The 57671-nt window shown below is 41.7% G+C and carries 43 protein-coding genes and 3 pseudogenes (1 of these 46 running past the window's edge); 40 read left to right on the top strand and 6 right to left on the bottom strand.

The window, feature by feature from the left end; genetic code table 11:
* From ACFORE_RS02705 to rpsR, 17 genes and pseudogenes are all read left to right on the top strand, one after another.
* On the top strand, nucleotides 1-160 hold the final stretch of the coding sequence (locus ACFORE_RS02705; RefSeq protein ID WP_154454953.1) for an alpha/beta fold hydrolase. It extends 1784 nt beyond the left edge of the window; only the last 160 of its 1944 coding nucleotides appear in the window; the start codon falls outside the window, past its left edge; the stop codon is at nucleotides 158-160.
* Nucleotides 157-2673 carry a bifunctional lysylphosphatidylglycerol flippase/synthetase MprF gene (gene mprF, locus ACFORE_RS02700; protein ID WP_380434958.1) on the top strand — a complete coding sequence of 839 codons (2517 nt, stop codon included), beginning with the start codon at nucleotides 157-159 and terminating at the stop codon, nucleotides 2671-2673. Before ACFORE_RS02705 ends, mprF begins: the two co-directional genes overlap by 4 nt.
* Nucleotides 2674-2836: 163 nt before the next feature.
* Nucleotides 2837-4455 (top strand): annotated as a pseudogene (locus tag ACFORE_RS02695) (malolactic enzyme).
* Between the two features lie 18 nt (nucleotides 4456-4473).
* A complete protein-coding gene (locus tag ACFORE_RS02690; protein ID WP_380434957.1) occupies nucleotides 4474-5412 on the top strand; it encodes an AEC family transporter in 939 nt (312 codons plus the stop codon).
* An 84-nt stretch (nucleotides 5413-5496) separates the two neighbouring features.
* Nucleotides 5497-6201, top strand: coding sequence for a YoaK family protein (locus ACFORE_RS02685; RefSeq protein ID WP_380434956.1), 705 nt, complete (start codon nucleotides 5497-5499; stop codon nucleotides 6199-6201).
* Between the two features lie 101 nt (nucleotides 6202-6302).
* Nucleotides 6303-6587, top strand: a complete 285-nt coding sequence (locus ACFORE_RS02680) for a DNA repair protein (protein WP_380434955.1) — start codon at nucleotides 6303-6305, stop codon at nucleotides 6585-6587.
* A pseudogene (lepB, locus tag ACFORE_RS02675) lies at nucleotides 6568-7160 on the top strand (signal peptidase I). The gene ACFORE_RS02680 and the pseudogene lepB (ACFORE_RS02675) overlap by 20 nt, the downstream one beginning before the upstream one ends.
* A gap of 21 nt (nucleotides 7161-7181) precedes the next feature.
* Nucleotides 7182-12245, top strand: a complete 5064-nt coding sequence (locus ACFORE_RS02670) for an InlB B-repeat-containing protein (protein ID WP_380434954.1) — start codon at nucleotides 7182-7184, stop codon at nucleotides 12243-12245.
* 54 nt (nucleotides 12246-12299) lie between these two features.
* On the top strand, nucleotides 12300-13718 hold the full coding sequence (locus ACFORE_RS02665) for a SpaH/EbpB family LPXTG-anchored major pilin (RefSeq protein ID WP_380434953.1): 1419 nt from the start codon (nucleotides 12300-12302) through the stop codon (nucleotides 13716-13718).
* Nucleotides 13719-14018: 300 nt separating this feature from the next.
* Nucleotides 14019-14285, top strand: a complete 267-nt coding sequence (locus tag ACFORE_RS02660) for a DNA repair protein (RefSeq protein ID WP_269725587.1) — start codon at nucleotides 14019-14021, stop codon at nucleotides 14283-14285.
* A complete protein-coding gene (gene lepB / locus ACFORE_RS02655; RefSeq protein ID WP_380434952.1) occupies nucleotides 14266-14859 on the top strand; it encodes a signal peptidase I in 594 nt (197 codons plus the stop codon). The genes ACFORE_RS02660 and lepB (ACFORE_RS02655) overlap by 20 nt, the downstream gene beginning before the upstream one ends.
* Before the next feature lie 21 nt (nucleotides 14860-14880).
* Entirely contained in the window at nucleotides 14881-20034 is a 5154-nt protein-coding gene (locus tag ACFORE_RS02650) for an InlB B-repeat-containing protein (protein ID WP_380434951.1), read from the top strand.
* 35 nt (nucleotides 20035-20069) lie between these two features.
* Nucleotides 20070-21488: a SpaH/EbpB family LPXTG-anchored major pilin gene (locus ACFORE_RS02645; protein ID WP_380434950.1), complete on the top strand. Its 1419-nt coding sequence runs from the start codon at nucleotides 20070-20072 to the stop codon at nucleotides 21486-21488.
* Between the two features lie 163 nt (nucleotides 21489-21651).
* Entirely contained in the window at nucleotides 21652-22602 is a 951-nt protein-coding gene (locus ACFORE_RS02640; protein ID WP_154454942.1) for a class C sortase, read from the top strand.
* Nucleotides 22603-23036: 434 nt separating this feature from the next.
* Nucleotides 23037-23327 carry a 30S ribosomal protein S6 gene (rpsF, locus tag ACFORE_RS02635; protein WP_154454941.1) on the top strand — a complete coding sequence of 97 codons (291 nt, stop codon included), beginning with the start codon at nucleotides 23037-23039 and terminating at the stop codon, nucleotides 23325-23327.
* Between the two features lie 11 nt (nucleotides 23328-23338).
* A complete protein-coding gene (locus ACFORE_RS02630) occupies nucleotides 23339-23848 on the top strand; it encodes a single-stranded DNA-binding protein (RefSeq protein ID WP_154454940.1) in 510 nt (169 codons plus the stop codon).
* 58 nt (nucleotides 23849-23906) lie between these two features.
* A complete protein-coding gene (gene rpsR / locus ACFORE_RS02625) occupies nucleotides 23907-24146 on the top strand; it encodes a 30S ribosomal protein S18 (protein WP_000068664.1) in 240 nt (79 codons plus the stop codon).
* 104 nt (nucleotides 24147-24250) lie between these two features.
* Here the strand turns inward: rpsR and ACFORE_RS02620 are convergent, their stop codons facing one another.
* Nucleotides 24251-24907: a DUF1129 domain-containing protein gene (locus ACFORE_RS02620; protein WP_154454939.1), complete on the bottom strand. Its 657-nt coding sequence runs from the start codon at nucleotides 24905-24907 to the stop codon at nucleotides 24251-24253.
* A gap of 173 nt (nucleotides 24908-25080) precedes the next feature.
* Nucleotides 25081-26025 carry a magnesium transporter CorA family protein gene (locus ACFORE_RS02615; RefSeq protein ID WP_235280565.1) on the bottom strand — a complete coding sequence of 315 codons (945 nt, stop codon included), beginning with the start codon at nucleotides 26023-26025 and terminating at the stop codon, nucleotides 25081-25083.
* A gap of 302 nt (nucleotides 26026-26327) precedes the next feature.
* Here ACFORE_RS02615 and uvrA point away from each other — a divergent pair, with 302 nt between their 5' ends.
* From uvrA to nusB, 6 genes are all read left to right on the top strand, one after another.
* The gene (gene uvrA / locus ACFORE_RS02610; protein ID WP_154454937.1) at nucleotides 26328-29153 is read left to right on the top strand and encodes an excinuclease ABC subunit UvrA; all 2826 of its coding nucleotides are present in this window, start codon (nucleotides 26328-26330) and stop codon (nucleotides 29151-29153) included.
* A 125-nt stretch (nucleotides 29154-29278) separates the two neighbouring features.
* Nucleotides 29279-30343, top strand: coding sequence for a M24 family metallopeptidase (locus tag ACFORE_RS02605; RefSeq protein WP_154454936.1), 1065 nt, complete (start codon nucleotides 29279-29281; stop codon nucleotides 30341-30343).
* Nucleotides 30344-30386: 43 nt separating this feature from the next.
* Nucleotides 30387-30842 carry a deoxycytidylate deaminase gene (locus ACFORE_RS02600; protein ID WP_154454935.1) on the top strand — a complete coding sequence of 152 codons (456 nt, stop codon included), beginning with the start codon at nucleotides 30387-30389 and terminating at the stop codon, nucleotides 30840-30842.
* Nucleotides 30843-30938: 96 nt separating this feature from the next.
* Nucleotides 30939-31499: an elongation factor P gene (efp, locus tag ACFORE_RS02595; protein WP_154454934.1), complete on the top strand. Its 561-nt coding sequence runs from the start codon at nucleotides 30939-30941 to the stop codon at nucleotides 31497-31499.
* 75 nt (nucleotides 31500-31574) lie between these two features.
* Nucleotides 31575-31964 (top strand): Asp23/Gls24 family envelope stress response protein, encoded by a 390-nt coding sequence (locus tag ACFORE_RS02590; RefSeq protein WP_154454933.1) that lies wholly within the window; start codon nucleotides 31575-31577, stop codon nucleotides 31962-31964.
* On the top strand, nucleotides 31957-32391 hold the full coding sequence (gene nusB / locus ACFORE_RS02585) for a transcription antitermination factor NusB (RefSeq protein WP_154454932.1): 435 nt from the start codon (nucleotides 31957-31959) through the stop codon (nucleotides 32389-32391). The genes ACFORE_RS02590 and nusB overlap by 8 nt, the downstream gene beginning before the upstream one ends.
* A gap of 37 nt (nucleotides 32392-32428) precedes the next feature.
* Here the strand turns inward: nusB and ACFORE_RS02580 are convergent, their stop codons facing one another.
* Nucleotides 32429-33391, bottom strand: coding sequence for a LacI family DNA-binding transcriptional regulator (locus ACFORE_RS02580; RefSeq protein WP_264879559.1), 963 nt, complete (start codon nucleotides 33389-33391; stop codon nucleotides 32429-32431).
* A gap of 1 nt (nucleotide 33392) precedes the next feature.
* Nucleotides 33393-34832: a sucrose-6-phosphate hydrolase gene (locus ACFORE_RS02575; RefSeq protein WP_154455185.1), complete on the bottom strand. Its 1440-nt coding sequence runs from the start codon at nucleotides 34830-34832 to the stop codon at nucleotides 33393-33395.
* Nucleotides 34833-35028: 196 nt separating this feature from the next.
* Here ACFORE_RS02575 and ACFORE_RS02570 point away from each other — a divergent pair, with 196 nt between their 5' ends.
* From ACFORE_RS02570 to recG, 8 genes are all read left to right on the top strand, one after another.
* Entirely contained in the window at nucleotides 35029-36972 is a 1944-nt protein-coding gene (locus ACFORE_RS02570; RefSeq protein ID WP_154455184.1) for a sucrose-specific PTS transporter subunit IIBC, read from the top strand.
* A 79-nt stretch (nucleotides 36973-37051) separates the two neighbouring features.
* Nucleotides 37052-37933, top strand: coding sequence for a fructokinase ScrK (gene scrK / locus ACFORE_RS02565; protein WP_264879560.1), 882 nt, complete (start codon nucleotides 37052-37054; stop codon nucleotides 37931-37933).
* A gap of 165 nt (nucleotides 37934-38098) precedes the next feature.
* Nucleotides 38099-40624, top strand: coding sequence for a preprotein translocase subunit SecA (gene secA / locus ACFORE_RS02560; RefSeq protein WP_154455182.1), 2526 nt, complete (start codon nucleotides 38099-38101; stop codon nucleotides 40622-40624).
* Nucleotides 40625-40721: 97 nt separating this feature from the next.
* Nucleotides 40722-41753: a 3-deoxy-7-phosphoheptulonate synthase gene (locus ACFORE_RS02555; RefSeq protein ID WP_154455181.1), complete on the top strand. Its 1032-nt coding sequence runs from the start codon at nucleotides 40722-40724 to the stop codon at nucleotides 41751-41753.
* A 2-nt stretch (nucleotides 41754-41755) separates the two neighbouring features.
* On the top strand, nucleotides 41756-42811 hold the full coding sequence (locus ACFORE_RS02550; protein WP_308526000.1) for a 3-deoxy-7-phosphoheptulonate synthase: 1056 nt from the start codon (nucleotides 41756-41758) through the stop codon (nucleotides 42809-42811).
* A gap of 92 nt (nucleotides 42812-42903) precedes the next feature.
* Complete coding sequence (gene acpS, locus ACFORE_RS02545; protein WP_235280574.1) at nucleotides 42904-43266, top strand: holo-ACP synthase; 363 nt, start codon at nucleotides 42904-42906, stop codon at nucleotides 43264-43266.
* Nucleotides 43267-43326: 60 nt separating this feature from the next.
* Complete coding sequence (gene alr, locus ACFORE_RS02540) at nucleotides 43327-44433, top strand: alanine racemase (RefSeq protein WP_154455178.1); 1107 nt, start codon at nucleotides 43327-43329, stop codon at nucleotides 44431-44433.
* A gap of 78 nt (nucleotides 44434-44511) precedes the next feature.
* A complete protein-coding gene (recG, locus tag ACFORE_RS02535) occupies nucleotides 44512-46527 on the top strand; it encodes an ATP-dependent DNA helicase RecG (RefSeq protein WP_154455177.1) in 2016 nt (671 codons plus the stop codon).
* Between the two features lie 297 nt (nucleotides 46528-46824).
* Here recG and ACFORE_RS02530 read toward each other — a convergent pair whose 3' ends face one another.
* The gene (locus tag ACFORE_RS02530; RefSeq protein ID WP_154455176.1) at nucleotides 46825-47787 is read right to left on the bottom strand and encodes an asparaginase; all 963 of its coding nucleotides are present in this window, start codon (nucleotides 47785-47787) and stop codon (nucleotides 46825-46827) included.
* A gap of 70 nt (nucleotides 47788-47857) precedes the next feature.
* Between ACFORE_RS02530 and ACFORE_RS02525 the strand changes: the two genes are divergently transcribed.
* Nucleotides 47858-49264, top strand: a complete 1407-nt coding sequence (locus ACFORE_RS02525; RefSeq protein ID WP_154455175.1) for a Cof-type HAD-IIB family hydrolase — start codon at nucleotides 47858-47860, stop codon at nucleotides 49262-49264.
* 63 nt (nucleotides 49265-49327) lie between these two features.
* On the opposite strand, the gene ACFORE_RS02520 is transcribed toward ACFORE_RS02525, so the two are convergent.
* Nucleotides 49328-49780 (bottom strand): universal stress protein, encoded by a 453-nt coding sequence (locus ACFORE_RS02520; RefSeq protein ID WP_154455174.1) that lies wholly within the window; start codon nucleotides 49778-49780, stop codon nucleotides 49328-49330.
* 321 nt (nucleotides 49781-50101) lie between these two features.
* Between ACFORE_RS02520 and ACFORE_RS02515 the strand changes: the two genes are divergently transcribed.
* The 8 genes and pseudogenes from ACFORE_RS02515 to ACFORE_RS02480 all read left to right on the top strand — a co-directional run.
* Nucleotides 50102-51316, top strand: coding sequence for a pyridoxal phosphate-dependent aminotransferase (locus tag ACFORE_RS02515; protein ID WP_154455172.1), 1215 nt, complete (start codon nucleotides 50102-50104; stop codon nucleotides 51314-51316).
* Between the two features lie 170 nt (nucleotides 51317-51486).
* Nucleotides 51487-52275 (top strand): GTP-sensing pleiotropic transcriptional regulator CodY, encoded by a 789-nt coding sequence (gene codY / locus ACFORE_RS02510; protein ID WP_269725580.1) that lies wholly within the window; start codon nucleotides 51487-51489, stop codon nucleotides 52273-52275.
* A complete protein-coding gene (locus tag ACFORE_RS02505; protein ID WP_154455170.1) occupies nucleotides 52275-52823 on the top strand; it encodes a cysteine hydrolase family protein in 549 nt (182 codons plus the stop codon). The genes codY and ACFORE_RS02505 overlap by 1 nt, the downstream gene beginning before the upstream one ends.
* 121 nt (nucleotides 52824-52944) lie before the next feature.
* Complete coding sequence (gene gatC / locus ACFORE_RS02500; RefSeq protein ID WP_154455169.1) at nucleotides 52945-53247, top strand: Asp-tRNA(Asn)/Glu-tRNA(Gln) amidotransferase subunit GatC; 303 nt, start codon at nucleotides 52945-52947, stop codon at nucleotides 53245-53247.
* Entirely contained in the window at nucleotides 53247-54713 is a 1467-nt protein-coding gene (gatA, locus tag ACFORE_RS02495; protein ID WP_168260383.1) for an Asp-tRNA(Asn)/Glu-tRNA(Gln) amidotransferase subunit GatA, read from the top strand. The genes gatC and gatA overlap by 1 nt, the downstream gene beginning before the upstream one ends.
* Nucleotides 54713-56155, top strand: a complete 1443-nt coding sequence (gene gatB / locus ACFORE_RS02490) for an Asp-tRNA(Asn)/Glu-tRNA(Gln) amidotransferase subunit GatB (protein WP_264879806.1) — start codon at nucleotides 54713-54715, stop codon at nucleotides 56153-56155. Before gatA ends, gatB begins: the two co-directional genes overlap by 1 nt.
* A 133-nt stretch (nucleotides 56156-56288) precedes the next feature.
* The gene (locus ACFORE_RS02485; RefSeq protein ID WP_294607424.1) at nucleotides 56289-57212 is read left to right on the top strand and encodes a DMT family transporter; all 924 of its coding nucleotides are present in this window, start codon (nucleotides 56289-56291) and stop codon (nucleotides 57210-57212) included.
* Nucleotides 57213-57330: 118 nt separating this feature from the next.
* Nucleotides 57331-57552, top strand: a pseudogene (locus ACFORE_RS02480) (MarR family transcriptional regulator); the annotation flags it as partial.
* Between the last annotated feature and the right edge of the window lie 119 nt (nucleotides 57553-57671).

The raw sequence follows: 57671 nt of genomic DNA, 5'->3' as shown, positions 1-57671 counted from the left end.
TTCTTATGAGCATTCGCTTGAAATTGCTAATCATCTTGGTAATGGTCATTTGGTTTCAGTGCCATTTCGTCTGCACAATATGGCTTACCTCAGTCCCAAACGTTTTAATAAGGAAGTGAATCACTTTTTGACGCAACTAGAGGAGAATAAGAACGCATGAAGAAAGTCATCAATTTTTTCAAAACCAATGAATCCAAGATCAAAATAGGATTTAGTTTATCGATTTTCATCTTGGTTTTAGTCGAATTTTTCCGATTGTCTAAAACCATTTCGTGGCCGACCTTACAGTCAGCCTTTGCTAGCATTCCCCCTTTCAATATCGTTCTAATGATTTTGATTGGCTTAGTGGCCGTTATGCCGATGATTGGTTATGACGTTATTTTCAACCGTTTGCTTGGGACGTCGCACTCTAAAAAGTACATTATTGAAAATAGTTGGAGTATCAACACCATAAATAATATGATTGGTTTTGGTGGAATTGTAGATGTTGGTTTGCGTCTAGCCTTGTACAGTGACGGCATTGACAACGGGAAAAGCATCAAGGTCTTGTCCCGTCTGCTCCCTTATTTTAGCTCTGGTTTGTCTGTCTTATCCACAGTGATTTTGCTGTTTGCAGGGTTGTTCACAGAAGGCTCCTATCTACACCGTTTTTTGATTATTTTTGTGGTAGCAGCCTTTTATTTCCCAGTTGTCTTGTGGATATCATCAAGGGAAAACCTCACCTTTTTTGGTAATGTTGAGCGAAAGGTGCGTTTGGAATTAACTTTGATTTCTGTTTTGGAATGGTCAGGTTGTGTTGGGTCATTCCTTGCAGTTGGGTATTTGATGGGCTTCCATTTTTCAATTGTCCAAGTTGCTGGAGCTTACATCTTAGCCATTTTGTTTGGGATGATTTCTTTCATTCCTGGTGGAATCGGAAGTTTTGATTTGACTATGATGACAGCTTTGACCATGATGGGATTTGCCAGCACTGACGTAATTTTGTGGACCTTGCTTTACCGTATGGTTTACGATATTTTGCCATTTGCCCTTGGGGTGGTGCTATTTGTTAAAAATCTTGGTAAAACCATCAACGACCACTACAAAGGCATTCCAAAAGAATTAACCGTTACTTTGCTAAGACGTTTGATTTATGGTTTGGTGGTTTTGTTTGGGATTTTCCTCGTGTTATCAGCTACCATTCCAGAGAAGGTCAATCAAATTCACTGGTTGAAACAGATGAATCCTATTCATGCCAACCTCATTTGGCAATTTCCAAGTATCTTAATCGGAAGTCTTTACATTCTTTTAGGGCGTTCTTTGTTAGAGCGCGTGCGTCAAGCACTGCCTTTTGGCATTGGGCTCATTTTCGTGTCGCTTATTTGGATAAATGCCAAATCCTTTAGCAATTTCACGTCGCTTTATTTGATTATCTTGTTACTGTTATTGGTTTTCTTCAAAAATAACCTGACTGTTGACCGTTTGATTTATTCTTGGGAATCCTTGCTGAAAGATAGCGTGATTTTTCTAGGCTTAATCATTAGCTACCTTTTCCTAGGCATGCCGCATTATTTGATTCATCACAAAGAAATTTTACAGCTTAATAAATTTGCCATTTCTTTCCTTGGAACGATTATTGTCGTGGGTATTTGCTACACGATTATCGTGCACCTTTTGCGAAAGAGCTCTAAGAAACTAGGCGAGTCTTTCGATGCGGAAGCCTATCGTCAGTTTTTGGACACACAAGGCAACACCTCTGATAGATTTTTACCATTCTTGGGGGACAAGCAGCTGTTTTGGTACCCTAATAAACCAGAAGCAAGTGTTGTGCTTCAATTTTCACTGGATAATAACAAATCCGTGGTGATGGGCGAGCCGATTGGCGATAAGGACAACTTCCAGCCTGCTATCAACGCCTTTATCCGAGCAGCTAGGGACCTCAATTATTCGCCAGTCTTTTATGAAATCGGTCAAGAATTGACCCTCTACCTGCATGAATGTGGGTTTGAATTCATGAAATTTGGGGAGTCTGCTTTGGTTCATCTGCAAGATTTCACTTTGACGGGTAAAAGCAGCAAGAGCTTCCGCCGTGCCCTTAACTTTGTGGAAAAAGAAGGCTTCACATTTGATATTATCCAACCGCCTTATGCGCCTGAGCTAATCACACAGCTTCGCAGCATTTCAGATTCGTGGCTGGATGGCCGTCAGGAAAAAGGCTTCTCACTAGGTTTTTTCAAGGAAGATTACTTGCAAATGACGCCGATGGCTTTGGTACGTAATGACAAAGGAAAAATCGTGGCTTTTGCCAACATTATCCTAGCTGAAGAAGAATCTGTTGTTACCGTTGATTTAATGCGTTATGACAAGGAAGAAAGCCCATCTGGCGTTATGGATTACCTCTTTATTTCTCTCTTCTTGCACTACAAGGAAGAAGGCTACCGCTACTTTGATTTGGGCATGGCGCCGCTATCAAATGTGGGAATCAATAAAGACAGTTTTATCCAAGAACGCATTGGTTTCCTTGTTTATTCCTTCACGTCACGTTTTTACTCGTTTGAAGGATTGCGTAAATACAAGCAAAAATTTGCACCAGAATGGCAACCACGCTACATTAGTTACATGAAATCATCATGGTTAGCCTGTGATTTATTAGCGATTTACCGTATTGACAATCGCACACTAGACCAAGATTAACGTATCCAACCTCTTGCTCTTATGCCTGTTGGGCAGAGTTTAGAGGTGGGTACGTTTTTTTAAAAATATCAGAACCTATGTCTTTACTTTTTATGTGAAAAGTTGTACTATGCCTATGTAATTTTGTTTGCTAATTTATTTATTAAAAGAGAGGATATTTATTATGTTAGGACATGACATTTTGAATGATCCTTTTTTGAATAAGGGAACTGCTTTTACTTTGGAAGAACGTAAAGAACTTGGTTTAGTTGGTTTACTTCCTCCAAAAGTTCAAACCATTGAAGAACAAGCAGAACAAGCGTATGCTCACTATCAACGTAAATCATCGATTTGGAAAAACGCCATTTCTTGATGGAAATTTTCAACACAAACAGAACCTTGTTCTACTATTTGTTTAACGAACACGTTGTTGAATTTAACCCAATTGTTTACGATCCAGTTATTGCAGAATCTATCGAACAATACAGTGATTTGTTTGTTGATCCGCAATATGCGGCTTTCCTTTCTGTTGAACACCCTGAAGACATTCTTGATACCCTTAAAAATGCAGCAGGCGATCGTAATATCCGCCTTATCGTTGTAACCGATGCAGAAGGTATTTTAGGTATTGGTGACTGGGGTACACAAGGTGTGGATATTTCAGTCGGAAAATTGATGATTTACACAGCAGCAGCAGGTATTGACCCTAAAACGGTTTTACCAGTTGTCATTGACGCTGGTACAGACCGCGAAGAATTATTAAACAACCCATTTTATCTAGGAAATCGCCACAAACGTATCCGTGGTGAAGCTTACTACGACTTTATCGACCAATTTGTTAAAGAAGCTGAAGATTTGTTCCCTGATTTGTACTTGCACTGGGAAGATTTCGGACGTAGCAATGCGGCTGTTATCCTTAACAAATACAAAGATAAAATCCCAACATTCAACGACGATATCCAAGGAACTGGTATCATTACTCTAGCAGGTATCTATGGTGCGCTTGATATCACTGGTGAAAAATTAACAGACCAACGTTACCTTTGCTTCGGTGGAGGAACAGCGGGTGCAGGTATTGCCCACCGCGTTCTTTTGGAAATGATGGAACAAGGCCTTACAGAAGAAGAAGCTTACAGTCGTTTCTACATGGTAGATAAACAAGGTTTGCTCTTTGATGACATGGATGATTTTACACCAGAACAAAAACCATTTGCGCGTAAACGTTCAGAATTTGAAAACAGCGAAGAATTAACCGAACTTTCAAAAGTGGTCAAAGCGGTCAAACCAACTATTCTTGTCGGTACGTCAACACAACCTGGTACCTTTACACAAGAAATCGTTGAAGATATGTGCAGCTCTACAGAACGCCCAATCATCTTCCCATTGAGTAACCCAACTAAATTGGCTGAAGCAACTGCTGAGGATTTGATTCGTTGGTCAGATGGTAAAGCCTTCGTTGCGACTGGTATTCCAGCAGCAGATGTAGAATACAAAGGTGTTTGTTACCAAATCGGTCAAGCTAACAATGCCTTGATTTACCCAGGTCTTGGTCTAGGGGTTATGGCTTCTAAAGCAAAATTATTGACTGATAAAATGATTGGTGCAGCAGCTCACTCACTTAGTGGTTTGGTTGACTCAGGTAAACCAGGAGCACCTGTCTTGCCACCAGTTTCTCGCTTGATAGAGTTCTCTATCTAAGTTGCCAATGCCGTAGCCAAAACAGCACAAGAAGAAGGTTTGGCACAAGTTGACGGTGATATGGAAAAAGCCGTTCAAGACATTAAATGGTATCCTAACTACTAATTTAGGGGGTATCAGGAGATGAGTATTTTAACATCAATTGAAAATATTTTACCCATTATCTTTATCATTGCCCTAGGTTTTTACCTCAATGAAAAAGGGTGGTTTGGACCAGACTTTGGTGGGAATGTTTCTAAACTTGTGATGAACATTGCTTTACCTGCCTCAATCTTTGTATCGGTTTTGAAATACTTGACCTTAGATAAATTGATTGCTGTGGCACCAGGTCTTGTCTATACTTTTGGTTCTGTTATTCTTGCCTATATTGCCGCCTTTATAGTGGTTAAACTTTTTAAGGTACGTCCAGGAAGACGAGGCACAATGATTAATATGTTTGCTAATACTATTTTCATTGGGCTTCCCCTTAATATCGCTCTTTTTGGAGATGCCTCAATCTCTTATTTCTTGGTTTATTACATTACCAATACGGTGTCAACTTGGGCCTTTGGAGCACTTCTCATCGCTCAAGACTCAAAAGATACGACACGAAAATCATCAACAGGCTTTAATTGGCGAAAACTATTGCCAGCGCCTTTGGTTGGCTTCCTTATTTCATTGGTTTTCTTGCTCTTAAACATTCCTGTGCCAGCCTTTGCAACCAACACCTTGACTTATGTTGGTAATATCGTGACACCGATGTCTTTGATTTATATCGGTATTGTCCTTTCAAAAGCTGGTTTGAGCAGTATCAATTTTGATAGAGATACCATTTTGGCACTCTTGGGACGCTATATCTTGTCACCAGTAGTTATGTTTCTTCTCTTGACCTTGTGGGGAAGTCATCTTCTAGCTATTGAGTATAAGACCTTTATGGTGCAAGCAGCGGTTCCAGGCTTGGCCGTTTTACCAATATTGGCTAATGAGGGTAATGGTGATGTGGAATATGCAACAAATGTTGTCACAACGTCAACCTTATTGTTTGTCATTGTGATTCCAATTTTGGTAACTTTGCTTGGCTAGTCTAAAAAGTATGATTAGTGCAAACTCTAAAAGTTAAGATCCGTTGACTTTTAGAGTTTTTTTGTAGAATTGGGAGTATATGCTGTGGATAATCAAGAAAAGAGAAATATTTTACCACAAGACCTTAGGCGAGTGGCTTTATTGCTGGGTTTTTCTGGTGGTGTGGTAGATGTATATAGCCATTTGCGTTTTCATACCTTGGTAGCGACACAGACAGGGAACATCGTTTTGATGGTAGCACAGATTGCGGAAAAGCAAGATAATTTTTTACCGAGATTAACGTCTATTATTGTTTTTAGTATTGGTTTTGTTCTAGGAATTGCTTACAAACAACGGACACAAACACCTTATTGGCGGATTTTTGCCATGATGCTCATGTTAATTGCCTGCTTGGTGTTGCCTTTTTTGCCGTCTGACCAACTTTTGTTCAAAATCATTGCTTTGTCTTTTGGGATGGGTTTATTAATGCTGACCTTTACAGGTAGTAAAATCGAAACCGTACCTTATACCATTATGATGACTTCGGGGAATTACCGCAGGATGTTAATGAGTTGGTATCATTATGCAACCAGTGCTGCCAAAAATCCTCAGGATAAGCGTGACGTGGTGAATTATACTATTATTGTATTGAGTTTTATGCTTGGCGCTCTGACAGCTGCAGTGGCCTACATTTGGCTAAAAGATCTAACGATTTGGTTGGTAGCTCTTGCTTTGGTCTTGGTTATGATTTTTTATGCTATTGAAATTGCACGCGCGGATCATTACGTCAAAGAGATAAAAGGTAGATGATTAAAGTTTCTGAAAAAATACCGTATGGTGAGGATTTATTAAATTTTTTCAGAAAAATCCCTTGACATGAGAAGATTTTTAGTGTACTCTGCTAAACGAGAGTGAGGTCAATCCTGGACTTAGGAAAGTTAAAACGAATCAAACGAGTCGAATTATATGAAATTATTTTAGCTCAAGACGAAGAAATCAAGCGCTTACGCCAAGAAACAGCAGATTTATCTGTCAAATTGGCGAAACGCGACATAAATATACAAAAAGCGGGGACTCTAGCAGAGGCCGCTTTTAGCTTGACAAATATCTTTGAAGAGGCACAAAAGGTAGCAGATATTTACTTGGAAAATGTAAAAATGCAAACGAGTAACGGAGATGAAGGAAAAAAAGACTAGTCAAGAAGACTACCATTCAGAAATCACAGAGATTGAAGATTTATATCAAAAAGCTACTTACCGCCGCCGTTTGTGGAAAAGTATCGGTAGCACGTCTTCTATCTTGGTCGTGGTGGCTGCCTTTGCTATTTTGATGTCTATTCTGTTTTTCCCTATTTTGCGTATCTACGGCAAATCCATGTCAGGAACCTTGGATAGAGGGGATTTGATTGTGGCATTTAAAACCAATAGCTTTGACACAGGAGACATTGTGGCTTTTTATTACAATAACAATGTCTTGGTTAAGCGCGTGATTGCCGAAGAAGGCGACTGGGTTGATATGGATAGTAAAGGAAATGTTTATGTCAATCAGAAAAAACTCAAAGAACCGTATTTGAAAAAAAGGCTTATGGTGAAACTAACATAACCTTTCCTTACCAAGTTCCAGAAGGGCAGTTATTTGTTATGGGGGACAACCGAAAGGTGTCTATCGACTCAAGAAACACGTCTATCGGAACCGTATCAAATGAGCAAATCGTCGGGAAATTATTGGTTAGGATTTGGCCATTGCCAAAATTCAGATTGTTGACCTAACAAAGACTAGGAGAAGAAATCATGAGAAAAGTTTTACGGCATTATTGGCAAAAGTTGAAACACCTTCGGCGAAAGCAAGCTATTCTGGTGATAGGAACGTTTGTATTTGTGATGACTTCCTATGCCTTGATTTTGCGGGCAGTCACTCTTGACAATGACACTGCGAGCTCAGAGCCAGGAATCAGTCTTGCCAGTAGTTCTTCTAGCGATGAAAATGTGTCGCAAGTGGCGTCCGAGCCAGCGACTTCTTCTACACTAGCAAGTTCGTCAGCCATTAGTTCTCTACCAAGCACACAGATTGAGGCGCAAGAACAATCCAGCGCACCAGCAACGATTCAAGAAGCGACAACCTTGACGGCTGATGGCGATGGCTACACTGTATCAGCGGTGTTTGATGCCAGCAGTCGATTGCCAGTCGGTGTCGAACTAAAGGTTAAACAAGTAACAAGTGATAGCCAAGATTACCAAAATGCTTTGGCAAAAGCTCAGGCAGCTCTTGATGGCAAATCTTTAGCCTTTGCGACTTTCTTTGATATCAGCTTTACCTACCAAGGCAAGGAAGTACAACCCCAAGCACCAGTGAAGGTAACCCTTCAAACCAAGGACAACCTCGCTGGTCAAGAGCAAGCCTTGAAAGTGGTACATATCACATCAGCAGGTAAAACAGAGCTTATCAATCCTGAAAGCGTGAGTTTGACAGAATCACAGACTAAGGTGACTTATACAGTATCTTCTTTCTCTGTGCAAGGTTTAGTGCTTGAAAAAACAGAGCAATCATCTGAAGCAACCACTTCGGACACAGAAAGCAGCAGCTCAGAAACGAGTCCATCAAGCCAAGGCCAAGGGACTTCAACTTCTGCCACAACAACAGAAGCAGCAGAAAATAGAACCCTTACCTTTGTCTACGAAAATGCAGAAGGTCAGGAAGAAACCATCACAACAGTTACGAAAAAAGATGGGGAAACCTTGGAAAATCTGCCAGCTACACCATTCAAAACAGGCTACCATTTTGACCATTGGCAAAATAAGGCAACAGGTGAAACGGTGACGGCTGACACGGTAGTCAATGGTGATATGACCATTGAGGCTGTTTACACGGAAATCAAGATTTACACGGTAACCGTTCATTATTATTATCACAACACCAGCAAGGGTGATGATGTTACCTTTGACACTGAGATTTACCAATTAGAAGCTAACGAAACCTCTTATCGCATCAATCCACCAGCTTCAACCAAGGTCAGCAAAAATGATGATAGCAGCTTGCCACAAGATGCGACCTATTATCCTGAAACAGCACTTATCGAGTTGACCAAAGAGGAATTACTTGAAAAGAGTGATGCTGATGGGAAAATGGAGTTGAGCATACAGTACGTTCCAGCATCATCTGAATACAACATTCATTATATGTTGAAAGACTTTGATGACAAGGGCTATAGTGAGATTGAAAAGGTAACTGCGCACGGGGTTATCGGCTCTATCGTTAGTCCAAAAGTTCTAGATTATCCTTATGCGACCTTTGAAAAAACAGATCCTGAGGAATTGACTAAAGAAAAAGGACAAGATTTGTACGTTTACTACACACGAAATCATTACACCTTGAACTACGAGTCTAATGGTGGCACTTATGTGGACTACCAAACAGGACTTTACAACCAGTCAGTTTCTGTTACAAGCGCTACCCCAACGCGTGTAGGTTACACCTTTGCAGGTTGGTATAAGGACCCTGATTTCAAACAAAAGGCTGGTACAAGTGTTACCCTTGATAAAGATGTGACCTTGTATGCTAAGTGGGAGCCTAAAAACGTCCACTACACCGTTGTTTACTTAAAAGAAAAGTATGACAATGCTACTGGAAAAACCAGCTTTGAGTACGATTCATCCCTATCACAAACGGGTAAGACAGGTGCAACGGTATCAGCGAGCAATGCTCCAAATATCACGACCAGCACGACAGGTTACGAACGTGACACCGCCCAAAACGCCACATCAGAAACCACCATTGCGGCAGACGGAAGTTCTATTTTGAAAGTGTATTACAAATTGATTCGCTACACTTTCGTCTTTAATGCCAACGGACCTGTTTATGATAGAGTATACTATTACGAGTATATGAATAATGGTAAGATTACTATCAATGGTTATGAATATGTGAATAAGACTTACACCATTGATAATGTAGTCTTGGGACAAGATATTTCGACGACTTGGCCATCAGGAACGCAAGTTTCTAGTTACGATATGTGGGCAAGTAGGTACTCTTTCTATGGTTGGCTACCGATTAAAAACAACGTCACCGTCGGCAATGCTTTCTATGTCACCAAGCAATTTGAGGTGACGGCTGATTTGGTGAAGGCAGCTGATAGCCAACACAAAGTGACTTATCAATCTTACTGGTTGCGACACGGTTATTCTTACACGGTCAACTATTACCTCCAAGATGAAAATGGGAACTACCAGCTTTCTGATAAATATAGTCAGACCTTCTATTCACTTCAAAATACCTACTTGAATCCTAAGGAAATCGATGGTTTTGACTATTCTCATGGTAATGCGGGAGAAAATAATGTCCGAGTTTATAATTTCTACTACAACCGCAAGCAGTATCAAATAGATTACTATAATAAAGACCAAGAACTAACGTCGAAAAAGAATATCTTATTTGGTGCTAACATCAATAATGACACGTACAACTGGACGCCTGAGCGACCAGGTGATGTCGATAGCGACTATACTTGGAAAGGCTGGTATATGGATGCAGACTTGACCATGCCTTACCAATTTAACGTGATGCCATCATCACACCTTGTACTTTATGCCAATTGGGAAGCACCGCATTATACCGTAAGCTTTGATGTCAATGGCGGTGACAGTAAGGCCCCAGAGAGCCAAAGCATCGAAAAGTACAAGTCCGCTCAAATACCGTCTAAAGTACCAACAAAAGCTCACTATACTTTTGCGGGTTGGTACACGAGCGACGGCAAACTTTATGATTGGTCTAAGCCTGTAAGGTCTGATGTGACTTTATATGCACACTGGAAAGCAGATGGTTTGACTTATACCGTGAAATATGTGGATGCTGATGACAATGATAATCTTCTAGCACCAACTAAAATAGTCAGCAGCCCTGACCTCAAAGCAGGTCAGACGGTCACTGAGAAGGCACTCGGTATTAAGGGTTACTTTCCTGAAGAGCGGGAACAATTGCTCATGCTCAACTACGACCAAGATAATGAAATCGTCTTTAAATATTTTAAAAAGACAGACACGATTACTTACACCGTGAAGTACGTCTTGTATGACCATCCAGATATTGCCGTAGCTGCACCTCAGACCAAGACAGTCAGCGGTAGTCAAATTGATTCTAAAGAAAAAGCGGCAGCCGTTGATAAGGCTTATATGAAAAAACAAGCTGGCGTGACGGATGACATGCTCAAGGACAATTATTACACAACTGAGGATGTGCAAAAGCTTATCTTGACGTCGAAAACAGAAAACAATATCATTACCTTCTATTATATACCTTATGATAAGGCGACTATCACAGTTAATTACCTAGACATGGATGGCAATCCAATTGTAGGTCAAGACCCTGATACGGTAATCAAAAATGTGGTGCCAACATCTTACAAGGGTGAGCACAAGAAGATTACAGGTTATAGCTTTGATAGAGCAGAAGATGGTAACGGTAAAGCCATCACCAACCTTGATGGCTACTATGTCGGTAAGGGTGGTAATTACACCATCAACCTCTATTACAAGAAAAACATTACTCTTGTCGCTAAACCAAAAGAAAAAATTTATGACGGTACTGCCCTAGAAAGCAGCAAACCAACAGATTTGGTTGACAACTACGAGGAATTCCTAGAAGAAGGTAATAGCATCCAATCGGTATCCTTTAAGGGTAGCCAGACATCTGCAGGTGTTAGTGATGTTACACCACGTGATGCCAAGATTGTGGATCAAGCTGGCGAAGACAACACCGACTACTACAAAATCACTTATATGCCATCAACCTTGACCGTGAACCAGCGTCCAGTCGTGGTGAATATCAAAGGGCAAAGTAAGGAAAACTATTATGATGGTACGGTGCAAAGCATCACCTATGATACCCCTGATATCAGTGATAACATGTACACCACAGATGACTTCAAGTTCTTAGGTGAGGATTCAGAAAAAACAGTTGCCGAAACGAATGCAGGTCATTATGACCTTGCCTTAGAAGATAAATTTGTCAATACCAATCCAAACTTCAAGGTAACTTTCCATGTGACAGACGGTAGCTTGGATATCAAACGCCGTCGCATTCTGTTGAAATCAGATTCTGCGCAAAAAGGCTTTGATGGTACGGCTTTGACAGCTCATAAAGTTACAGAAACCTTGTCTGATACCAGCAAAGGAGAAGGTTTTGCTCTTGGTGAAGGATTAGAATATGAATTCACAGGTTCTCAAACTAAGGTTGGAGCATCTGGAAACTTCTTTACCTTCAAACCAATAACTGACAAAACCAACCCAGCCAACTATTACGTCATGGTGAAATATGGCAAACTTAGTGTCTTGCCGACGGTCAATATCCAAAAAACGGATGCTAACTGGAAACCATTGTCAGGTGGTCAATTCACCATTGACCGCTGGAATGATACTGACAAGGCTTGGGAAGCTATTGACGGAGTATCAAAACTTACTATCACATCAAGTAATGGGGTGACCATTCCGACAGGTTTGACAGACGGACGCTACCGCATTACTGAAACGGCGGCACCAGACGGTTACATTGTCTTGGATGATGCCATTTATTTCAAAGTGGAACAAGCAATTGCAGAAGGTACAGATGAACAAGGTGCCCGTCAAGTTAGTTACAGTATTGTCCTTTCAGACAAAGACGGCAATGTTATTAGCACAGACAAAGTCAAGTTATCTACAAGTGATTCAGACTTTAGCTATCGTTTGCAAATTGCCAACCAAGCTGGTACGGCGCTACCAAGCACAGGTGGTTCAGGTACCTTATGGTACATCGTGATAGGGTCACTCTTGATGACTTTGTCATTTGCTTACTTTATGTTTAAAAAATGTAGAAATGGCTAGTTTCTACAGAAAAAGGCGTCATGTCTTATACCTATATTTTTTAAGGAGGAAAGAATGAAAAACGTTAAGTTTATTGTACGCGCGCTTATCGTGTTTGTATCGTTTCTTATAAGCGGACAAGCCGTCAGTGCCCAAGAGGTGGCTACCTCAGGAGGAGGCAATGCAACCATTACGATTGAAAATGCTGCACAAAGCCAAACTTATACCCTTTACAAATTGTTTGATGCCAAGGTTGGCAGTAAGGGAGCGATTGCTTATACTGTGCCTTCAGGTAAAACCTTATCAAGCAATGATTACTTTACCGTAGATAGCAAAGGTAATGTTACTGCTAAAGCCGATATCGATGTGTCAACAGACGCTTTCAAAACATGGGCAAAAAGCTTTGGGACACAAGTGGCAACAACAACAGCCGCAGACAACACCCTTACATTTACTGGACTTAGTTACGGTTATTACTACGTACAGTCTTCACTTGGTACAACAATCACAGTGGACAGCACAAATCCGAATGCTACTTTAAAAGATAAAAACGAAACAGGTCCAAAAATCCTAGATAGCAACGCTGGCGGTGGTAAAAAAATTTTGGTGAACGGTCAACCAGCTTCAGAATCAACAGCTAAAGTTGGTGATACTGTTAACTACCAAATTAAATTTGAAGCGACTAACCACATTACAACAGCAGGTGGTGCAAGCTCACAACTCATCACAAAATACACTATTGTCGATACCCCAACAAACCTTACTCTTGATGATACCAGCGTGGCAGTAACTGTTGGTGGTAAAACAATCACAAACTTTACTAAAGCAATCTCAGACACAGGTGCTATGACCTTAGAATTACCATGGGTAAACAACGGTCAAAGTATCTATGACTCACCATCTGAAGTGGTGATTACCTACACTGCAAAAGTAACCAAAGAAGCACATGACGCCCAAGCTCAAAACAAGGCAACAATCAGCTACTCAACAACTGAAACAGATACGCCTACACCAGTTGATCCAAAAACACCTGAGTACATCACTGTTGTCACAACACACCAATTCACTCTTAACAAAACAGATGAAAATGGAAAAGCTTTGACAGGTGCGACATTTAGACTTTATGATGCCCAAACAGGTGGTAATGAAATCAAAGTCGTGAAAGTATCAGACGGTGTTTACCGTGTTGCTGAAGACGGCGAAGCTGGTGTTGATATCGAAGCAGGTACAGCTGTTGTGAAAGGCCTTAAAGCTGATACTACTTACTACCTCGAAGAAACAAAAGCTCCAAACGGATACAACATCTTGACAGAACGCAAAGCAGTGACGGTGACAAAAGATGACGCTGCTAAAGTAACCGTAGAAAACCATTCAGGTGCTGAATTGCCATCAACTGGTTCATACGGAACAACAATCTTCTACGTTGTTGGTAGTGTCCTTATCCTAGGTGTCTTGATTTACGTGATTGCTAGCCGTCGTGTGAAAAAAGACTAATATAAATAGGAAGAAAAGTCTCATTTATTAAAATATCAAAAGAGAAAGAATGAAAGTGTTCTTTCTCTTTTTTGACGAGAAAAACAAAGGCTTTTATTTTACTTAAATTTTGACTAATCTTTACACAATCATGAAATTACATGCAAAAACAGGCGTTTTCTTGTTAAAAAATGTATAAAAGGTAAAAACAACGTAAGAAGTATAGAAAAATTTTTAAAAAATTACACAAATATAGCTTTTCTTTATTTACATGAAAGCGCTTTTTTGATATAATGTAGACATGAAGGAGCTATTGATGAGATGAATATTAGGAGATTTAAACACCTCAAGCGAACAGATCTTTATGAGATCATATTAGCACAAAATGACGAAATCAATCGTCTGAGAGAAACATTAAACGATCTCGAAAGCCAATTAACCAAAAAGGAGATTTCGATAAAAGAATCTGGGACTTTGGCAGAGGCGGCTTTGCGTTTAACCAATATCTTTGAAGAAGCCCAAAAGGCAGCTGACTTGTATTTAGAGAATATTAAACAAGGTGTAAGTGATGACGATGAAAAAGAATGATGAAATCCTTTCAAGTGCCAATATAGCAAACATCGAAAACTTGTATCGAACCTCCAAATACCGAAGAGATTTGCGGAAAAATATTGTTAACACGGTCTTTATGCTCATGGTTATCGCAGCTTTTGCTATTTTGACCTCTGTTCTATTTTTTCCTATTTTACGTATCTATGGCAAATCCATGTCAGGAACCTTAGATGCGGGTGACCTTATTGTTTCTTTTCGGACAAGTCATTTTGATACAGGTGACATCGTAGCTTTTTATTACAATAATAATGTTTTAGTCAAACGTGTGATTGCAGAAGAAGGTGATTGGGTAGATATGGATAGTAAGGGAAATGTTTACGTTAATCAGAAAAAACTCAGTGAACCTTATCTGAAATCAAAAGATTATGGTGAAACCAATATCACCTTTCCTTACCAAGTTCCAGAAGGGCAGCTCTTTGTGATGGGAGATAACCGAAAAGTCTCCATCGACTCGCGAAACACTTCCATCGGAACGGTATCAAATGAACAAGTTGTTGGGAAATTGTTGTTTAGGATTTGGCCATTATCAAAATTCAGATTGTTGACCTAACAAAGACTAGGAGATGCGATTATGGTAGAAGTTTTAAGGAAAATTTGGCGGAGGCTAAGGCAGCTTTCAGCTAAAAAGTTTTGGAGTGTGGTAGGTATCAGCGTTTTCATATTGACAGCCTACACTTTAATCTTAACCGCGATCACATTGGATGGTGAAACGGCGAGTTCAGAGGCTGGGCTTGATGTCTCCAGTTCGGTACCAGCCGCCATCACCAATGCAGAACCCGCAGCGATTGAGCAAGCACCTGATTTAACAGCACAGTCAACGGCACCGTCAGTTGCGACGGAAACAACGTCTGCACCAGCAGCTGAGCAAGCATCGGATCAGCCACCCGCGAGTTCGGCAGCGGTTGAACAACCTCGGCAAACAGACACACAGCCAGACACATCAAATGAAGAACCAAAACAAGAATTGATTCAAAGTGCGACGATTCTAACAGCAAATGGCGACGGCTACACAGTATCAGCAGTCGTTGATGGTAGCAGCCAATTACCAGTGGGAGTGGAATTAAAAGTCCGCAAGCTTGATTCAAGTGGACAAGAATTTCAAGAATCTTCTGATAAGTCAAAAGCGGTTCTTGGCACTAACCTTTTAGATTTTGCGACTTTCTTTGATGTGAGCTTTATCCACAATGGTCAAGAAGTGCAACCAAGTGCTCCTGTTCAAGTAACTCTTCAAACTGAGGATAACTTAGCAGGTAAGGAACAAGACTTCAAAGTGGTTCACTTTAAATCAAACGGTGAAAAAGAAGTTATCAATCCTGAGTCAGTGAATTTGAGCACGTCACAAACCAAAGTGACTTACAAAGTCTCTTCTTTCTCAGTGCAAGGTTTCGTGGTTCTCGGAAAAGAAGAACCAGTCCAAGCTACTGAAAATACAGAAAACAGTCAAGAAGAAACGCAAGAAGAAGTTGCTGAGGAAAACACAAATGAGGAAAATACCAATACAGAAGCGTCATCTGACCAAGGCACTACAGAAGCAGCTGACACAGCTGACAAGCGTGTGATTACCTTTGTGTTCCAAAATAATAACAACGAGGAAGAAAATGTCACAACGCTCCACAAAAAAGACGGAGATAAGTTAGCAACTCTTCCTGCTGCCCCATTTAAACCAGGTTACATTTTCGACCACTGGCAAAACAAAGTCACAGGTGAAACCGTAACAGCTGATACGGTAGTCAATGGTGACATGACTGTCGAAGCGGTATTCAATGAAATCAAAATCTACACCGTAACCATTGAATACTACTACCATAATTCAAGTAGTGACTCAGACGTCGTCTTCGATAAGGAAATTCACCAAATAGAAATCAGTGATACGCCTTACCATATCATTCCACCGACTTCAACTAATGTCAGCAAAGATGATGACACAAATTTGGAACAAGATGCGATTTACTATCCTGAAAAGGCAGTCGTTGAAATTACAGCAGACCAACTGGAAAATAGCATTGATGGTAAAATAGACATCAAGGTTAAATACGTTCCCGCATCATCTAAGTACACGGTTCGTTACATGTTGAAAGACCTTGATGGCAAAAATTACACTGAAATTAAATCGGTCACAGCTTACGGTGCTCTGGGCTCGACTGTTAATGCTGAAGTCTTGTCATTTGATTATGCGACCTTTGAAAAGACAGAACCACTTGAGTTGACTCAAGAGGAAGGTCAAGAAGTGAACGTTTACTACACACGTAATAGCTATAACTTGACTTATGAGCCAAATGGCGGTAGCTACGTGGACTACCAAACTGGTCTTTACGGTGAAACCATCGACGTGACCAAGACAGAACCAACTCGTGTGGGTTATGACTTTAAGGGTTGGTACACCGATGAAGCTTTGACAAAAACGGCTGGTGATACCGTCACCCTCAAAGACAATACGACCCTTTATGCTAAGTGGGAGCCTAAAAACGTCCACTACACCGTTGTTTACTTAAAAGAAAAGTATGACAATGCTACTGGAAAAACCAGCTTTGAGTACGATTCATCCCTATCACAAACGGGTAAGACAGGTGCAACGGTATCAGCGAGCAATGCTCCAAATATCACGACCAGCACGACAGGTTACGAACGTGACACCGCCCAAAACGCCACATCAGAAACCACCATTGCGGCAGACGGAAGTTCTATTTTGAAAGTGTATTACAAATTGATTCGCTACACTTTCGTCTTTGATGCCAACGGACCTGTTTATAATAGTAATAGGATCAATGTCAATGGTAAGATTACTATCAATGGTTATGAATATGAGAATAAGACTTACACCATTGATAATGTAGTCTTGGGACAAGATATTTCGACGACTTGGCCATCAGGAACGCAAGTTTCTCAAGTTTCTAGTAACGCTTGGTGGGGTAGTCACTCTTTCTATGGTTGGCGACCGATTAAAGACAACCGTCCCGTCGGCAATGATTACTATGTCACCAAGCGATTTGAGGTGACGGCTGATTTGGTGAAGGCAGCTGATAGCCAACACAAAGTGACTTATCGATCTTACTGGTTGCGAGACGGTCATTCTTACACGGTCAACTATTACCTCCAAGATGAAAATGGGAAGTACCAGCTTTCTGATAAATATAGTCAGACCTTCTATTCACCAAATGCCGACTTGAATCCTAAGGAAATCGATGGTTTTTACTATGATCATGATCGTAATGTGGTAGAAAATAATGTCCCAGTTTATAATTTCTACTACAACCGCAAGCAGTATCAAATAGATTACTATAATAAAGACCAAGAACTAACGTCGAAAAAGAATATCTTATTTGGTGCTAACATCAATAATGACACGTACAACTGGACGCCTGAGCGACCAGGTGATGTCGATAGCGACTATACTTGGAAAGGCTGGTATATGGATGCAGACTTGACCACGCCTTACCAATTTAACGTGATGCCATCATCACACCTTGTACTTTATGCCAATTGGGAAGCACCGCATTATACCGTAAGCTTTGATGTCAATGGCGGTGACAGTAAGGCCCCAGAGAGCCAAAGCATCGAAAAGTACAAGGTAGCGACCGTACCAGATACCCCAACGAAAGAGCACCATATCTTTGCTGGCTGGTACACTGCTGACGGCAAACGTTACGACTGGTCTAAGCCTGTCACTGAGGATATCACTTTGACGGCCCACTGGGTACCAGAAGTCCTCAGTTACACAATAAAATACCTCGATGCGGATAATCAAGACAAAGAATTAGCTCCAAGCAAGACTGTCGAAAGTCCATCTCTAGTAGAAGGGCAAGAATTGACAGTATCAGCCCTTGCAATCACTGGTTACCGCCCAGATGAACACCACAAGACCATTACCCTCGATTATGACAATAACGAGATTATCTTCTACTATACTGCAAAAGCAGCAACCGTTGACTACACCGTTAAGTATCTTCTTGCAGATAACCAAAACATTGAAGTAGCACCATCTGAGACAAAAACCGTTGAAGGTAGCCAAATTAACGCCAAAGAATTGGCCGTCGAAGTCGATAAAGACCATATGAAGACGCAAGATGGTGTGACAGATGATATGTTGGCTCAGAAGTATTACCCAGAAGAAGTGGTACAGACCCTTGTTCTGACTTCTAAAGCTGAAAACAACGTTATCACCTTCCTCTACCACTCCTATGACAGTGCAACACTCACGGTGAATTACTTAGATATGGATGGTAATCCAATCCCAGGTAAAGACGCTGAAGTGATAACTCATACGGTTCCATTCTCATATGCTGTTGATGAAACAGAGATTTCAGGTTACACCTTCCATAATGCTAACGATGTAGACGGTAACGATGTTGATGGTAGTTACTTCATCAAAGATGGTGGTAGTCACGTGCTAAACCTCTACTACCAAAAAGATCTCATTCTTACAGCCAAATCAAAAGAAAAAACCTATGACGGTGAGGCTTTGACATCTGATGGTGTAGATGACTTGGTTTCAGATTATGCAGTTTACCTAGCTGAAGGTGATACGATTACTTCTGTGACTTATGACGGTAGTCAGACAGAAGCTGGTACAAGTAACAGCTTACCAAGTGACGTCACGATTGTCGATAAGAACGGAAAAGACCATACGGATTATTACCATATCTCTTATGCATCAGGTACATTGACGGTTAATCAGGCCAAAGTTGAGGTTTATATTGATGGTGACCAAAAAGAAAAATTCTATGACGGTGTCGCAGAAACTATTACTTACACGGTCAAGATCAATGACCCAAGTGGTAAATACCAAGAAAGTGACCTTGCCTTTACGGGTGAAGCAAAAGAAATCACCCAAAAAGACGCTGGACATTATGACCTGATCCTAAAAGATAGGTTTGTCAATAATAATAAGAACTTCGATGTTCAAATGGAGGTGAGCAACGGAAGCTTAGAAATCAAGAAACGTCGCGTTGTCTTGACATCAGATTCGGCTCAAAAAGGATTTGATGGCACTGCCCTAACAGCTGAAACAGTGACGGCGACTGAGTTCAATAAGGACACAGGTGAAGGTTTTGTCCCACTTGATGACCTCATCCTCATCTATGATTTCACGGGCAGCCAAACAGCTGTCGGAGCTTCAGAAAACACATTTACGTACAAAGTTGATAATGCGCTTAACGATACGAAACTTTCTAACTATGACGTGCAAACGGAATATGGCTTATTACAAGTTCTTCCAACGCTAAATATTCAAAAAACGACTTCACAGTGGGAACCTTTATCTGGCGGTCAATTTACCATCAGCCGTTGGAATGAGGGCGGCCAAAACTGGGAAGCCCTTGAAGGAGTAGGCGAATTAACGATTACTTCAAGCGACGGTGTCACGATACCAATAGGCTTAACAGAAGGTCAATACCGTATCCAAGAGACAGCAGCACCAGATGGCTATGTTGTCTTAGAAGAAGCGATTTACTTCAATATTGCCAAAGAAACCACTAGCGATGATGAGGATAATCCTGTGGCTGAAAGCTACACGGTAACCTTGACGGACGCTGACGGTAGAGCGCAATTAGAAGAAAGTACAACAACTTATAGCCATCGCATCAAAATTGCTAACCAAGCGGGTACGGCTTTACCAAACACTGGTGGCCCTGGTACTTATTGGTATGTGCTAGTAGGTTTACTATTGATGGGATTCTCATTCATTTGGTTTATATTAAAAAATATAAATAGTAATGATGTTTTGTAATCATTGATTCTGTTTATTAGGTAAAGGAGAATATTATGAAAGCGAAAAGTATTTTTGTTAAAATTATTTCATTACTCACAGTAATTTTCGTTACAGGGACGGTTGTGAGTGCTCAAAATGTGGATACGTCAGGTGGTGGTAGCGCAACGATTACAATTGAAAACGCATCACAAGGTAAAGATTACACCCTTTATAAATTGTTTGATGCAACAGTTGGTGCAAACGGTGAAGTTGCCTACACTGTCCCTAGCGGCAAGACATTAGGAGAAAACGATTATTTCAGTGTTAATAGTCAAGGAAATGTCAGTGCTAAAGAAAACATTGACGTATCAAGTGAAGCCTTCAAGACTTGGGCTGCAAGCTTTGGTTCACAAGTAGCAACTGCAACTGCTGAAAATAACAAAATTGTATTCACTGGTTTGACTTATGGTTACTACTATGTTCAATCTTCACTTGGCGGAACAATCACAGTAGATAGTACTACCCCTAACGCTACATTGAAAGATAAAAATGAAACAAAACCTATCATTCCAGATGACATGGATGGCGGTGGTAAAACCATCATCGTAAATGGTCAAACCGTAACAGAATCATCAGTTAAAATCGGTGAAACAGTTACTTACCAAATCAAATTTGAAGCAACTAACCACGTAACAGAAGGTACTGGTGATAACGTTACCTCAAAACTTATCACTCAATACACAGTCGTCGATACACCAACAAACGTTGCAATCGATGAAGATTCTGTAGCTGTAACTGTTGCTGGTACTACTATCGACAACTGCACTAAATCATTTGATGCAGATGGCGTGATGACATTGACATTACCTTGGGCTGACAATGATACAAGCATCTACGCTTCTCCATCTGAAGTTGTTATCACTTATAACGCTACTGTTACAAAAGATGCTCAAGATGGGAAAGCAAATAACAAAGCGAGTATCAAGTACACAACAGAAGATGGTGAAAACCCAATCGATCCAGACGAACCAGAATACCCAACGCTTATTACGACTCACTCATTCACACTTACTAAAATGGACGGTAGTGATAACCAATTGACTGGTGCAACTTTCAAACTTTACGATGCTGAAACAGGTGGCAACGAAATCAAAGTCGTGAAAGTTGGAGACGGTGTTTACCGTGTCGCTGAAGACGGTGAGGATGGTGTTGAAATCGAAGCTGGTTCAGTAACTGTCAAAGGTCTTGCTGCTGACGCAACTTACTACCTTGAAGAAACAAAAGCGCCAGAAGGATACAATATCTTGACAGAACGTCAAGCTGTTACAATCAAAGCTGATGACAGCGCCGAAGCTAAAGTTGTTAACAACGCTGGTACTGAGTTACCTTCAACAGGTTCTTACGGAACAACAATCTTCTACGTTCTTGGAACTGTCTTAGTTGCTGGTGTCCTTATCTACGTGGTGGCTAGCCGTCGCGTGAAAAAAGGCTAAAGCTTGACTGAAAAAAATAAGAAAATCATCTTCGGAAAGTCCATCTAGGCTCCTTTCCGGAGATATTTCTTTCTAAACAGGCGTATTTTGAAATATCTGGTTGAGAAGTCTTGGAAATGTGTTATGATAGATGACATTAGTCAAGAATATTGAGGAGAAGAACATGAAAGAGTGGGTTAAAAAACATAAAATCTCACTAATATTAGCTAGTATCTTTTTATTGGGATTTGGTCTGTTAGCCTATCCTTCTGTCAGTGATTATTGGAATTCTTTCCACCAATCAGAAGCCATCATGAAGTACTCAGACAGTGTTTCCAAGATGTCAGATGATGAGTACGAGGACATTTTAAAGAGTGCAAAAGAGTATAACCAATCATTGGCCAGTATGAATTGGCATATGTCAGATGAAGATGACGCCAAGTATAATGCCGAATTAAACTTTAACCATGATGGCTCAATGGGGTATATCGACATTCCCAAAATCGATGTCAAATTAACCATCTACCATGGCACAGACGAGTCTGTTTTGCAAAAGTCTATCGGGCATTTGGCGGGGACGTCTTTGCCTGTTGGTGGTGTTGGGTCCCATAGTGTCTTGTCAGGGCACCGTGGCTTGCCTTCGGCTAAGTTGTTTTCAGACTTAGACAAACTCCATGTTGGCGATACCTTTACTGTCCATATTTTGAATGAAACCTTGACCTACGAGGTGGACCAAATTCGTGTGGTGGATCCAACGGATTTGAGTGATTTGACGATTGATCCCAATCAAGATTACATGACCTTGGTGACATGTACACCTTATGGGGTCAATACCCATCGTTTGCTGGTCAGAGGGCATCGTATTGCCAATGCGGATGGTTCAGCCAGCACAGTTTCAGATGCACTACAGCTAGATCCAATCTACATTGCGCCGTTTATTGGTGTTCCAATTTGTGTGGTGCTGGTGATTTACTTTTTTGTAGTGACAAGTAAGGCTTACCGTCGCCGTGATCATCGCATCTCTGATTACCTTAACAGCGTGGGCATTCAAACGAAAAAACAAAAACAAAGCCCATACCAAGCTATGCGCAACCGATTCAAAGAATTGTTCGATGATGACGACAAAACCAAATAAAAAATGTAACCATCATCATATTGTTCGCCTTTTTTCTTACAAATCGGCAACAAGCATGACGATTTGATTAAAAACAAAAAACAAAGCTAAATAGCCTATCTCTATATGCCATAATGAACCTTATGTTTAGCAAAAAAGCGAGGTAGCGCTATGTGGGTTGTTCAGAAATTGTATTGGCGGAGCGGTCAATAATATGTCCAAACACAACGGATTTTTACTAGCCGTGACGAAGCGGTGCAATTACGCAAAAGCCTTGATTGTGCCACAGAGTTGTATGAAAGCAACCGTTCCATCTATGATGAGGGAGATTTCAGAACTTCTAGATAAATCTCTTGCACATTCTAGGATAATATAGTATAATTATTTATTGTGAGTATGCCTCACTTACTCGTGTCCAAGGATGCGAGTCATTAGACCAAAAGGAGGAAATATCAATGGCTAAATACGAAATTCTTTATATTATTCGTCCAAACATTGAAGAAGAAGCTAAAAATGCTTTGGTAGCACGTTTTGACTCTATCTTGACTGACAACGGTGCGACTGTTGTAGAATCAAAAGACTGGGAAAAACGTCGTCTTGCATACGAAATCAAAGATTTCCGTGAAGGACTTTACCACATTGTCAACGTTGAAGCTGAAAACGCTGAAGCTCTTAACGAGTTTGACCGTCTTTCAAAAATCAACGGCGACATTCTTCGTCACATGATTGTTAAACTTGACGCGTAAGAAGGTGTGTTATGATAAATAATGTAGTACTTGTTGGTCGTATGACCCGCGATGCAGAACTTCGTTACACCCCATCAAATCAAGCTGTTGCGACTTTTACCCTAGCGGTAAACCGCAACTTTAAAAACCAAAATGGTGAACGCGAAGCTGACTTTATCAACTGTGTGATTTGGCGTCAGCAAGCAGAAAACCTGTCTAACTGGGCTAAAAAAGGCACATTGGTTGGTATCACAGGACGTATTCAAACCCGTCACTATGAAAACCAACAAGGTCAACGCGTTTACGTAACAGAAGTAATTGCAGATAATTTCCAAATCTTGGAAAGTCGTGCTACACGTGAAGGCCAATCAGGTGGTTCTTACAATTCTGGTTACAATAACCAACCATCATTTGGGGATAATTCACATGATAGTGGTTTTTCATCACAACCTTCACAACAAACACCAAATTTTGGTCGCGACGAAAGCCCATTTGGCAATTCAAACCCAATGGACATTTCAGACGACGACCTTCCATTCTAAAGTATGGAATGACCAAGTTTATCGGACTTGAAACACTATAATATAAAGGAGAATACACATGGCTCAACAACGTCGTGGCGGATTCAAACGCCGTAAAAAAGTTGATTACATCGCAGCTAACAAAATTGAATATGTTGATTACAAAGATACTGAGCTTCTTAGCCGTTTCGTATCAGAACGTGGTAAAATTCTTCCACGTCGTGTTACTGGAACATCAGCTAAAAACCAACGTAAAGTAACAACAGCTATCAAACGCGCTCGCGTTATGGCTCTTATGCCATTCGTAAACGAAGACTAATTCGTTGCGATGACGCTAAAAACGACTTCCTTGTGAAGTCGTTTTTTGTATGATCAAAAGCATCAAAAAAACCTCTCACTTTTTAAAAGTGAGGGGTTTGACTGTTAAGCTTGTGGCGTCATAGCGCTAAGGATGTTGTAGCGTTTTTGAAGATAATGACGTCCAAGTAGAGCAGCAGCTCCGATGATAAGCATGACAACTGCTGGCAATTGTGGGTTGAGGGCAAGTGGTAAGAAGGCTGTTGCCGTGTAAACCAATACCCAAGCCATCATTGAAAGTCCGATAACAAGGATGGTTTTACCAAAGCCAGGACGCTCGCTTTTTGGTTTGCCAGCGTGGCGGTAAATAAAGTAGTAAGTGACATACATAGCAGCCCCACCACCAAAACCAAGGGCGATAAGTGAGAGCAAACCAAAGCTTGTTGCTGACGTGCTAAAGAAAGCCATAACAGCATTTAAAAGGGCTACGACGCCGATGAATAATAGTGATGTATCCAACCACATCAACCAAGGGTTATCGTTTTTCTTTTTGTTAGCGTCTTGGGTTTCTGATTCTTGTGTTGTGAAAGAAGCAGCCCAAGTTGTTGGTGCGCCAAGAAGTGAACGGGCGGTAATCCCTTTTTTCTGATTTTCAACGATGGTTGGTAAAACATCTGCTAAAATAGCTTTGATTTCCTCGTCTGATTTGCCATCACGAATCAACTGATTGGTAGCAATGTGAATGAATTCTTGATTCTTTTTAGTAAGCTGATTGAGATCCATTAGGTCTATTCTCCTGTTTTTTGAAATAACAAATGATTAAGTGTATCCAGTAATGTCTTTACATCAAGAGAAATTACTAGTGAGAGAAAACAAATGATTTACTTTCTCTAACTAGTAAACACCCTGCGTCAAATGATTAGGATTTAACAAGAGGGTGTGGAGCAATTCATTCATTAGAACCACTTCTTTCTAAAGAAGTAAATCACGACAGCGGCACTCATAGAAGCGGCGATAAAGACGATGTACCAAAAGGCATGAGGTAAACCGTTTAGCGGTAGCCAGTCGTTTTGGAAGTTCATACCATAAGCTGAGAAGATTACGGTTGGAATATCCAAAATCATGGTCATGAGGGCGAGTGTCTTCATGATGGTGTTCTGGTTGTTGTTGATGATAGAGGCTGTTGTTTCGGTCATGGCATTCAAGACATTTTCGTAAATGCCAGCCATTTCGATGGCCTGTTGCGTTTCAATCAAGGTGTCTTCCAGCAAATCTTCGTCTTCAATGTACTTTTTCAAAGAACTGTTGCTGCTTGAGAGTTTCTTGACAATACGCTCGTTGAATTTTAGAGACGCTTTCAAGTACACGATAGATTTTTCCAACTCCATCATGTCGATGAGTTGCTCATTGCGTGTGGCATTTTCCAGTTCGGCTTCGATACGGTCGCTTTGGCGGTCGATAGAACGAAGAGCAGTTAGGAAAAGCTCAGCATTGCGATAAAGCAATTGGAAAACAAAGCGTGTTTTCATGAAAGTGTAGAAATTTTTCACACGGCGATTGAAAAAGTTGTCAAAAAGGGTCAACTCTTGCAGACAAGTCGTAATAACGGCATTTTCTGTCACGATAATTCCCAAAGGAATGGTGACGTAGTAACTTTTGTTGTTCCTCTCTTCATAGGTCGGTACGTCAACGATGATGAGAGTGTAGTTGTCCTCAACGGCAATACGTGAGGTTTCTTCGAGGTCAAGTGGTGCACGTAGGTCAGTGATATCAATGTTGAACTGTTCAGACAGCCTCACTGATTCTTCCTGGGAGGGGTTAACCAAGTTAATCCAAGCGCCTGGCTCGAATGTATTGATTTCTTTAAATTCTAACGCTGTTGATAGAAACATTTGTTCCATAAAAACAACCCCTCCTTTTTACCTGAGATACAGGATTTGACATTTCTTTCACTATCAGCCAAATCGTGTTCTAAATTTTTAGCCTGTAAAAAGACACTGTTTTTCATAACGAAAAAAGGAAAATTTACATACTCTCCTATTATACTACAATTCGGAGTTTTTTGGGAAAGTAAGTCACAGAAAATTTGTTATAATGAAGGTGGAACATGTGGAAATGCCTAATTAGAAAGGATTATCAGTTCTTATTAGAGGTGCGCTACTATTGAGATATGGCGGCGGACTGGAACTGCTGGTTGAGAAATATGCAAGAAAAACTAACGATTCGTGGGGCGCGTGCCCACAATTTGAAAAATGTTAATGTGGATATTCCTAGGGATAAGCTGGTTGTGGTGACAGGCTTGTCTGGATCGGGAAAGTCGAGTTTGGCATTTGATACGATTTACGCAGAAGGGCAACGCCGCTATGTGGAAAGCTTGTCAGCTTATGCCCGTATGTTTCTTGGTAACATGGAAAAACCAGATGTGGATTCGATTGAGGGGCTTAGCCCTGCCATTTCCATTGACCAAAAAACTACCAGTAAAAACCCTCGTTCAACGGTGGGAACGACAACGGAAATCAATGATTATTTGCGTTTGTTGTACGCGCGTGTAGGGACGCCTTATTGTATCAATGGGCATGGACCGATTAAGGCTTCGTCTGTTGAGCAAATCGTGGATCAAGTCCTAGCCTTGCCTGAGCGGACACGGATGCAGATTTTGGCACCTATTGTTCGTCGTAAAAAAGGGCAACACAAGACCATTTTTAGTCGCATTCAAAAGGATGGTTATGTGCGTGCTAGAGTCGATGGAGATGTTTACGAGGTCTCAGAAGTCCCTGAGTTGTCTAAGAACAAGCAACATAATATCGAAATCATTGTGGATCGCTTGATTAACAAAGAAGGCATTCGGTCGCGTTTGTTTGATTCGGTCGAATCAGCCCTTCGTTTGGCTGATGGTTATGTCATCATTGACACCATGGATGGCAATGAATTGCTCTTTTCAGAACATTATTCCTGCCCTGTTTGTGGGTTTACCGTTCCAGAATTGGAACCTCGCCTCTTTTCATTTAATGCGCCTTTTGGGTCATGTCCGACCTGTGATGGCTTAGGAATTAAATTAGAAGTGGATGTGGATTTGGTGGTTCCTGACCGTCACAAGACGCTGCGTGAAGGGGCACTCGCTCCGTGGAATCCCATTTCGTCACAATATTACCCAACCATGTTGGAGCAGGCTATGGAAGCCTTTGGCGTGGATATGGATACGCCTTTTGAGGATTTGAGCGAGGACGACCAGAACCTTGTCTTATATGGTTCAGGTGAGCGTGAATTTCATTTTCACTATGTCAATGATTTTGGTGGCGAACGCAACATTGATATTCCTTTTGAAGGGGTTGTCAACAATGTTAACCGCCGTTACCATGAAACCAATAGTGACTTCACCCGCAAGGTCATGAAAGAATACATGAACGAATTGACCTGTGCAGCTTGTCATGGTTACCGTTTGAACCCGCAAGCCCTCAGTGTACGCGTGGGTGGTGAAGATGGCTTGAACATTGGGCAAGTGTCTGATTTGTCTGTGTCTGACCATTTGGAACACTTGAAACACTTGGAACTTTCTGAAAATGAAAGTGTCATTGCCAAACCTATCTTAAAAGAAATCAAAGACCGTTTGACTTTCTTAAACAATGTTGGTTTGAATTATTTGACCTTGTCACGTTCGGCAGGGACTTTGTCTGGTGGGGAAAGCCAACGCATTCGCCTAGCAACGCAAATTGGTTCCAACCTTTCTGGTGTTCTTTACGTTCTTGACGAGCCTTCAATTGGCTTGCACCAAAGGGACAATGACCGCTTGATTTCTAGTTTGAAGAAAATGCGTGATTTGGGCAATACCTTGATTGTTGTGGAACACGATGAGGACACCATGCGTCAGGCGGATTGGTTGATTGATGTGGGGCCAGGAGCAGGAGCCTTTGGCGGTGAAATCGTTGCTTCAGGTACCCCAGAAGAAGTGGCCAAGGACCCCAATTCCATCACGGGCTTGTATTTGTCAGGGAAAAAAGCTATTCCTGTGCCGACAGAACGCCGTCAAGGCAATGGGCGTTTCTTGTCTATCAAGGGAGCTAGTGAAAATAACCTGAAAAACATTGACGTTGATTTTCCTTTGGGAACCTTTATTGCCGTGACAGGTGTGTCAGGTTCTGGAAAATCGACCTTGGTAAATGGCATTTTGAAAAAAGCTGTCGCCCAAAAATTAAATCGTAATGCTGCCAAACCTGGCAAACACCGTGCCCTAGAAGGTGTGGAATACGTTGACCGCTTGATTGACATTGACCAAAGCCCTATCGGAAGAACACCGCGGTCAAACCCAGCTACTTATACAGGTGTATTTGATGATATTCGCGATTTATTTGCCCAAACCAACGAAGCCAAAATTCGTGGTTACAAAAAAGGACGGTTCTCATTTAATATCAAGGGTGGACGTTGTGAAGCCTGCTCGGGTGATGGGATTATCAAGATTGAAATGCACTTCTTGCCTGATGTTTACGTGCCTTGTGAGGTTTGTCATGGGACACGTTACAACAGTGAAACCCTAGAAGTTCGTTACAAGGATAAAAATATTGCCGAAGTTCTTGAAATGACAGTCAATGACGCGGTAGAATTCTTTGCAGCCATTCCTAAAATTGCTCGGAAACTGCAAACGATTAAAGACGTGGGGCTTGGCTACATCACTTTGGGACAATCGGCAACCACTTTATCAGGTGGGGAAGCCCAACGCATGAAGTTGGCAAGTGAATTGCACAAACGTTCAACAGGTAAGAGTTTGTATGTTCTTGATGAGCCAACCACGGGTTTACATACGGATGATATTGCACGCTTGCTTCAAGTTCTCCAACGTTTTGTGGATGATGGCAATACCGTCATCGTGATTGAACACAATTTAGATGTCATTAAAACGGCGGATTACTTGATTGACCTTGGTCCAGAAGGTGGTGTCGGCGGGGGTCAAATCGTTGCCACAGGTACGCCTGAAGAAGTCGACAAAGTCAAAGGTTCTTACACAGGACAATATTTGAAAGACAAATTATCATAATATCAAGAAAGCTTTTCCAAGGTATATGCCATTTGGAGAGGCTTTTTCCGTGATATGCCGAAATCTTGTATCTGCTTTTAACTTATTTTGATATAATGGGGAAAAGACTTGCAAAGGAGAGTCCTATGTTGACAAGATTGAAACGTTTTGAAGAAAAGTTGGACAAAGTTGGTATTGATGGTTTTTTGGTGACTGGTCAAAACAATATTTACTACATGACTGGTTTTTGGGGGACGTCAGCGACGGTTTTTATTTCTAAAACACGCTGTTTGTTTGTGACAGATGCCCGCTATACCTTGATTGTGAAACAATCCGTACAAGGATTTGACATCATTGAAAGCCGTGACCCTCTGCAAGAGATTGCCAAGGTTATCCAAGCAGATAAGTTGGAAAGAATTGGCTTTGATAGTCAAGTGTCTTTTGCCTACTATCAAAATCTGCAAGCGGTATTTGCAGGTTATCATCTGCAAGCCCAAACCAACTTCATGGAAGCATTGCGCATGATTAAAGATGCTTCTGAAATGGCAACCATCCGTAAGGCTTGTTCCATTTCTGACCGTGCCTTTACAGATGTGCTGGACTTTATCAAGGCAGGGCAAACGACAGAATTGCAAGTCGCCAATTTCCTTGATTTTCGGATGCGTGAATATGGGGCATCAGGTATTTCCTTTGAAACCATCGTAGCGTCAGGTAAACGATCTGCTATGCCACACGGTGTAGCGAGTGACAAGGTCATTGAATCTGGCGATATGCTGACGCTTGATTTTGGTTGCTACTACAATCATTACGTTAGCGATATGACACGCACCATTCACATCGGTGACATTAGCGACAAGGAGCGTGAGGTTTACCAGTTGGTTTTGGAAGCGAACCAAGCTGTGATTGATTCGGTTAAGGCAGGTATGGTTCGTAAAGATTACGACAAGGCAGCGCGTAATGTGATTGCCAATGCGGGTTACGGTGATTATTTCACGCACGGTATTGGTCATGGTATCGGACTGGATATCCATGAAATTCCTTACTTTGGTCAATCAGAAGAAGTGGTTGAAGCAGGTATGGTGATTACAGACGAGCCAGGCATTTATTTGGACAATGCATTTGGTGTCCGTATCGAAGATGACCTTATCGTCACAGAAGAGGGTTGCGAAGTCTTGACCTTGGCACCAAAAGAATTGATTGTCTTACCTTAAACGATCCTGTACAAGCGTTAGATAAGCATAAGAGGAAGAAACGATGACAAATAGACTTTCTTGGCAAGATTATTTTATGGCAAATGCGGAGCTGATTTCCAAGCGTTCCACCTGTGACCGTGCTTTTGTTGGGGCTGTATTGGTCAAGGATAACCGCATCATCGCCACAGGATACAACGGTGGGGTGTCTGCTACTGATAACTGCAATGAGGTTGGGCATAAGATGGAGGACGGGCACTGTATTCGCACGGTTCATGCCGAAATGAATGCCCTCATCCAATGTGCCAAAGAAGGCATTTCTACAAAAGGTACCGAAATCTATGTGACCCATTTTCCGTGCATCAACTGCACCAAAGCCTTGTTACAAGCAGGTATCAAGAAAATCACCTACAAGACGGCTTACCGCATGCATCCGTTTGCCATTGAACTGATGGAGCAAAAAGGCGTGGCTTATGTGCAGCATGACGTCCCAGAAGTGCATTTGGGAAAAGATGCTTAAAGCCCTTGACTAGACATTCCCCTATAAAACATTTGAGCCATGCTCTATTTTATGGTAAAATAAGACGATAACTAATTTATAAGAGGTAATGAATAAATGATTGAAGCAAGTAAGCTTAGAGCAGGTATGACTTTCGTAACATCAGATGGCAAACTTATCAAAGTTCTTGAAGCAAGCCACCACAAACCAGGTAAAGGGAACACTGTTATGCGTATGAAACTCCGCGACGTTCGTTCTGGTTCAACTTTTGATACGACTTACCGCCCAGAAGAAAAATTTGAACAAGCAATCATTGAAACGCGTGCTGCCCAATACCTTTACAAAATGGATGACACCGCATACTTCATGGATACTGAAAGCTACGAACAATACGAAATTCCAGTAGCCAACGTTGAAGAAGAATTGCTTTACATCCTTGAAAACTCAGAAGTTAAAATTCAATTCTACGGTACAGAAGTTATCGGTGTAACTGTTCCAACAACTGTTGAATTGACCGTTACTGACACACAACCTTCAATCAAAGGAGCAACTGTTACAGGTTCAGGTAAACCAGCCACTCTTGAAACAGGTCTTGTGGTTAACGTGCCAGACTTTATTGAAGTTGGTCAAAAATTAGTCATCAACACTCAAGAAGGTACTTACGTATCACGTGCGTAATAGCCAGTAAAGTAAGTAGAGAGGCAGTTTGTACTCTTTACTTTTTTACCTTTATGTATTTAGAAAGGAATGCTTATGACAACTGAAAATATTGGTGATATCGTCATTTCACCACGTGTACTGGAAGTCATTACAGGTATTGCTGCAACTAAGGTTGATGGTGTTCACTCCCTTCGTAACAAAGCGGTGACAGATAGCTTTAGCAAAACCGTTTTGGGCAAAGGTGTCTATCTCAAAACAGAAGAAGATGGAACAGTTAATGCGGATATTTATGTCTATTTACAATACGGTGTCAATGTCCCTGCTGTTTCTATTGCTATCCAAAAAGCGGTAAAAGCAGCCGTTTATGACATGGCAGAAGTAACCATCTCATCTGTAAACATTCATGTAGAAGGCATTGTTCCTGAAAAGACTCCTAAACCAGACTTAAAAGCATTGTTTGATGAGGATTTTTTGGATGACTAATAATTTTACCAATTCCAGACGTGACCTTCGTGAGCGTGCTTTCCAAGCCCTGTTTAGCCTAGAATTTGGGGGAGATGTCTTGTCAGCTGCGGAGTTTGCCTACATTTACGACAAACCCATGCTTGATGATGAAGGAGTGACAGTTGATATTCCTGTCTTTCTCCTTAGCCTTGTCAAAGGTGTGCAAGACTTTCAAGCAGACATTGACCAGCAAATTGAAGAGCATTTAAAAGCAGGTTGGTCTTTGGAACGCTTGACCCTAACGGATAAAACTTTGTTGCGCCTAGGTTTGTTTGAAATCAAGTATTTTGACGAAACACCAGGTCGCGTGGCTGTCAATGAAATCATTGAAATTGCTAAGAAATATTCAGATAACACATCTGCAAAATTTGTCAATGGTTTGCTAAGCCAGTTTATTACAATGTAAAAAAACAAGCTGATTGTTCAGCTTGTTTTTTTGCTTTTTAAATACTGCCACCAGGGAGTAAAGAAATCGGCAAAACATAGTCTTTGCTGGTCTTTTCTCCCTTTATTTTTTTGATCAGAACATCAACAATTAAATTAGCAATTTCGTCAATCGGTTGTTTAATCGTGGTAAGTTCAGGAATGAAATTTTCGGTGAAAGTCGTGCCGTCATAGCCAATGATTTTCAAATCTTCAGGTACTTGAAGTTTGAGTTGCTTGGCAATTTTCATGGTCAAAATTGCAGTCAAATCATCAGAAACGAAGACCCCATCAGGTTTGTTGTTGGCGATAATGGACTTGATTTCCATTTCACGGCGAATGTTAGAGAGGTTGTTTGGCACTTTGAAGATTTTTCCTTGTGGAATTTGGAAAGAAAAGCCAAGGGCACGCAGTCCTGTTGGTGAGTCCGTATTGTCATTTCCTGTAATCATAATGATTTGCTGGCAACCGTTCTTTTGCAAGGTTTTAGCGGCCATTTTTCCTCCCTCGAAATTATCAGAGGATACAATCGGGATATTTGGCGCGAGATTGCGGTCAAAAGAAACAATGGGTGCCTCAACACGATTGTAGTCCTTGATGCCAAGATTGTGGCTAGATGAAATAATCCCGTCTACCTGATTAGCCTCAAGCATTTCGAGGTATTCTTTTTCTTTTGCAGGGTCGTTTTGACTGTTGCAAATAATGGTCTTGTAACCACGTTTGAAAAGCTCGATTTCCAAATGTTCGATGAGTTCGGCATAAAAAATATTGCTGATATTTGGAAAGATGAGCCCAATCAATTTGGCTGACTTGCCTTGCAGACCTCTAGCGAGGTTGTTGGGCTTGTAACCCAAGGTTTGCATGGCTTTTTGAACCTTGCTTTTGGTTTTTTCAGATAAATACCCTTTGTTATTGATGACACGCGACACGGTGGTTGGACTAACACCAGCTAATTCAGCGACATCTGTTAATTTTGCTACCATGTTACTTTGTTAACTCAAAGTATGTTCCAGTCGTTTCCCCAGCTGTGAGTTGAATACCGCTTTGCCCTGCTTCTGGGAAGACGCGGCTGGTAAATACTTTTTCTCCTTTGTTAATGAAAATTTCAACAATTGAACGATCGACGAAGATGTTGGCAGTGGTTTCTGTTGGTTCAATGTCACATTCACGGGTTTGACCAAAATCAGTTGCGTATTGCACGCCAGCTTTGCTACGATCAAGGATGACTTTTCCGTTGGCAGTATCCACAGTCAAACGTAGGCCGTTTCCTTTGTCGTCAGCGAATAGTAATAATTCTGATACTTGGTCAGCAGCAAAAGTAACTTCTAATTCGTAAATGTTTGCTGTTTCGGCTTTGTCAGCAAGCGGTTCTGAGCTTGAACGCAGGCTTGTAATGGCTTCGACAGGGTATTGGTAGAGTTTGCCGTCTTTGATAGACAATTCTTTGACCAAGCTAAGTGCCCCTTGGTAGTCGTATTGGTCAGTTGGGTAATCAATATCTGGCAATCCAATCCAACTCACAATCAAAGCACGTCCATCAGGCGCATTGAACCCTTGTGTTGCGTAAGCTTCAAATCCATAATCCAAGTTGTTGATTGTTGATGGATCAACCAATTTAGGGATCTTTGTATCAAACGTTTGACACACTTTGTAGGTATTTGGGTAAATGTTTTGGTAATCCAATTCTGCCTTATCCAGACCTTGTGGACAGTAAAGTAGGACTGGTTTTCCATCCACAAAAACAAGGTTTGGACATTCAATCATGTATTCTGACCCTGTTCCGCCAAAGTCAAGATTACCCACTTCTTCCCAGTTTTCAACGTTGTTGTCAAGGGCTTTGTAAAGCTTGATAAAGCCTGATTTTTCAGGACTTTGAGCTCCAACAATAGCATAAAATTGGTCATCGTATTTGAAAATTTGTGGGTCACGGAAGTGTTCAGTCACGTCGCTAGGCTGCTGAATAAGCACGTCTTTGCATTTGGTGATCTTGTGGTCTTTGTCCATCCAAGCCCCGATTTGCAAAGGGTCACGTACCCAGTTTTTATCACGGACATTTCCTGTGTAAAATAGGAATAATTTGCCGTCGATTTCGTAGGCTGAACCTGAATAAGCCCCGTGGCTATCGTGCTTGGTGTCAGGCAGCAATTCTGCGCCAGTTGTATGGAAATGCACCAAATCTTCTGACTCGGTATGAACCCATTCTTTCAAGCCATGAGCCGCGCCAAATGGCCAATTTTGGTAGAAGAGGGTGTATTTGCCGTTAAAAAAAGAAAAGCCGTTTGGGTCGTTTAATAAGCCTGTTTTTGGCTCAATGTGATAAGTGACATGCCAAGGTGACTTGTTGACATTTTCTGCAATAGCAGCTCTTTCTTCGGTACTCCAGTCGGAATACGCTCGGTATCGTATTTCTTTAGGTAAATCCATAGGGGTCTTTCTCCTTTTAGTAATCCATCTATACCTATATAGTAAACGTTTTCTATTTAAAAATCAATTGTTTTTGGCAAAAAATAAAAAAATATATCAAACGCTTGACATATTTTTGACAGATGTGGTAGAATGTAAACGTAAACAAGTGAAACGCTTTCACACACTTAATAAATAGACAAAAGGAGTTAATGTAATGGATTATGGAAAAGTAGCTTCTGACGTTATTGCAGCGGTCGGAAAAGATAATCTTGTTGCAGCTGCCCACTGTGCGACTCGTCTTCGTCTTGTATTAAAAGACGATACCAAAGTCGATCAAAAAGCATTGGATGAAAATCCAGATGTTAAAGGAACTTTCAAAATTGACGGTCAGTACCAAGTTATCATCGGTGCTGGGGATGTCAACTTCGTTTATGACGAATTGATTAAAAAGACAGGTTTGTCAGAAGTTTCTACAGATGATTTAAAACAAATTGCTAACAACAATGGGCGATTTAACCCAATCATGGCTTTGATTAAGTTGTTGTCAGACATTTTTGTTCCAATTATTCCTGCCCTGGTTGCAGGTGGTTTGTTGATGGCATTGCGCAACTTCTTAACCTCACCAGACTTATTTGGACCAAAATCACTTGAAGAGATGTACCCTGCTATTGAGGGTATCTCAGCAATGATTCAATTGATGTCAGCTGCACCATTTATGTTCTTGCCTATCTTGGTCGGAATCTCAGCTGCGAAACGCTTTGGTGCTAACCAATTCCTAGGGGCTGCCATTGGTATGATTATGACCACACCAGACCTTGGTGGGGCTAGCGAATATTGGAATGTCTTTGGTTACCATGTAGCACAAACCAACTACGCTTACCAAGTTATTCCAGTTTTGGCAGCAGTTTGGTTGCTTTCAGTCTTAGAAAAATTCTTCCACAAACGTTTGCCATCATCAGTTGACTTTACCTTCACACCACTCTTGTCTGTGATGATTACAGGTTTTGTAACCTTCACAGTCATTGGTCCAGTGATGTTGATGTTGTCAAATGCAATCACAGATGGGATTGTATGGTTGTATAACACAACTGGATTCATTGGTATGGGTATCTTTGGTGGTACTTACTCATTGATTGTTATGACAGGTCTGCACCAATCCTTCCCAGCTATCGAAACACAATTGCTTTCAGCTTGGCGTGAAGGTATTGGATACGGAGATTTCGTCTTCGTAGTAGCTTCTATGGCCAACGTTGCCCAAGGTGCGGCGACATTTGCCATCTGGTTCTTAACGAAAAATTCTAAAACAAAAGGTCTTGCTTCATCTGCAGGGGTATCAGCCCTTCTAGGTATTACCGAACCTGCTTTGTTCGGGGTTAACTTGAAATACCGTTTCCCATTCTTCTGTGCCTTGATTGGTTCAGGGGTAGCAGCTGCAGTAGCAGGATTGCTTAAAGTTGTTGCCGTATCACTTGGTTCAGCAGGTTTCCTTGGATTCCTTTCAATCAACGCAACATCTATTCCATTCTACATTCTTTGTGAACTTATCAGCTTCGCCATTGCCTTTGCTTTGACTTACATCTACGGTAAAACAAGAGAAGCAGGTCTTTTCGAAGCAGAAGCAGTTGCAGAACAAGCGGCTCAAGAATCTGCTAAACAAGCAGAAACAACAACTGCAGCACCAAGTCAAGCTCCTACCACTCAAGCAGTAGCAGAAACAATTGTTAGCCCATTAGCTGGTGAAACAGTTGCCTTGGCATCTGTTAACGACCCTGTATTCTCATCTGGGGCAATGGGTCAAGGGATTGCTGTTAAACCAAGTGGTGACACAGTTTACTCACCAGTTGATGGTACGGTTCAAATTGCCTTTGAAACAGGTCATGCTTACGGCCTTAAATCTGACGACGGAGCAGAAGTTTTGATTCACATTGGTATTGACACCGTGTCAATGGAAGGTAAAGGCTTTACTAAAAAAGTATCAGCTAACCAAAAAGTGAAAAAAGGCGATGTTCTTGGAACATTTGATAGAAAAGCAATCGCTGACGCGGGACTTGATGATACGACTATGATTATCATCACAAATACAGCTGACTACTCTGAAGTAACACCAGTCGCTGATGGTAGCGTCCGTGAAGGGGATAACTTGCTAGACGTTAAATAAAAACGATTCAGTAGAGAGGTGATTGTCACCTCTCTTTCACTGACAAATCGAAAAAATATAATATATTGAGGTAAAAAACATGACAAAATTATACGGTAGCGTAGAAGCTGGCGGGACGAAATTTGTTTGTGCTGTCGGTGATGAGCAATTTCAAGTAGTGGAAAAGGCGCAATTTCCAACGACTACACCTTATGAAACCATTGACAAAGTGGTTGCCTTTTTCAAGCGCTTTGAGGAAGACTTAGCAGGTGTCGCTATTGGGTCTTTTGGTCCGATTGATGTGGATGAAAATTCAGAAACCTATGGCTACATTACGACTACGCCAAAACCTCATTGGGCAAATGTGGACTTGGTTGGATTGATTTCAAAACATTTTAGAGTACCTTTTTACTTTACAACCGATGTTAACAGCTCTGCATATGGTGAAACCCTTGTTCGTAAAGGGGTTAAGAGCCTTGTTTACTACACTATCGGTACAGGAATTGGAGCGGGTGCTATCCAAAATGGTGAATTTGTTGGTGGAATCGGACACACCGAAGCGGGTCACGTTTATGTGGCGCCACACCCACAAGATGTTGCTAATGACTACACAGGTTCTTGTCCTTTCCACAAGGGCTGTTTGGAAGGTATGGCAGCAGGTCCTTCGCTTGAAGGGCGTACAGGTATTCGCGGTGAATTGATTGAGCTCAATTCTGAAGTTTGGGATGTCCAAGCTTACTACATCGCCCAAGCCGCTGTTCAAGCAACTTTACTTTATCGCCCACAAGTCATTGTGTTTGGTGGTGGTGTTATGGCACAAGAGCATATGCTGCATCGCGTTCGTAATAAATTTAGCGCCCTGTTAAATGGCTATGTTCCTGTTCCAGATGTTGCAGAGTACATTGTTACACCAGGTGTAGCCGAAAATGGCTCAGCAACCCTAGGTAATTTTGCTTTGGCTAAGAAAGTATCAGAACGTTAATTTCTTATAAGAATGTTAGGACTGAGGGCCGTTACCTCAGTCTTTTTGCGTGTTTGGAAAACGCTTCTAACACCCTCAGTTGAGCAGATGCTAGTACGCTGAATTCTTGAATTTAAAGGGTTTTTATGATAGAATGGGTTGACAAGTTTATCGAAAGGAATTGGAATGGCAAATATTCTACGGACTGTTATCGAAAACGATAAAGGTGAAATAAGAAAATTAGAAAGAATAGCAAAAAAGGTTGAGTCTTATGCTGACGCTATGGCAGCTTTGTCAGACGACGAATTGAAAGCAAAGACTCCTGAATTTAAACAACGTTACAAGGACGGCGAAACCCTCGACCAGATGTTGCCAGAAGCTTTCGCGGTTGTGCGTGAAGCAGCCAAACGTGTATTGGGCTTGTTCCCTTACCGTGTGCAAATTATGGGTGGTATCGTGATGCACAATGGTGATGTTCCTGAAATGCGTACTGGTGAAGGGAAAACCTTGACAGCGACTATGCCAGTTTACCTTAACGCCATTTCTGGCGAAGGGGTGCACGTTATTACGGTTAACGAATACCTATCAACGCGTGACGCGACAGAAATGGGTGAAGTGTACAGCTGGCTAGGACTCTCTGTTGGTATCAACTTGTCAGCGAAATCATCATCTGAAAAACGTGAAGCTTACAACTGTGACATCACTTATTCAACCAACTCAGAAGTTGGTTTTGACTACTTGCGTGATAATATGGTTGTTCGTCAGGAAGACATGGTACAACGTCCGCTAAACTTCGCCTTGATTGACGAGGTGGACTCAGTATTGATTGACGAAGCTAGAACACCATTGATTGTGTCTGGTCAAGTTAGCTCAGAAACGAGTCAGTTGTACATTCGTGCGGACCGTTTTGTTAAAACTTTGACAAGCACAGACTACATCATCGATGTGCCAACTAAGACCATTAGCTTGACGGATTACGGGATTGACAAGGCAGAAGAATACTTCCACTTAGACAATCTTTACGATTTGGAAAATGTTGCCTTGACGCACTATATCGACAATGCTCTTCGCGCTAACTACATCATGATTTTGGATATTGACTATGTGGTTAGCCAAGAAGGTGAAATTCTAATCGTTGACCAATTTACAGGTCGTACGATGGAAGGTCGTCGTTTCTCTGATGGATTGCACCAAGCCATCGAAGCTAAAGAAGGCGTCCGCATTCAAGAAGAATCAAAAACAAGTGCCTCAATTACTTACCAAAATATGTTCCGTATGTATAAGAAATTGGCAGGAATGACTGGTACCGCTAAAACGGAAGAAGAAGAGTTCCGTGAAGTGTACAACATGCGTATCATTCCGATACCAACGAACAAACCAGTTGCTCGTATTGACCATCCAGACCTCTTGTACCCAACTTTGGAATCTAAGTTCAAAGCAGTGGTTGAAGATGTTAAGGCACGTCATGCTAAAGGACAACCTGTTCTTGTTGGTACAGTTGCCGTTGAAACATCTGATATTATTTCAAAACGCTTGGTGGATGCAGGCATTCCACACGAAGTTTTGAATGCGAAAAACCACTTTAAAGAAGCTCAAATCATCATGAACGCTGGTCAACGTGGTGCAGTCACTATCGCAACCAACATGGCTGGTCGTGGTACCGATATTAAACTTGGTGAAGGTGTGCGTGAATTGGGTGGTTTGTGCGTTATCGGAACAGAACGTCATGAAAGCCGTCGTATTGATAACCAGCTTCGTGGACGTTCAGGACGTCAAGGTGACCCAGGTGAATCACAATTTTACTTGTCACTTGAAGATGATTTGATGCGTCGTTTCGGTTCAGACCGTATTAAGGCCTTCCTTGACCGTATGAATCTTGATGAAGAAGATGCGGTTATTCGTTCGCGTATGTTGACACGTCAAGTGGAATCTGCCCAAAAACGTGTTGAAGGGAACAACTACGATACACGTAAACAAGTCTTGCAATACGATGATGTTATGCGTGAACAACGTGAAATCATTTATGCAGAACGTCGTGACGTGATTACAGCTGACCGTGATTTAGGTCCTGAAATCAAAGCGATGATTAAACGCACCATCAAACGTACTGTTGAGGCACACAGCCATTCAGATCGTGACGAAGCACTTGCCGCTATTTTGAATTTTGCTAAGAACAACCTAGTTGATGAGCAATCTATCCAACAATCTGATTTGGAAAACTTGAGCTTTGATGAAATCAAAGAAGAACTCTTTAACCGTGCGATGGTCGTTTACGATGCGCAAATGGCTAAATTGAAAACACCTGATGCCGTCAAAGAATTCCAAAAAGTGCTTATTTTGATGGTTGTTGACAATAAATGGACAGACCATATTGATGCTTTGGATCAATTGCGTCAATCTGTTGGTTTGCGTGGTTATGCCCAAAATAACCCTGTGGTGGAATATCAATCTGAAGGTTTCCGTATGTTCCAAGCTATGATTGGTGCGATTGAATTTGATGTAACAAGAACCATGATGAAAGCACAAATTCACCAACAAGAACGTGAACGTGCGTCACAAAACGCCACAACAATGGCTGAAAAGAATATTGCGGCGCAAACACCAAACCAAGCGACACAAGATATTGATTTCTCTCACGTTAAACGTAACGATCCTTGCCCATGTGGTTCAGGTAAGAAATTCAAAAACTGTCACGGTCGCAAACAATTTTAGACTGTCTACTGAAAATTCAGAAAAGTTGATTGAAAACAGAGCCAAAAGTGATATAATAGAAAAAATCTAAACTTTTCGATACTAAGGGGGATGATTCATGTCATTTAAAGCAACAAGTAAAAAAATCGATTTCGATGCGCTAAAGGAAGAATCTGCCTTAACTGGTGAGGCTTTGGCGAGAAAAGAAGCGCGTGACCACGAATTAGAAGCGATCATGAAAGGCGAAGATGACCGTGTTCTTTTGGTCATCGGTCCTTGCTCATCAGATAACGAAGAGGCTGTTCTCGAATACGCTCATCGTTTGGCAAAACTTCAAGAAGAAGTGAAAGACCGCGTCTTTATGGTGATGCGTGTCTATACTGCCAAACCACGTACCAATGGGGATGGCTATAAAGGCTTGATGCACCAACCTGATACATCAGAATCACCAAGCTTGATTAACGGTATCAAAGCGGTACGTAACTTGCACTACCGCGTGATTTCAGAAACAGGCTTGACAACTGCTGATGAAATGCTTTATCCTGAAAACCTTCCATTGGTGGATGACTTGGTGTCTTATATCGCGATTGGAGCACGCTCTGTTGAAGACCAACAACACCGTTTTGTAGCATCTGGTATCGATGTTCCAACAGGAATGAAAAACCCAACATCTGGTAATTTGAACGTTATGTTCAACGGTATCTACGCTGCTCAAAACAAACAATCTTTCCTATTCAACGGTGAAGAAGTGGAAACGTCAGGAAATGCCATGGCACACGCTATTCTTCGAGGAGCAACCAACGAATATGGTAAAAATGTCCCAAATTATTACTATGACAATGTCCTTGAAACCATCGAACACTATGAAAAATTAGGGCTTAAAAACCCATTCATCGTGATTGACACAAACCATGACAACTCAGGCAAGCAATATTTGGAACAAGTGCGTATTGTCCGTCAAACCCTAATCAATCGTGATTGGAATGCTAAAATTAAGCAATACGTGCGTGGTTTCATGATTGAATCTTATCTTGAAGATGGTCGTCAAGATACGCCAGAAATCTTCGGAAAATCAATCACTGACCCTTGTCTTGGTTGGGACAACACGGAACAATTAATCCGTGAAATTTACGGCACATTAGGAAAATAATTATGGGAATACATCAAAAAAGTGCAACGCTTGACATTGCAAAAGTTAAGGCCATCTCAAAATTAGAAGGAGACTTTCTTGCAAAGAAAGAGGCGCGTGACGAGGAATTGGCTCGTATCATCAGAGGTGAAGATGAGCGCCTGCTTCTTGTGATTGGTCCTTGTTCGTCAGATAATGAAGAGGCTGTTTTGGAATACGCTCGCCGCCTGGCAAAATTGCAAGAAGAAGTTAAAGATAGCATCTTTATTGTGATGCGTGTTTATACCGCTAAGCCACGTACCAATGGTGACGGCTATAAGGGCTTGATGCACCAGCCAGATACCTCAAAATTACCTGATTTGATTAATGGAGTGGCAGCCGTTCGTCACTTGCATTATCGCGTGATTACTGAAACAGGTTTGACTACGGCTGATGAAATGCTTTACCCTGCTAATTTACCGCTAGTAGATGATTTGGTTTCTTACCACGCTATTGGGGCGCGTTCGGTTGAAGACCAAGAACACCGCTTTGTAGCATCAGGAATTGATGCGGCGACAGGTATGAAAAACCCAACGTCTGGTAACTTACAGGTTATGTTTAATGGTATTTATGCCGCGCAAAATGTGCAAAATTTCATTTACCAAAATGCTGAAGTGGAAACGGACGGCAATCTGTTAGCTCATGCTATCTTGCGCGGGGCAACCAACGAACACGGTGAAAATGAGCCAAATTATTACTACGATGATTTGCTCAAAGCGATCAGCTTGTACGAAAAAATGGGACTTCAAAATCCATTTATCGTGATTGACACCAACCACGACAATTCAGGGAAAAATTACCTAGAACAAGTGCGTATTGTTCGTCAAACCCTAATCAATCGAGATTGGAATGAGAAAATCAAAGCTTATGTGCGTGGATTCATGATTGAGTCTTACCTTGAGGACGGTCGTCAAGACACGCCAGAAGTCTTTGGAAAATCCATCACTGACCCATGTTTGGGCTGGGATAAAACTGAACAATTAATCCGTGAAATTCATGAAACATTGCGACATGATTCCTATGAGGACTTGCTCTTCTAATCACTAACATATAATGGAGCTGGGGATTTCTCTCAGCTCCTTAGTTTTGAGGAGAGTTAGCAGGTGCGGATAAGCTGAGGTAAGGGAGTCACATGATTATTGGGCATGGTATTGATTTACAAGACATTTCCGCAATTCAACAAGCTTATGAGAAGAACCCCAAATTTGCTCAACGCATTTTAACAGAAGCGGAGTTTAGGCGCTTTTCAGAACATGCCAACTTAAAACGCCAAATGGCCTTTTTGGCAGGGCGTTGGGCTGGAAAGGAAGCCTTTGCTAAGGCAATGGGGACGGGCATTGGAAAACTGCGATTTCAGGATATCGAAATTTTAAATAATTCCCAAGGAGCGCCGGTGATTACCCGCTCTCCTTTTTCGGGAAGGACTTTTATTTCCATCTCTCACTCGGGAGATTATGCCCAAGCCAGTGTTATCTTAGAGGATGATTCTGGTTGAAAGGATTAGAAATCACACATTAGACGACTTCTCATAAATGATTATCTTTGGAGGAATGACATGATTTCGAGTTTACATAGACCGACTAAGGCCTTAATTGATTTAGAAGCGATTTGCCAAAATATTGAAAGTGTGCAAGCTAATATCCCTCAAGGGAAGCAGACTTTTGCGGTGGTAAAGGCTAATGCTTATGGGCATGGGTCTAAGCAAGTGGCGCAGGCGATTTCGCATTTGGTGGATGGCTTTTGCGTGTCCAATATTGATGAAGCGCTGGAGTTGCGTGAAGCTGGCATTGACAAGACCATTTTGATTCTGGGAGTTATTATGCCAGAAGAAGTGGAAATAGCGCGCGAGCATCATTTGACCTTGACGGTGGCTAGTCAGGAATGGTTGGACATGGCCTTGGCGCAAGGCATTTCTTTGGCGGACTTGGATGTTCATTTGAAAGTCGATTCTGGCATGGGTCGGATTGGTGTGAGAAGTCTGGATGAGGCAGAGCATTTGTTGGCGGATTTGAAAAAAGCTGGCGCTCATGTGGCAGGAATTTTCACGCATTTTGCAACGGCTGATGAAGCTGACGACACTAAATTCAATCAACAGCTAGCCTTTTTCACAGACTTGATTACGCATTTGAGCGAAACGCCAGCCCTTGTTCACGCCAGCAATTCGGCAACGAGTCTGTGGCATAGCGAAACCATTTTTAACATGGTGCGTTTAGGCATTGTGATGTACGGCCTTAACCCAAGCGGTACGGAATTAGCCTTGCCTTATCCGATCAAACCTGCTCTCAGCTTGGAATCTTCTTTGGTACATGTGAAGCAAATTTCAGCTGGTGATTCTGTTGGTTATGGGGCTACTTACGTGGCTCAAGGAGATGAATACATTGCGACGGTTCCGATTGGTTATGCAGATGGCTGGACCCGTGATTTGCAAGGCTTTTATGTGTTGGTCAATGGGGAATGGTGTGAAATCGTTGGGCGTGTGTCAATGGACCAAATCACTATTCGCTTGCCAGAAAAACTTCCAATTGGTACCAAGGTGACTTTGATTGGACAAGACGGCGACCAAGTTATCACTGCGACGGATTTAGCCCAAAAACGTGGCACCATCAATTATGAAGTGCTTTGTCTATTAAGTGACCGTGTGCCTCGTGTGTATTCAAAATAAATTGGATTCTACTTCGCTGTGACGAAAAAGCAGCGATTTAGAATCTCTTTTTGCTATTAAGCAGCAAAGTGAGGTTTTATGAACTTACAATCACCCATTGTGGAAATAAAAGGTATCGGTGCCAAAACAGCCGAAAAATGCCAGCAATTAGGTATTTATACGATTGAGGACTTGTTGCTCTACTACCCTTTTCGTTATGAGGATTTTAAAAGCAAACGCATTTCTGAGTTGGTTGACGGGGAGCGTTCGGTTATCGTCGGAACAGTTGTGACACCAGCGAACGTGCAGTATTATGGATATAAACGTAATCGCCTGTCCTTTAAAATTCGGCAGGGCGAAGCAGTTGTTGCTGTTTCTTTTTTCAATCAACCTTATTTAGCGGATAAGGTGACCTTGGGCAGTGATATTGCTATTTTTGGAAAATGGGATGCCCTGAAAGCAACGGTGACTGGAATGAAAATTTTGGCTCAGGTCACAGATGATATGCAACCTGTTTACCGCGTGGCTCAAGGCATTTCACAAAAAACACTGGTCAAGGCTATCCAGTCAGCCTTTGATATGGGGGCTTTGAATTGGTTACCTGAAAATCTCCCCCAAGTCCTTCTGGACAAATACCGTCTGTTAGGACGTGCTCAAGCCACCGCTGCCATGCATTTTCCAAAAGACATCGCCGAATACAAACAGGCCCTGCGCCGCATCAAGTTTGAGGAACTGTTTTATTTTCAGATGAATTTGCAGGTTCTAAAGGCGGATAATAAGGCAGAAAGCAACGGTCAGGTGATTGCCTATGATGCTCAAAAAGTGGCTAAAAAGATTGCTACTCTGCCATTTGCCTTGACAGGTGGGCAAAAACGCAGTTTGGAGGCCATTTTAGCCGATATGCGTTCAGGTGCTCACATGAATCGCCTTTTGCAAGGGGACGTGGGGTCAGGAAAGACTGTTGTGGCTAGTCTTGCCATGTATGCCGCCTACACCGCAGGTTTTCAGTCAGCCTTGATGGTGCCCACGGAAATTTTAGCGGAACAACATTTTGAAAGTTTGCGTCAATTGTTTCCAGACTTATCGATCGCGATTTTAACGTCAGGCATGAAGGCGGCTGCGAAAAAAACAGCCCTTGCGGCGTTGGCGGATGGCTCGATTGATATGGTCGTGGGAACACACGCCTTGATTCAAGACGCAGTGACCTATCACCGCTTGGGTTTGGTTATTACAGATGAGCAGCACCGCTTTGGTGTCAATCAGCGTCGTATTTTCCGTGAAAAAGGCAATAACCCTGACGTTTTGATGATGACCGCGACGCCTATTCCCAGAACGCTGGCTATTACGGCTTTTGGGGAAATGGACGTTTCCATTATTGATGAATTGCCTGCGGGGCGAAAGCCTATTATCACACGTTGGGTCAAGCATGAGCAGTTGCCTACTGTCTTGGATTGGATGAAAAAGGAGTTAGCCAAAGGTGCCCAAGCCTATGTGGTGTCACCTCTCATTGAAGAATCTGAGGCCTTGGATTTGAAAAATGCAGTTGCTTTGCACGACGAATTGTCCCAATATTTCGCAGGAACTGCGACAGTTGCCCTCATGCATGGTCGCATGAAAAACGAAGAAAAGGATGCTATCATGCAAGACTTCAAGCAGCAAAAAAGTCAGATTTTGGTGTCAACCACCGTCATTGAAGTTGGTGTCAATGTGCCCAATGCAACTATCATGTTGATTATGGATGCTGACCGTTTTGGGCTTAGCCAATTGCACCAGCTACGCGGACGAGTGGGCCGTGGGGATAAGCAATCTTATGCCATCTTAGTGGCCAATCCCAAAACAGACACAGGAAAAGAGCGCATGACAATCATGACAGAAACCACGGACGGTTTTGTATTAGCAGAAGCTGACCTCAAAATGCGCGGTTCAGGTGAAATCTTTGGCACTCGCCAATCAGGTATTCCCGAATTTCAAGTGGCGGATATCGTGGAAGATTATCCCATTTTAGAGGAAGCCAGACGGGTGGCAAGCCAGATTGTGGCGGAAGATAATTGGCAAAAAGACGCTAGGTGGCAGGTGATTTCCGACCATCTCAAAGACAAGGACACCTTTGATTAAGCTTTGTGCAAGTTTTTTGCAAGCCATGCTTAAGTTTTTTCCCTTATAATAAAACCATCAAATGAAGTGAGGGGGAAGGCTTATGACAGTAAGAGTCACTTATCACAAATATTTTGCTAAAACCATTCATCCTAGACCTGCTTACGGTCGGTGAGTTGCTGACCTCTCCTTTTTGACATGACAAGGGCAGCGGAAAAACAACACCCATGATAAGACACCAAAGCCCATGGAATGGCAAAAAGCTCAGCTTGATTTAAGCTGAGCTTTTTTGAGTGTCTTTTTGAAAAGATAAGCGGCCTAACCTTCAATGTAGTCTTTGAGGGCTTGCCCTTTCAAACCAGCGTTTAGAGCGATAAGGAGTTTTAAGCGCGCTTTTTGAGCGTTTAATTCCTTGACAAACATAACCCCTGCTTGGGCGAGTTGGACGCCACCGCCTTCGTAGGCATAAACAGGCTCCGCAATCCCATTGAAACAACGTGATACCAAGACAACTGGGACATCTTGCTCGATGAGGTGCACGATTTCTTGGGCAGCGCGTGGTGGCACATTACCAGCTCCCAAGGCTTCAATCACGACTCCACAAACATTGTCAGGGTTAAGGAAACTGATGATACCATCTCCCCCCATCCCTGCATAGGCCTTGACAATTGGCACAGTTCCTGAAATATCAGTCAAATCAAAGCGAACACGCGTATCGGCCATTTTAAAGAATACAATATCGTGTTTCATGATAATGCCAAGTGGGCCGTGGATAGGTGTTTGGAAGGTTGATACGTTGGTCGTGTGTGTCTTGGTCACGTATTTAGCAGCGTGAATTTCATCGTTCATCACGACCAGTACCCCCTTGCCAATAGCATCGTCATGGCTGGCTACACGAAGGGCGCTGAGGTAGTTGTACACCCCGTCACTTCCTAGTTCGTTTGACGAGCGCATGGCGCCTGTGATAACGATAGGAATATTAGGAATTTCCATGGTATCTAGGAAATAAGCCGTTTCTTCCAAGGTGTCTGTACCGTGGGTAATGACCACTCCGTCAAAATCCGCAGCTTTTTGCTTGATTTCTTGATAAAGCTGGAGCATGTGTTTAGGGGTGATGTGTGGGCTTGGGATATTAAAAAAATCAATTGCTGTCACTTCGATGTTATCAAGACTGACACCAATATGATTCATAGGATTATCCGTATCTGGTCGAACATTACCCGCTTGATCAGCATGCATGGAAATTGTACCGCCTGTGTGCAAGACAAGGATTTTTTTCATTGTTCTAAAACTTCCTTCAAAAATGTGTTATAATCTATTTTAACATAAAGATGGAGAGCGAGAAACTGATTTGGCGATAAAAGCAGTCTTTTTTGATATTGATGGCACCCTGTTAAACGACCGAAAAAACGTCCAACAATCCACAAAAAAAGCCATTAACAATTTAAAAGAACAAGGAATTTTTGTCGGCGTGGCAACAGGTCGGGGACCAAGTTTTGTGCAGCCTTACCTTGAAAATCTGGGCTTGGATTTTGCAGTGACTTATAATGGGCAGTATATTTTCACGCGTGATGTGGTGGTTTACCAAAATCCTTTGTCTGTGTCCACTGTTTACCGCATTATCCGTTATGCCAATGACAAGCGTCGCGAGATTTCTTTGGGGACAGCTTCGGGCTTGGTTGGCTCACGTATTATTGACATGGGGACTAGCCGTTTTGGGCAAGTGGTGAGTTCGGTTGTTCCCAAGCAATGGGCAAAAGCAGTCGAGCGTAGTTTTAAACACCTCATTCGTCGTTTCAAACCGCAAAATGTCAATGGCTTGCTGACCTTGATGCGCCGGCCCATTTATCAGGTGGTTTTGATTGCGACCGAGGACGAAACGGAAAACATTCAGAACCGTTTTCCACAGATTAAGGTAACGCGCAGCAGCCCTTATTCAGCGGATTTGATTTCTTACAACCAATCCAAAATACACGGCATCGAGCGTTTAGGCAATCAATTTGGCTTTGATTTGTCTGAGGTAATGGCCTTTGGCGATTCTGACAATGATAAGGAAATGCTATCGGGTGTTGGTATCGGTGTCGCGATGGGAAATGCGGAAGCTTCTCTCAAAGACATTGCCCATTACACCACAGAAACCAACAATAACGACGGTATCTCAAAAGCTTTGGCTCACTTTGGCTTGATTCATCTAGAGCAAGAAGAAAGTTTTGATAGCCAAGACGAAAATTTCAACAAGGTGAAAATGTTCCACAAGGTCATGGATGGCACAACCTGCGAAATGCCAAGAGTCTATGAAAATGAAGAGGCTAATCACCGTTCGGATTTCAAGGTCGAAGAAATCGTGGAATTTCTCTATGCGGCTAGTCATGGAGATGAGGCTATCTTTAACGATTCGCTGGTCAAATTGCACGCGGCTATTGACAAGGCGGCACGCAAGGTAGAAAGCAAGGAACACCCTGAAACGCCTTTGGTTGGGCAAGTGGATGCCTTGACGGATTTGCTGTATTTGACCTATGGTTCATTTGTATTGATGGGTGTTGACCCTAAACCGTTATTTGACGCGGTTCATGAGGCTAATATGGGCAAAGTTTTCCCTGACGGCAAGGCGCATTTTGACCCTATCACTCATAAAATTTTAAAACCAGATGATTGGGAAGAACGTTTTGCACCAGAACCAACCATTCATCGGAAATTAAATCGACAAATTCAACACGCTTTTCAGCGCCAAAAAAATAACCAAGCTAAGACATCCTAAGCTTGGTTTTTTCGTATGCAAAAAGACCTAGTCGCAAAAACTAGGCCGAGTTCAGTTGTCCTTTTAGAAAGTCTTTTGGCTATCACGCACGACCAACAAGTCCACTTTAGCATGGCGCATGATGTATTCTGATGATGAACCGATAAGCAAGCGTTCAAAGGTATTAAGACCAGTCGCCCCTACCATAATCAAATCCACCTTTTCTTTATCAGGAATATCACGAGCAAGAAGGGTCTTAGGATTACCAAATTCAATGACTTGTTTGACTTTTTCAACCCCTCTTTCATGGGCTTTCTTTTCAAAACCTTCCAAAACACCCTTAGCTTCTTCTTCTAATTGTTCGTAGATGTAAGTGTCAAAGGTCGCAATGCTTTGTAGGGCACGTGTGTCAATGACGTGTGTCAAGATCAATTCAGCCTTGTTACGCAAAGCAACGTTTACCCCTTTTTCAAAAGCTAACTCAGATTCGTAAGAACCATCAACCGCAATCATAATTCGTTCATAATGTTGTGACATAACTGCCTCCTTAATTATGTTAACCAAAGAATGAAAAGGTAACATTTCCCTCATTCCTATGAGATATAAAATGATATGCAGGACAATAGGCACCTAAATGGCCTAAACTATGAATATCCTCACGTTCATTATACTCCTTTTCATGTGAAATTGAAAGCATTTGAGTATTTTTCTGAATTCTTTTTACCTTAACAGAAAACCATTCAGAAAAAGCAGAGTTTATCAGAGCCTTTTTCACACAAGAAAATTTACCTTTAGAATCGTTAGAGAATTGAAAATTTAAGGCGGAAAGTTTATAATATTGGCAACGAGGTAAATTCTATGAAAACATTTGACAAATCTTCAAAGCTAGAACACGTTGCTTATGATATTCGCGGTCCCATTTTAGACGAAGCCAATCGCATGATGGCAAATGGCGAAAAAATTCTCCGTCTAAACACAGGGAACCCAGCAGAATTTGGATTTACAGCCCCTGACGAGGTCATTCGCGATTTAATTGCCAATGCCCGTAATAGTGAAGCCTATTCAGACAGTAAAGGGATTTTCTCGGCACGTAAAGCCATTATGCAATACTGTCAGCTAAAAGGTTTTCCACATGTGGATATCGATGATATTTACCTAGGCAATGGGGTTTCTGAAATGATTTCCATCTCTTTACAAGCTCTTTTGGACGATGGTGATGAGGTCTTGGTGCCAATGCCTGATTACCCTTTGTGGACAGCTTGCATTAGTTTGGCGGGTGGAAATGCCGTTCATTACCGTTGTGACGAACAAGCCGATTGGTATCCTGATATTGATGATATCAAATTAAAAATCACATCAAATACCAAAGCCATCGTTGTCATCAACCCAAACAACCCAACAGGAGCCTTGTATTCTGAGGACTTGTTGAAAGAGATTGTGGAAATTGCTCGCCAAAATGATTTGATTATTTTCGCGGATGAAATCTATGATCGTCTTGTGATGGACGGGCAAAAACACACGGCTATTGCTAGCTTGGCACCAGATGTTTTCTGTGTTTCAATGAATGGTTTGTCAAAATCACACCGCATCTGTGGTTTCCGTGTGGGGTGGATGGTGCTCTCAGGACCAAAAGCCAATGTACGCGGTTATATCGAAGGGCTTAATATGTTAGCCAATATGCGTCTATGTGCCAATGTTCTTGGGCAACACGTGGTGCAAACGTCACTCGGCGGTTATCAGTCAGTGGATGAATTATTGATGCCAGGTGGTCGTATCTACGAACAACGCAACTTTATTTACAAGGCTGTCAACGAAGTTCCAGGCTTGTCTGCGGTCAAACCAACTGCTGGACTCTACATTTTCCCTAAAATTGACCGCGAGATGTACCGCATCGATGACGACGAACAATTCTGCTTGGAATTGCTCAAACAAGAAAAAGTCATGCTCGTGCCAGGTAAAGGCTTTAACTGGACCGAACCTGACCATTTCCGTATCGTTTATTTGCCACGAGTGGAAGAATTAGCAGAAGTTCAAGCCAAATTAACCCGCGTCTTAAGTCAATACCGACGCTAATAAAAGTATAGGTTTTTCCTTAATTATGAGGAGAAAACCTTATTTTTTGCGGTTTAAAAGCTGAGAAAAAAGAGAAGAGTCAGAAGATAAAGGAATTTTCAGATAATTATTTGCAAAATAAGAACACCTCTGATATAATTGTAACGCAACTAAAGCAAAGGAAGTAAAACATGCCGAATTTATTAGAAAAAACACGTAAAATTACATCAATTCTACAACGGTCAGTGGACCATTTTGATGCTGAATTACCTTATAATGCTATGGCATCTAAATTAGCTGATATTATTGATTGTAATGCTTGTATCATCAACGGAGGAGGAACCCTTCTTGGTTATGCAATGAAGTATAAAACCAATACTGACCGTGTTGAGGAATTTTTTGAAACCAAACAATTTCCAGAAGGCTATGTAAAAGCGGCGAGTCGTGTCTATGATACAGAAGCAAACCTATCTGTCGATAACGAATTAACGATTTTCCCGGTTGAATCAAAAGATATTTACCCAGATGGTCTAACCACCATTGCACCAATATACGGAGGCGGTATGCGCCTTGGAACGCTAATTATTTGGCGTAACGATAAAGAATTCTTAGAAGATGATTTGATTCTTGTCGAAATTGCCTCAACCGTAGTGGGGGTTCAATTGCTCAACCTTCAAACAGAAAATCTAGAAGAAACGATTCGTAAACAAACCGCTATCAACATGGCGATTAACACCTTATCTTATTCTGAAATGAAAGCTGTTTCAGCCATTTTGGGTGAATTGGATGGTACAGAAGGTCGTTTGACGGCGTCAGTCATTGCAGACCGTATTGGTATTACCCGTTCTGTTATTGTAAATGCCTTGCGTAAGCTAGAGTCTGCAGGTATCATTGAAAGCCGTTCATTGGGAATGAAGGGAACTTATCTCAAAGTCATCAATGAAGGTATTTTTGACAAATTAAAGGAGTATAACTATTAATGACAAGAGCCTTAATTTCGATTGATTACACGAAAGACTTTGTCGCTGATGATGGAAAATTGACGGCAGGAAAGCCTGCTCAAGCCATTGAAGAAGCTATTGCTCGCATCACCAAGGAAGCCTATGAGGCAGGGGATTATATCTTTTTTGCCATTGATGGGCACGATGAAGGTGATGTCTTTCACCCAGAAACCAAGTTGTTCCCACCACACAATATCAAGGGAACCGATGGGCGTGATTTATACGGTCAATTAGCCAATGTGTATGCAACCATCAAAGAAGACAGCCGTGTCTTTTGGATGGACAAACGTCATTATTCTGCCTTTTCTGGGACGGATTTGGATATTCGTTTGCGCGAACGCGGGGTTAAAACCCTTGCTTTGACAGGTGTTTTGACGGATATTTGTGTGCTTCATACGGCTATTGATGCCTATAATTTGGGGTATGACATCGAAGTTTATGCGGATGCCGTAGCTAGTCTAACGGAAGAAAACCATCAGTTTGCCCTCAACCATTTTAAGAATGTTTTGGGTGCAAAAGTGATTTAAAACAAGGAAAGAAGTGGGAAGGCACTTCTTTTTTCATGTAAAAGCACCTTAAATTATGGTATAATTTTAAGGACTGTATTGTCATTTAGGTTATGATTCTAATTGATCAAGGAGAAAAGAGATGAAAATTTCTGAAGAAGAAGTTCGTCATGTGGCTGAATTGTCAAAATTGTCCTTTTCTGAAGCAGAAACATCAGAATTTGCGACAACGTTGTCTAAAATTGTCGATATGGTAGAACTCTTAAACGAAGTGGATACAGATGGGGTTCCTGTCACGACAACAATGGCGGATCGTAAAACCGTTATGCGTGAAGATGTGGCGGTGGCTGGTGATGACCGCGATGAACTCTTTAAAAATGTGCCTCAATCAGAGAACTACTACATTAAAGTTCCTGCTATCTTGGAAGACGGAGGAGATGCTTAATGTCATTTAATAGCAAATCAATTGACGAGTTGCACAATCTTCTTGTCAACAAAGAAATCTCAGCGGTTGAATTGACCAAAGCAACCCTAGACGATATTAAAGAACGCGAATCAGCAGTTGATTCGTTCATTACGGTGGCGGAAGAATCTGCCCTTGCACAAGCTGCAGCGATTGACGAAAAAGGAATTGACGCTGATAACGTGATGTCAGGAATTCCTTTGGCGGTCAAAGATAATATTTCAACACGCGGTATCTTGACAACGGCTGCGTCTAAAATGCTTTACAACTACGAACCTATTTTTGATGCGACAGCTGTTGAAAAAGTTTACGGAAAAGACATGATTGTCATCGGTAAGACTAACATGGACGAATTTGCCATGGGTGGTTCAACCGAAACTTCTTATTTTAAAAAGACTAAAAATGCTTGGGATCACAGCAAGGTGCCAGGTGGTTCATCAGGTGGTTCTGCTACTGCAGTTGCTTCAGGTCAAGTGCGTTTGTCACTTGGATCTGATACAGGTGGTTCTATCCGCCAACCCGCTGCCTTCAATGGTGTTGTTGGATTGAAACCAACCTATGGACGCGTGTCACGTTTTGGCTTGATTGCTTTTGGTAGCTCGCTCGACCAAATCGGACCATTTGCTCCAACTGTCAAAGAAAATGCCCAATTGTTGAATGTCATCGCTGGAAACGATGTTAAAGATTCAACATCATCAAACCGTGAAGTAGCTGACTTTACAGCTAAAATTGGTCAAGACATCAAGGGCATGAAAATTGCCTTGCCAAAAGAATACCTTGGTGAAGGTATCGACCCTGAAGTGAAAGAAACTATTCTTAACGCTGCGAAACACTTTGAAAAACTGGGTGCGACGGTTGAAGAAGTGAGCTTGCCACATAGCAAGTACGGTGTTGCGGTATACTACATCATCGCTTCATCAGAAGCTTCATCAAACTTGCAACGTTTTGACGGTATTCGTTATGGTTACCGCACTGAAAATTACAACAATCTTGACGATATTTATGTCAACACACGTAGCGAAGGTTTTGGTGACGAAGTAAAACGCCGTATCATGCTTGGTACTTTTAGCTTGTCATCAGGTTACTACGACGCTTATTTCAAAAAAGCGGGTCAAGTGCGTACCTTGATTATCCGTGATTTTGACAATATTTTTGCGGATTACGATTTGATTTTGGGGCCAACTTCTCCAAGCGTTGCCTTTGATTTGGATAGTTTAAACCATGACCCTGTTGCTATGTATTTGGCAGATATTTTAACAATTCCTGTCAACTTAGCAGGGCTTCCAGGTATTTCAATTCCTGCTGGTTTTGCCCACGGTCTTCCGGTTGGTATGCAATTAATCGGTCCAAAATACAGTGAAGAAACTATTTATCAAGCTGCTGCGGCCTTTGAAGCAACAACAGATTATCACAAACAACAACCCGTTATTTTTGGAGGTGAGGACTAATGAACTTTGAAACTGTCATTGGACTTGAAGTCCACGTTGAGTTAAATACCAATTCAAAGATTTTTTCACCAACCTCAGCCCACTTTGGTAATGAGCAAAATGCCAACACCAATGTTATCGACTGGTCATTCCCTGGGGTCTTGCCAGTGATGAATAAAGGGGTAATTGATGCTGGTATCAAGGCTGCTTTGGCTCTGAACATGGATATTCACCAAAATATGCACTTTGACCGCAAAAACTATTTCTATCCTGATAATCCAAAAGCCTACCAAATTTCACAATTTGATGAACCAATTGGCTACAACGGTTGGATTGAGATTGAATTAGAAGATGGCTCAACCAAGAAAATCCGTATCGAGCGTGCGCACTTGGAAGAAGATGCTGGTAAAAACACGCACGGAACAGACGGTTATTCTTACGTTGACCTCAACCGTCAAGGTGTGCCATTGATTGAAATCGTGTCAGAAGCTGATATGCGTTCGCCAGAAGAAGCCTATGCTTATTTGACCGCCTTGAAAGAAGTTATCCAATACACAGGTATTTCTGATGTGAAAATGGAAGAAGGTTCGATGCGTGTGGATGCCAATATCTCTCTTCGCCCTTACGGTCAAGAGGCTTTTGGTGTCAAAACCGAATTGAAGAACTTGAACTCATTTAATAACGTGCGTAAAGGGCTTATTTACGAGCAAAAACGCCAAGCCCAAGTCTTGCGTTCAGGTGGTGAAATCCAACAAGAAACCCGTCGTTATGATGAAGCAACTGGGGAAACCATTTTGATGCGTGTCAAGGAGGGGTCATCAGATTACCGTTACTTCCCAGAGCCAGACCTACCTCTTTTTGAAATTTCAGATGAGTGGATTGATACTGTTCGTGGCACCTTGCCAGAATTTCCAAAAGACCGTCGTGCCAAATACATCAATATCTTTGGCTTGAGTGCCTACGATGCGGCGCAATTAACAGCAACAAAACAAACGTCTGATTTCTTTGAAAGTGCCGTAGCTCTTGGCGGTGATGCTAAACAAGTGTCTAACTGGCTACAAGGGGAAGTCGCTCAATTCTTAAACAGCGAAAACAAAACCCTTTCAGAGATTTCATTGACCCCTGAAAACCTTGTTGAAATGTTGACTATCATTGCAGATGGTACCATTTCATCAAAAATCGCCAAAAAAGTCTTTGTTCATTTGGCTAAAAACGGTGGTTCAGCACGTGCATACGTTGAAGAAGCCGGTTTGGTGCAAATTTCTGATCCAGCTGTGCTCATTCCAATTATCCACCAAGTCTTTGAAGACAATGAAGCTGCGGTTGCGGACTTCAAGTCAGGCAAACGCAATGCCGACAAAGCTTTTACAGGATTCTTGATGAAAGCCACAAAAGGAAAAGCCAACCCACAAGTTGCCCTTAAACTCTTGGCACAAGAATTGGTAAAACTAAAAGAAGACTAAGGGGCAAAAAGTCCAATTATTTTGGGCTTTTTTTTACCCTTTTTTAACAAGTATTGTCAGAAAAGGGATATCGCCTTGGCAGGAATTGTGCTATACTGATAGCCGAAATGACTTTTTGTGGAGTGGAGCTGAGATGGATAAAAATATCAAGGGAACAATCATGGTGCTGGTAGCAGGTATTACCTGGGGGATTTCAGGAATTTCTGGGCAATACCTCATGGCAAACGGCATGAATATCAATTTGCTAAGCAGCTTGCGTTTGATTGTGTCAGGTCTTTTATTGACAGTCATGGCCATGGTCTATCAGCCCCAGCACTTCTCACTGGCCATTCGACAAAAAAGGGTGCTTGCTAAAATTGCAGTCTTTGCTTTGATTGGGCTTTTGATGAACCAATATGCTTATTTGATGGCTATTCAGTACACCAATGCAGGAACGGCGACGGTTTTGCAATACGTAGCACCGATTTTGATTTTGGCTTATGTGTCTGCTAAAAAGAGGCAGCTGCCAGATTTGTCTGAAAGTGTGGCTATTCTTTTAGCTATTTTGGGCACCTTTATCATTGCCACGCATGGCCGTTTTGACGGTTTAGCCATAACACCCAAGGACTTTTTCTGGGGACTTTTTTCAGCGGTGACTTATTCTTTTTACATTGTTCTCCCTGCAAAATTGATTCGTGAATTTGGGAGTTTTACGGTAGTTGGTCTTGGTATGCTCATGGGCGGAGTGGTTTTTCCCATCTTGACGCGCTCTTGGCAATACCCCTTGGTTTTGACGCCTGACAACCTGCTTGCCTTATTTGGCATTATTATTGTTGGGACGGTCTTTGCTTACACCTTTTTCCTTAAAGGCAGTGCTATCATCGGTGCGGTCAAGGGCAGTTTGTTGGCAGCCATAGAGCCAGTATCCTCAGTCTTCTTCTCGGTAATGGTGATGCATGAAATCTTCTACTCCATTGATTTTACGGGAATGTTTCTCATTCTTGTCGCCGTGCTAATGCTATCCCTACGTGATTTGTTTATGGTTCGCAAGCAATGGCGCACTATGAATAAAACGTGAAAAGTTAAGGAAAACCTTAACTTTTTTGTTTTCATCTCTTGACAGGTTTTCAAAACAAGAGTACAATACATTTCGTTATCTTCCTAACAGTTAGCTAGCTAACGAAAGGGGTGCTGTTATGGAAAAAAATATTGGACGTTTGGTTAAAAAAGCCAGTAACCAACTAGGGCGGGAATTTGACCAGTTTGCAAAACCCTTTGATCTAACGGGAATGCAAATGTCAATCATTGACTTTATCAGTTATGGATTAAAGGAAGAGTATTTTCAACAAGACATTGAAAAGGAATTCAATATTCAACGTTCAACAACAACTGTGCTTTTACAGCGCATGGAGAAAAAAGAGGCTCTTTGTCAACTGTAGTGGGTAGATGAAAAGCTAACACCTAGAGAGGACGAACTTCGTCCTCTCTTTCTTTATGTTCAATGCAATCAAAATCCGTTTTTTAAAGTTTTCAAAGT

It is taken from the genome of Streptococcus alactolyticus (assembly GCF_042649785.1).
GTDB classification, from domain to species: domain Bacteria; phylum Bacillota; class Bacilli; order Lactobacillales; family Streptococcaceae; genus Streptococcus; species Streptococcus alactolyticus.
The sequence above is the reverse complement of the archived record's forward strand: the minus strand, read 5'-3'. Positions and strand labels throughout refer to the sequence as shown.

Excerpts from the sequence above, each read along its gene's own strand:
- mprF (WP_380434958.1), top strand. The coding sequence starts at position 157 with ATGAAGAAAGTCATCAATTTTTTCAAAACCAATGAATCCAAGATCAAA.
- ACFORE_RS02690 (WP_380434957.1), top strand. The coding sequence starts at position 4,474 with ATGAGTATTTTAACATCAATTGAAAATATTTTACCCATTATCTTTATC.
- ACFORE_RS02670 (WP_380434954.1), top strand. The coding sequence starts at position 7,182 with ATGAGAAAAGTTTTACGGCATTATTGGCAAAAGTTGAAACACCTTCGG.
- ACFORE_RS02665 (WP_380434953.1), top strand. The coding sequence starts at position 12,300 with ATGAAAAACGTTAAGTTTATTGTACGCGCGCTTATCGTGTTTGTATCG.
- ACFORE_RS02660 (WP_269725587.1), top strand. The coding sequence starts at position 14,019 with ATGAATATTAGGAGATTTAAACACCTCAAGCGAACAGATCTTTATGAG.
- lepB (WP_380434952.1), top strand. The coding sequence starts at position 14,266 with ATGACGATGAAAAAGAATGATGAAATCCTTTCAAGTGCCAATATAGCA.
- ACFORE_RS02650 (WP_380434951.1), top strand. The coding sequence starts at position 14,881 with ATGGTAGAAGTTTTAAGGAAAATTTGGCGGAGGCTAAGGCAGCTTTCA.
- ACFORE_RS02645 (WP_380434950.1), top strand. The coding sequence starts at position 20,070 with ATGAAAGCGAAAAGTATTTTTGTTAAAATTATTTCATTACTCACAGTA.
- ACFORE_RS02640 (WP_154454942.1), top strand. The coding sequence starts at position 21,652 with ATGAAAGAGTGGGTTAAAAAACATAAAATCTCACTAATATTAGCTAGT.
- rpsF (WP_154454941.1), top strand. The coding sequence starts at position 23,037 with ATGGCTAAATACGAAATTCTTTATATTATTCGTCCAAACATTGAAGAA.
- ACFORE_RS02630 (WP_154454940.1), top strand. The coding sequence starts at position 23,339 with ATGATAAATAATGTAGTACTTGTTGGTCGTATGACCCGCGATGCAGAA.
- rpsR (WP_000068664.1), top strand. The coding sequence starts at position 23,907 with ATGGCTCAACAACGTCGTGGCGGATTCAAACGCCGTAAAAAAGTTGAT.
- ACFORE_RS02620 (WP_154454939.1), bottom strand. The coding sequence starts at position 24,907 with ATGGATCTCAATCAGCTTACTAAAAAGAATCAAGAATTCATTCACATT.
- ACFORE_RS02615 (WP_235280565.1), bottom strand. The coding sequence starts at position 26,025 with ATGGAACAAATGTTTCTATCAACAGCGTTAGAATTTAAAGAAATCAAT.
- uvrA (WP_154454937.1), top strand. The coding sequence starts at position 26,328 with ATGCAAGAAAAACTAACGATTCGTGGGGCGCGTGCCCACAATTTGAAA.
- ACFORE_RS02605 (WP_154454936.1), top strand. The coding sequence starts at position 29,279 with ATGTTGACAAGATTGAAACGTTTTGAAGAAAAGTTGGACAAAGTTGGT.
- ACFORE_RS02600 (WP_154454935.1), top strand. The coding sequence starts at position 30,387 with ATGACAAATAGACTTTCTTGGCAAGATTATTTTATGGCAAATGCGGAG.
- efp (WP_154454934.1), top strand. The coding sequence starts at position 30,939 with ATGATTGAAGCAAGTAAGCTTAGAGCAGGTATGACTTTCGTAACATCA.
- ACFORE_RS02590 (WP_154454933.1), top strand. The coding sequence starts at position 31,575 with ATGACAACTGAAAATATTGGTGATATCGTCATTTCACCACGTGTACTG.
- nusB (WP_154454932.1), top strand. The coding sequence starts at position 31,957 with ATGACTAATAATTTTACCAATTCCAGACGTGACCTTCGTGAGCGTGCT.
- ACFORE_RS02580 (WP_264879559.1), bottom strand. The coding sequence starts at position 33,391 with ATGGTAGCAAAATTAACAGATGTCGCTGAATTAGCTGGTGTTAGTCCA.
- ACFORE_RS02575 (WP_154455185.1), bottom strand. The coding sequence starts at position 34,832 with ATGGATTTACCTAAAGAAATACGATACCGAGCGTATTCCGACTGGAGT.
- ACFORE_RS02570 (WP_154455184.1), top strand. The coding sequence starts at position 35,029 with ATGGATTATGGAAAAGTAGCTTCTGACGTTATTGCAGCGGTCGGAAAA.
- scrK (WP_264879560.1), top strand. The coding sequence starts at position 37,052 with ATGACAAAATTATACGGTAGCGTAGAAGCTGGCGGGACGAAATTTGTT.
- secA (WP_154455182.1), top strand. The coding sequence starts at position 38,099 with ATGGCAAATATTCTACGGACTGTTATCGAAAACGATAAAGGTGAAATA.
- ACFORE_RS02555 (WP_154455181.1), top strand. The coding sequence starts at position 40,722 with ATGTCATTTAAAGCAACAAGTAAAAAAATCGATTTCGATGCGCTAAAG.
- ACFORE_RS02550 (WP_308526000.1), top strand. The coding sequence starts at position 41,756 with ATGGGAATACATCAAAAAAGTGCAACGCTTGACATTGCAAAAGTTAAG.
- acpS (WP_235280574.1), top strand. The coding sequence starts at position 42,904 with ATGATTATTGGGCATGGTATTGATTTACAAGACATTTCCGCAATTCAA.
- alr (WP_154455178.1), top strand. The coding sequence starts at position 43,327 with ATGATTTCGAGTTTACATAGACCGACTAAGGCCTTAATTGATTTAGAA.
- recG (WP_154455177.1), top strand. The coding sequence starts at position 44,512 with ATGAACTTACAATCACCCATTGTGGAAATAAAAGGTATCGGTGCCAAA.
- ACFORE_RS02530 (WP_154455176.1), bottom strand. The coding sequence starts at position 47,787 with ATGAAAAAAATCCTTGTCTTGCACACAGGCGGTACAATTTCCATGCAT.
- ACFORE_RS02520 (WP_154455174.1), bottom strand. The coding sequence starts at position 49,780 with ATGTCACAACATTATGAACGAATTATGATTGCGGTTGATGGTTCTTAC.
- ACFORE_RS02515 (WP_154455172.1), top strand. The coding sequence starts at position 50,102 with ATGAAAACATTTGACAAATCTTCAAAGCTAGAACACGTTGCTTATGAT.
- codY (WP_269725580.1), top strand. The coding sequence starts at position 51,487 with ATGCCGAATTTATTAGAAAAAACACGTAAAATTACATCAATTCTACAA.
- ACFORE_RS02505 (WP_154455170.1), top strand. The coding sequence starts at position 52,275 with ATGACAAGAGCCTTAATTTCGATTGATTACACGAAAGACTTTGTCGCT.
- gatC (WP_154455169.1), top strand. The coding sequence starts at position 52,945 with ATGAAAATTTCTGAAGAAGAAGTTCGTCATGTGGCTGAATTGTCAAAA.
- gatA (WP_168260383.1), top strand. The coding sequence starts at position 53,247 with ATGTCATTTAATAGCAAATCAATTGACGAGTTGCACAATCTTCTTGTC.
- gatB (WP_264879806.1), top strand. The coding sequence starts at position 54,713 with ATGAACTTTGAAACTGTCATTGGACTTGAAGTCCACGTTGAGTTAAAT.
- ACFORE_RS02485 (WP_294607424.1), top strand. The coding sequence starts at position 56,289 with ATGGATAAAAATATCAAGGGAACAATCATGGTGCTGGTAGCAGGTATT.